The 57,671-nt window shown below is 46.1% G+C and carries 55 protein-coding genes and 1 riboswitch (2 of these 56 only partly in view); of the genes, 46 read left to right on the forward strand and 9 right to left on the reverse strand.

Features of this window, described 5'->3' with window-relative positions; all coding sequences use genetic code 11:
- The 13 genes from FS818_RS01515 to FS818_RS01575 form a co-directional block, all read left to right on the forward strand.
- Nucleotides 1-118, forward strand: the 3' portion of a protein-coding gene (locus FS818_RS01515; protein WP_145328963.1) for an Lrp/AsnC family transcriptional regulator. Its footprint begins 383 nt before the window's first position; the window shows 118 of its 501 coding nt (coding positions 384-501); its start codon lies off the left edge, out of view; its stop codon occupies nt 116-118.
- Between the two features lie 13 nt (nt 119-131).
- Nucleotides 132-1,340: an aminotransferase class I/II-fold pyridoxal phosphate-dependent enzyme gene (locus FS818_RS01520; protein ID WP_145328965.1), complete on the forward strand. Its 1,209-nt coding sequence runs from the start codon at nt 132-134 to the stop codon at nt 1,338-1,340.
- A gap of 220 nt (nt 1,341-1,560) precedes the next feature.
- Nucleotides 1,561-1,749 carry an aspartyl-phosphate phosphatase Spo0E family protein gene (locus FS818_RS01525; protein ID WP_308722269.1) on the forward strand — a complete coding sequence of 63 codons (189 nt, stop codon included), beginning with the start codon at nt 1,561-1,563 and terminating at the stop codon, nt 1,747-1,749.
- A gap of 185 nt (nt 1,750-1,934) precedes the next feature.
- The gene (locus FS818_RS01530; RefSeq protein WP_145328969.1) at nt 1,935-2,486 is read left to right on the forward strand and encodes a type 2 periplasmic-binding domain-containing protein; all 552 of its coding nucleotides are present in this window, start codon (nt 1,935-1,937) and stop codon (nt 2,484-2,486) included.
- Nucleotides 2,487-2,522: 36 nt separating this feature from the next.
- Nucleotides 2,523-3,059 carry a bifunctional adenosylcobinamide kinase/adenosylcobinamide-phosphate guanylyltransferase gene (locus FS818_RS01535; RefSeq protein WP_186331510.1) on the forward strand — a complete coding sequence of 179 codons (537 nt, stop codon included), beginning with the start codon at nt 2,523-2,525 and terminating at the stop codon, nt 3,057-3,059.
- A 78-nt stretch (nt 3,060-3,137) separates the two neighbouring features.
- Nucleotides 3,138-3,713, forward strand: a complete 576-nt coding sequence (locus FS818_RS01540; RefSeq protein WP_145328973.1) for a cob(I)yrinic acid a,c-diamide adenosyltransferase — start codon at nt 3,138-3,140, stop codon at nt 3,711-3,713.
- Nucleotides 3,710-4,696, forward strand: a complete 987-nt coding sequence (locus FS818_RS01545; RefSeq protein WP_145328975.1) for an RluA family pseudouridine synthase — start codon at nt 3,710-3,712, stop codon at nt 4,694-4,696. Before FS818_RS01540 ends, FS818_RS01545 begins: the two co-directional genes overlap by 4 nt.
- A gap of 518 nt (nt 4,697-5,214) precedes the next feature.
- A complete protein-coding gene (locus FS818_RS01550; protein ID WP_145328977.1) occupies nt 5,215-5,580 on the forward strand; it encodes an arsenate reductase family protein in 366 nt (121 codons plus the stop codon).
- 201 nt (nt 5,581-5,781) lie between these two features.
- Nucleotides 5,782-6,675, forward strand: a complete 894-nt coding sequence (locus FS818_RS01555) for a 5'-3' exonuclease (RefSeq protein WP_123065056.1) — start codon at nt 5,782-5,784, stop codon at nt 6,673-6,675.
- Nucleotides 6,676-6,680: 5 nt separating this feature from the next.
- Nucleotides 6,681-7,787 carry a phosphodiester glycosidase family protein gene (locus FS818_RS01560; RefSeq protein WP_313960471.1) on the forward strand — a complete coding sequence of 369 codons (1,107 nt, stop codon included), beginning with the start codon at nt 6,681-6,683 and terminating at the stop codon, nt 7,785-7,787.
- 27 nt (nt 7,788-7,814) lie between these two features.
- Complete coding sequence (locus tag FS818_RS01565) at nt 7,815-8,501, forward strand: MOSC domain-containing protein (RefSeq protein WP_145328981.1); 687 nt, start codon at nt 7,815-7,817, stop codon at nt 8,499-8,501.
- Nucleotides 8,502-8,578: 77 nt separating this feature from the next.
- Nucleotides 8,579-9,457, forward strand: a complete 879-nt coding sequence (locus tag FS818_RS01570) for an ROK family protein (protein ID WP_145328983.1) — start codon at nt 8,579-8,581, stop codon at nt 9,455-9,457.
- A 190-nt stretch (nt 9,458-9,647) separates the two neighbouring features.
- Nucleotides 9,648-10,649 carry an HRDC domain-containing protein gene (locus FS818_RS01575; protein WP_145328985.1) on the forward strand — a complete coding sequence of 334 codons (1,002 nt, stop codon included), beginning with the start codon at nt 9,648-9,650 and terminating at the stop codon, nt 10,647-10,649.
- Nucleotides 10,650-10,758: 109 nt separating this feature from the next.
- Here the strand turns inward: FS818_RS01575 and corA are convergent, their stop codons facing one another.
- Entirely contained in the window at nt 10,759-11,694 is a 936-nt protein-coding gene (gene corA, locus FS818_RS01580) for a magnesium/cobalt transporter CorA (protein ID WP_123065051.1), read from the reverse strand.
- Between the two features lie 458 nt (nt 11,695-12,152).
- Nucleotides 12,153-12,277, forward strand: a riboswitch (SAM riboswitch).
- A gap of 126 nt (nt 12,278-12,403) precedes the next feature.
- Between corA and metA the strand changes: the two genes are divergently transcribed.
- The 6 genes from metA (at nt 12,404) to FS818_RS01610 (ending at nt 19,381) form a co-directional block, all read left to right on the forward strand.
- Nucleotides 12,404-13,321 (forward strand): homoserine O-acetyltransferase MetA, encoded by a 918-nt coding sequence (gene metA, locus FS818_RS01585; RefSeq protein WP_145328987.1) that lies wholly within the window; start codon nt 12,404-12,406, stop codon nt 13,319-13,321.
- Nucleotides 13,322-13,345: 24 nt separating this feature from the next.
- Entirely contained in the window at nt 13,346-14,530 is a 1,185-nt protein-coding gene (locus FS818_RS01590) for an aminotransferase class I/II-fold pyridoxal phosphate-dependent enzyme (RefSeq protein WP_145328989.1), read from the forward strand.
- Nucleotides 14,527-15,708: a trans-sulfuration enzyme family protein gene (locus FS818_RS01595; RefSeq protein WP_145328991.1), complete on the forward strand. Its 1,182-nt coding sequence runs from the start codon at nt 14,527-14,529 to the stop codon at nt 15,706-15,708. Before FS818_RS01590 ends, FS818_RS01595 begins: the two co-directional genes overlap by 4 nt.
- A 244-nt stretch (nt 15,709-15,952) precedes the next feature.
- Nucleotides 15,953-17,089 carry a cyclic dehypoxanthinyl futalosine synthase gene (mqnC, locus tag FS818_RS01600; protein ID WP_145328993.1) on the forward strand — a complete coding sequence of 379 codons (1,137 nt, stop codon included), beginning with the start codon at nt 15,953-15,955 and terminating at the stop codon, nt 17,087-17,089.
- Between the two features lie 307 nt (nt 17,090-17,396).
- On the forward strand, nt 17,397-18,329 hold the full coding sequence (locus FS818_RS01605; RefSeq protein WP_145328995.1) for an aldo/keto reductase: 933 nt from the start codon (nt 17,397-17,399) through the stop codon (nt 18,327-18,329).
- Nucleotides 18,330-18,367: 38 nt separating this feature from the next.
- Nucleotides 18,368-19,381: a zinc-binding alcohol dehydrogenase family protein gene (locus tag FS818_RS01610; protein ID WP_145328997.1), complete on the forward strand. Its 1,014-nt coding sequence runs from the start codon at nt 18,368-18,370 to the stop codon at nt 19,379-19,381.
- Nucleotides 19,382-19,503: 122 nt separating this feature from the next.
- Here the strand turns inward: FS818_RS01610 and FS818_RS01615 are convergent, their stop codons facing one another.
- The 4 genes from FS818_RS01615 to FS818_RS01630 form a co-directional block, all read right to left on the reverse strand.
- Nucleotides 19,504-20,409, reverse strand: coding sequence for a YitT family protein (locus FS818_RS01615; protein WP_186331512.1), 906 nt, complete (start codon nt 20,407-20,409; stop codon nt 19,504-19,506).
- Between the two features lie 121 nt (nt 20,410-20,530).
- On the reverse strand, nt 20,531-21,769 hold the full coding sequence (locus tag FS818_RS01620) for a cation:proton antiporter (protein ID WP_145329001.1): 1,239 nt from the start codon (nt 21,767-21,769) through the stop codon (nt 20,531-20,533).
- 4 nt (nt 21,770-21,773) lie between these two features.
- On the reverse strand, nt 21,774-22,268 hold the full coding sequence (locus tag FS818_RS01625; protein WP_090919862.1) for a cation:proton antiporter regulatory subunit: 495 nt from the start codon (nt 22,266-22,268) through the stop codon (nt 21,774-21,776).
- Nucleotides 22,269-22,605: 337 nt separating this feature from the next.
- Nucleotides 22,606-23,007, reverse strand: a complete 402-nt coding sequence (locus tag FS818_RS01630) for a hypothetical protein (RefSeq protein ID WP_139168886.1) — start codon at nt 23,005-23,007, stop codon at nt 22,606-22,608.
- A 233-nt stretch (nt 23,008-23,240) separates the two neighbouring features.
- Between FS818_RS01630 and FS818_RS01635 the strand changes: the two genes are divergently transcribed.
- From FS818_RS01635 to FS818_RS01710, 16 genes are all read left to right on the forward strand, one after another.
- Nucleotides 23,241-24,185: a putative sporulation protein YtxC gene (locus tag FS818_RS01635; protein WP_145329003.1), complete on the forward strand. Its 945-nt coding sequence runs from the start codon at nt 23,241-23,243 to the stop codon at nt 24,183-24,185.
- Between the two features lie 409 nt (nt 24,186-24,594).
- A complete protein-coding gene (thrS, locus tag FS818_RS01640; RefSeq protein ID WP_145329005.1) occupies nt 24,595-26,532 on the forward strand; it encodes a threonine--tRNA ligase in 1,938 nt (645 codons plus the stop codon).
- A gap of 455 nt (nt 26,533-26,987) precedes the next feature.
- Nucleotides 26,988-27,500: a 3D domain-containing protein gene (locus tag FS818_RS29545; protein WP_397351756.1), complete on the forward strand. Its 513-nt coding sequence runs from the start codon at nt 26,988-26,990 to the stop codon at nt 27,498-27,500.
- A 112-nt stretch (nt 27,501-27,612) separates the two neighbouring features.
- The gene (locus tag FS818_RS01650; protein ID WP_145329007.1) at nt 27,613-27,822 is read left to right on the forward strand and encodes a hypothetical protein; all 210 of its coding nucleotides are present in this window, start codon (nt 27,613-27,615) and stop codon (nt 27,820-27,822) included.
- Nucleotides 27,823-28,080: 258 nt separating this feature from the next.
- Nucleotides 28,081-29,130, forward strand: coding sequence for a cell wall-active antibiotics response protein LiaF (liaF, locus tag FS818_RS01655; protein ID WP_145329009.1), 1,050 nt, complete (start codon nt 28,081-28,083; stop codon nt 29,128-29,130).
- Between the two features lie 3 nt (nt 29,131-29,133).
- Entirely contained in the window at nt 29,134-30,171 is a 1,038-nt protein-coding gene (locus FS818_RS01660) for a sensor histidine kinase (protein WP_145329012.1), read from the forward strand.
- The gene (locus FS818_RS01665; protein ID WP_145329014.1) at nt 30,168-30,830 is read left to right on the forward strand and encodes a response regulator; all 663 of its coding nucleotides are present in this window, start codon (nt 30,168-30,170) and stop codon (nt 30,828-30,830) included. The genes FS818_RS01660 and FS818_RS01665 overlap by 4 nt, the downstream gene beginning before the upstream one ends.
- 149 nt (nt 30,831-30,979) lie before the next feature.
- Entirely contained in the window at nt 30,980-32,626 is a 1,647-nt protein-coding gene (locus FS818_RS01670) for a S1C family serine protease (RefSeq protein WP_145329016.1), read from the forward strand.
- A gap of 181 nt (nt 32,627-32,807) precedes the next feature.
- Nucleotides 32,808-33,497: a response regulator transcription factor gene (locus FS818_RS01675; protein ID WP_090919888.1), complete on the forward strand. Its 690-nt coding sequence runs from the start codon at nt 32,808-32,810 to the stop codon at nt 33,495-33,497.
- A 1-nt stretch (nt 33,498) separates the two neighbouring features.
- Nucleotides 33,499-34,959: a sensor histidine kinase gene (locus FS818_RS01680; RefSeq protein ID WP_145329018.1), complete on the forward strand. Its 1,461-nt coding sequence runs from the start codon at nt 33,499-33,501 to the stop codon at nt 34,957-34,959.
- Between the two features lie 69 nt (nt 34,960-35,028).
- Complete coding sequence (locus FS818_RS01685; RefSeq protein WP_145332713.1) at nt 35,029-35,982, forward strand: 4-hydroxy-3-methylbut-2-enyl diphosphate reductase; 954 nt, start codon at nt 35,029-35,031, stop codon at nt 35,980-35,982.
- A 292-nt stretch (nt 35,983-36,274) separates the two neighbouring features.
- Nucleotides 36,275-37,339, forward strand: a complete 1,065-nt coding sequence (aroF, locus tag FS818_RS01690; RefSeq protein ID WP_090919894.1) for a 3-deoxy-7-phosphoheptulonate synthase — start codon at nt 36,275-36,277, stop codon at nt 37,337-37,339.
- A gap of 413 nt (nt 37,340-37,752) precedes the next feature.
- Nucleotides 37,753-39,177 (forward strand): type I glutamate--ammonia ligase, encoded by a 1,425-nt coding sequence (gene glnA / locus FS818_RS01695; RefSeq protein ID WP_145329020.1) that lies wholly within the window; start codon nt 37,753-37,755, stop codon nt 39,175-39,177.
- A 236-nt stretch (nt 39,178-39,413) separates the two neighbouring features.
- The gene (serC, locus tag FS818_RS01700) at nt 39,414-40,502 is read left to right on the forward strand and encodes a 3-phosphoserine/phosphohydroxythreonine transaminase (RefSeq protein ID WP_145329022.1); all 1,089 of its coding nucleotides are present in this window, start codon (nt 39,414-39,416) and stop codon (nt 40,500-40,502) included.
- 163 nt (nt 40,503-40,665) lie between these two features.
- On the forward strand, nt 40,666-41,130 hold the full coding sequence (trmL, locus tag FS818_RS01705) for a tRNA (uridine(34)/cytosine(34)/5-carboxymethylaminomethyluridine(34)-2'-O)-methyltransferase TrmL (RefSeq protein WP_090919901.1): 465 nt from the start codon (nt 40,666-40,668) through the stop codon (nt 41,128-41,130).
- Between the two features lie 169 nt (nt 41,131-41,299).
- On the forward strand, nt 41,300-41,545 hold the full coding sequence (locus FS818_RS01710) for an AbrB/MazE/SpoVT family DNA-binding domain-containing protein (RefSeq protein WP_090919903.1): 246 nt from the start codon (nt 41,300-41,302) through the stop codon (nt 41,543-41,545).
- A gap of 136 nt (nt 41,546-41,681) precedes the next feature.
- Here the strand turns inward: FS818_RS01710 and FS818_RS01715 are convergent, their stop codons facing one another.
- Entirely contained in the window at nt 41,682-42,602 is a 921-nt protein-coding gene (locus tag FS818_RS01715) for a serine hydrolase domain-containing protein (protein WP_145329024.1), read from the reverse strand.
- A gap of 473 nt (nt 42,603-43,075) precedes the next feature.
- On the opposite strand from FS818_RS01715, the gene FS818_RS01720 reads away from it, so the two are divergent.
- From FS818_RS01720 to FS818_RS01745, 7 genes are all read left to right on the forward strand, one after another.
- On the forward strand, nt 43,076-43,840 hold the full coding sequence (locus tag FS818_RS01720) for an alpha/beta hydrolase (RefSeq protein WP_145329026.1): 765 nt from the start codon (nt 43,076-43,078) through the stop codon (nt 43,838-43,840).
- An 11-nt stretch (nt 43,841-43,851) separates the two neighbouring features.
- A complete protein-coding gene (locus FS818_RS01725) occupies nt 43,852-44,811 on the forward strand; it encodes an ABC transporter permease (RefSeq protein ID WP_145329028.1) in 960 nt (319 codons plus the stop codon).
- An 18-nt stretch (nt 44,812-44,829) separates the two neighbouring features.
- The gene (locus tag FS818_RS01730; RefSeq protein ID WP_145329030.1) at nt 44,830-45,729 is read left to right on the forward strand and encodes a carbohydrate ABC transporter permease; all 900 of its coding nucleotides are present in this window, start codon (nt 44,830-44,832) and stop codon (nt 45,727-45,729) included.
- 57 nt (nt 45,730-45,786) lie between these two features.
- Nucleotides 45,787-47,391, forward strand: a complete 1,605-nt coding sequence (locus tag FS818_RS01735) for a type 2 periplasmic-binding domain-containing protein (protein ID WP_145329032.1) — start codon at nt 45,787-45,789, stop codon at nt 47,389-47,391.
- Nucleotides 47,392-47,401: 10 nt separating this feature from the next.
- Nucleotides 47,402-47,533: a hypothetical protein gene (locus tag FS818_RS29160; protein WP_260984475.1), complete on the forward strand. Its 132-nt coding sequence runs from the start codon at nt 47,402-47,404 to the stop codon at nt 47,531-47,533.
- 10 nt (nt 47,534-47,543) lie between these two features.
- Complete coding sequence (locus FS818_RS01740) at nt 47,544-49,691, forward strand: glycoside hydrolase family 3 N-terminal domain-containing protein (RefSeq protein ID WP_186331608.1); 2,148 nt, start codon at nt 47,544-47,546, stop codon at nt 49,689-49,691.
- Between the two features lie 96 nt (nt 49,692-49,787).
- Entirely contained in the window at nt 49,788-50,810 is a 1,023-nt protein-coding gene (locus FS818_RS01745) for a LacI family DNA-binding transcriptional regulator (protein ID WP_145329036.1), read from the forward strand.
- A 337-nt stretch (nt 50,811-51,147) separates the two neighbouring features.
- Here the strand turns inward: FS818_RS01745 and FS818_RS01750 are convergent, their stop codons facing one another.
- Nucleotides 51,148-52,212 (reverse strand): phosphodiester glycosidase family protein, encoded by a 1,065-nt coding sequence (locus tag FS818_RS01750; protein WP_145329038.1) that lies wholly within the window; start codon nt 52,210-52,212, stop codon nt 51,148-51,150.
- Nucleotides 52,209-52,619, reverse strand: a complete 411-nt coding sequence (locus FS818_RS01755) for a metallophosphoesterase family protein (RefSeq protein WP_145329040.1) — start codon at nt 52,617-52,619, stop codon at nt 52,209-52,211. The genes FS818_RS01750 and FS818_RS01755 overlap by 4 nt, the downstream gene beginning before the upstream one ends.
- A 431-nt stretch (nt 52,620-53,050) precedes the next feature.
- On the opposite strand from FS818_RS01755, the gene FS818_RS01760 reads away from it, so the two are divergent.
- The 3 genes from FS818_RS01760 to FS818_RS01770 all read left to right on the forward strand — a co-directional run bounded on the left by FS818_RS01760 (nt 53,051) and on the right by FS818_RS01770 (nt 55,926).
- Complete coding sequence (locus FS818_RS01760) at nt 53,051-53,707, forward strand: response regulator transcription factor (protein ID WP_145329042.1); 657 nt, start codon at nt 53,051-53,053, stop codon at nt 53,705-53,707.
- Between the two features lie 179 nt (nt 53,708-53,886).
- Nucleotides 53,887-55,110 carry an aminotransferase-like domain-containing protein gene (locus FS818_RS01765; protein WP_145329044.1) on the forward strand — a complete coding sequence of 408 codons (1,224 nt, stop codon included), beginning with the start codon at nt 53,887-53,889 and terminating at the stop codon, nt 55,108-55,110.
- A 123-nt stretch (nt 55,111-55,233) separates the two neighbouring features.
- Nucleotides 55,234-55,926: an FMN-dependent NADH-azoreductase gene (locus FS818_RS01770; RefSeq protein ID WP_397351705.1), complete on the forward strand. Its 693-nt coding sequence runs from the start codon at nt 55,234-55,236 to the stop codon at nt 55,924-55,926.
- An 85-nt stretch (nt 55,927-56,011) separates the two neighbouring features.
- On the opposite strand, the gene FS818_RS01775 is transcribed toward FS818_RS01770, so the two are convergent.
- Entirely contained in the window at nt 56,012-56,884 is an 873-nt protein-coding gene (locus FS818_RS01775; RefSeq protein ID WP_145329046.1) for a DUF2161 domain-containing phosphodiesterase, read from the reverse strand.
- Between the two features lie 361 nt (nt 56,885-57,245).
- On the opposite strand from FS818_RS01775, the gene FS818_RS01780 reads away from it, so the two are divergent.
- On the forward strand, nt 57,246-57,671 hold the 5' end (the start) of the coding sequence (locus FS818_RS01780; protein WP_145329048.1) for a PrkA family serine protein kinase. Its footprint extends 1,470 nt past the window's final position; 426 of the gene's 1,896 nt are visible here — the first part of the coding sequence; the start codon lies at nt 57,246-57,248; its stop codon lies beyond the right edge, outside the window.

Below are 57,671 nucleotides of genomic sequence, written 5' to 3' on the forward strand. Positions count from 1 at the left end.
GTCTCCGATTGATTCAGTACTGTCAACCAAGACGAATTTTATTCTTAAAAAATATAAGCAGGACGGGATTATTTTTGAAGACCATCAGGAAGACAACCGTCTCATGATCTCGCCGTAAAGGAAGATGTGTCATGATAGTGAATGAACAGACAACCGGAAATAACAAAACGATGTCCTCATATTTGGCTCCGCTCGTAAAACAGATCCCGCCATCCGGCATCCGCAAGTTTTTTGATCTGGTGGGCGATAACAAAGATATCATCACGCTTGGTGTAGGCGAGCCGGATTTCGTAACACCGTGGCACATGCGTGAAGCTTGCGTATACTCTCTCGAGAGAGGCATGACCAGTTATACCTCGAATGCAGGTATGCCGAAGTTGCGTGAAGCACTTAGCAATTATTTGGATACACAGTTTGATACCAGGTACGATCCAAAGGACGAGATAATAGTCACCGTAGGTGGAAGTGAAGCGATTGACCTTGCTTTGCGTGCATTGATCGTACCTGGAGATGAAATTCTTATTCCTGAGCCATCTTATGTCGCTTACTCCCCTATAGCTTCCATCGGTGGAGGTATCCCTGTCGGGGTAGAGACGTATGCAAAGGATCAGTTCAAGGTAACGGCTGAAGCGCTTGAAGCGAGCATTACACCGAAATCAAAGGTCGTGATATTATGTTATCCAAGCAATCCAACAGGGGCGATCATGACTTACGAAGACTGGCTACCGATCGCAGAAGTCGTCAAAAAACATGATCTGATCGTCATTGCTGACGAAATTTATGCTGAGTTGACGTATAATCAAAAACATGTCAGCTTCGCTTCGATTCCTGATATGAAGGATCGCACCATTTTGGTGAGCGGTTTCTCCAAGGCGTTTGCGATGACGGGATGGCGGATTGGATATATGTGTGGACATCCTGAACTCATTGCAGCGATGCTCAAAATTCACCAGTACACGGTGATGTGTGCACCAGCAATGGGGCAGGTGGCAGCTCTCGAAGCACTGACGAATGGACTGGGTGAGAAAGACCGAATGGTCGAATCCTATAACCAGCGCAGACGTTTGATTGTACAGGGGTTCCGTGATATCGGGCTGGATTGTCATGAGCCTCAGGGTGCGTTCTATGCTTTTCCGAGTATTCAAAAGACGGGACTGAGTTCTGACCTGTTTGCTGAACGATTACTGACGGAGAATAAGGTGGCTGCTGTGCCGGGTAACGTGTTTGGGCCGCAAGGAGAAGGGTTTTTACGTTGCTCTTATGCGACCTCCGTATCCCAGTTAAACGAAGCTTTGGAGCGTATCGGAAATTTTGTTTACAAAGTTCAAAAAGAGGGTTAATACAAAGAATAGATGCAGTATAAATAAGGCATTTAGTACTTTTCCAAAAAAATACTTTCTTTTACAAAATATTATGATATAATTTCAATTTGAAATAGGATTTCATATATTTGGAAAATTATTTTCTGAGGAGGGGTTAGCTTTGTTTTGTGTTGAATATGATTTACCGACAAATCGTGGACACGTTCTGGCAGAAAGCGATCATGGCAACCGATGGTCGGTGAACCCTGATGACGCATCTTTGCATAACATTTCCTTGGAAGATGAGATCCGTATGCTTCGAAGCAAGATGGAACAGATTTTCCTGGAAGAGAAATCATTTACATCCGATATTGTGATTGAGATCAGCAGTTTGCTGGACTTGAAAATTAACGAATACATGAAGGCTAATCCGGTCAAACCCAAGTAAGTATCGGGCCAATGGATATATGCCGGACACATGTAGAATGATATAATTTGTAACACGGTAGAGAAGGAGATCCGAAAGGGTCTCCTTTTTGCTGTGTAATTCAATAAATGTTGAATGGAGGGGTTATTTTTTTGCGTGGAACAATTGTGATATATTGGAGTTAGGAGACTAAAGGGGGAGCTGGAATGAAAAGATTTTGGGGACTTACCGCAATAATTTCATTAATCTTTATATTAGCCGGGTGTGGCGGTAAAGATGGTTTTACGGTGTTTATTATTGATAACCAAGGTAATCCATCAGGTATTTCGGAGCAATTGCAAACAAAGTTGCAACAAAAGCTTGGTGAAGAACCAAAAGTAGAAATCATTACAAGTGCAATGTACGATGTTCAAAAAATATTGGTTGAGTATGCCGCTGGTAGCCATGATATCTTTATTTTGCCTGAAAATGATATGAAACAGTACGGTCAGAATGGCTCGAATGTCCCGCTAGACGATACATTTGATCCCAAGAAATATGAACGCGGTGTATTTGAGGGATCTGTATTGGTTGAAAAAGGGAAGGGCGACGACGGATCTGATATGAAAAAGGAAACCCATCTGTACGGTATTCCGCTGGAGAATATGCAGATGTTCAAGGATGTAAACTACGCCCCGAGCAATTTGTTCGCTACCATTCCACTGTCAGCGGCTAACATTGAAGAATCGAAAAAAGTGCTCAAAGCGCTGACAGAATAACATCTATTTAGAACAGGTATGGGAGGAGGGAACGGATTGCTGATTACGGTCACAGGCGGTATGGGCAGCGGAAAAACGCGCTTTGCGCTGAAATATGCGGCTCAAATGAGCCGGGAAGGTGTATATTTGTCCACTGGTGATCATGATTCCGTAATTCCCGAATTGCCATCCGCTCATTATCGTGCCATTCAGGCGGGGAACGGCCCGAAGCTTGCTGAAGTGGTGAACCAGATTAATCGGGAATCCAATCTTTTTCTGGCGGATCAACGCATGTTGATTGTGGACAGCCTGACGTCCTGGATGGTAGCGAGTTTCAGGGAAGCAACTGATCTGGATCAGCAACGTGTGGAAACACAACGGTTACTAGATGCACTGCTATCCTATCAGGGGAAAATACTTATCATTACAAATGAGATGCATGGAAGCTTACATCCGTCAGAAGAGGAACGTATTTTTGCAGCGAGAATGGCTTCGGTGAACCGGATTTTGCAGTCTAATGCAAAACAGATGTTTATGCTGGTGTCTGGTCTTGCGATTGATCTGAAAGCTCTGCATTGGCATTATGAAGATTAAGAATAGACGAGCTTTGGATCATCGGGTAAGATATTTCAGCGTTTGATAAATGATTAATGCACAATTGGAGGGAATATGATGGGGATATATACACGAACCGGTGATGAAGGCCAGACTTCAGTCATTGGAGGCCGAGTTATCAAGGATGATGACCGGGTAGAGGCGTATGGCACAATTGATGAATTAAATTGCTTTGTAGGTCAAGCAATCAGCCTTATTGAGTCTGCTAATGGAGAATTTGAGGATCTGCGCGAGCACCTGCTGGAAGTGCAACAGGAACTCTTTGACTGCGGATCAGATTTGGCTTTTGTGCGAATAAGTGAGACAAAGTACAAAGTAAGGGATGAGATGGTCACACGTCTGGAACAGTGGATCGATCAATATGATGCTGAAAATCCTAAAGTGGAACGTTTTATTATCCCTGGTGGAAGTCAGCTCTCATCTGCTTTGCATGTATGCCGGACAGTATGCCGCCGGGCAGAGCGACGTACCGTTACGCTGGGACAGCATACGGATATTAATCCGTCGGTGCGCCGGTATCTGAATCGTCTATCGGATTATTTCTTTGTTGTTGCACGGACAGCCAATGCAAGACAACAAGTTGCGGATATTGAATATGTGCGGAGCAAAAAAGTATTCCGCCGCAAAGAATGAGCCAATATTATGCGCCGATTGCTTACACGGTGACCGAAGCAGAGGACGGCTGGCTGCTAAAAACCGTGCTTCAAAAACGGCTTCAGGTTTCGCGTAAGCTTTTATCCAAAATCAAACTCACCGAGCAAGGTGTTATGTTGAATGGTGAACGGGTATACATCAGTGTCAAAGTGAGTGCAGGTGATCTGGTGGAGGTTCGGATGGAACAGGAGGAATCCGATGATATTCTGCCAGAGGATATTCCATTCAACGTGTTGTATGAAGACGAACATCTGCTGATCGTGAATAAAGATGCCGGAATTATCGTGCATCCAACCCATGGGCACTACACAGGTACTTTGGCTAATGGTGTGGTGCATTATTGGCAACAAAAAGGCGAGAAATTCCGCTTCCGTCCGATCCACCGATTAGATCAGGAAACATCCGGCGTGCTGGCGATTGCCAAAAACCCGTATGTGCACCAGCATGTATCAGAGCAGATGATAGCCGGTACTGTGGATAAAAAATATATCGCACTGGTGCATGGTAGCCCTGTTCCCGAACATGGAGCCGTGGACGGCCCAATTGACCGTGATCCCGAGGAGCCGCATCGCCGTATCGTTACACCAGATGGATATGCAGCCAGAACGCTCTACACAACGTTGTCACGCTGGGATGATGGAAGTGCCAGTGCTGTAAGTTTGAAGCTGGAAAGTGGACGAACCCATCAGATCCGGGTACATATGACGTCTATCGGTTGCCCGTTGATCGGTGACCAGATGTATAAGACGTTGCCAGTGCATAACGTGGATGAGCAGAGAATGGCTGTTCGTGATGAACGGGATACGTGGATTGAACGCCAAGCACTGCATGCGTGTGAGCTGACATTTGAACATCCGATCCTCCGGGAACGTATGATGTTTCAGGCACCTTTGCCGCCAGATATGGCCGCATTGGAGAAACGTTTGGATACCGAGGCGGCCCCAAGAGAAACGGTGCAATAAGCCAAGCTACACACCCAAGTGCATGAGTAATCATTGATCAAGGCGACAGTTGAGTGTTCGCAAGCAAAAATGCCCCACGGTTTGGCGGCAAAGTAGCCAAACCACACGCCGAAGGCTAAAGAGGTTTTGGAGCTTAAGATTTGAAGCTTTAAAGTTTGGTGAGCGAAGCGCCAAACCACACGCCGAAGGCTAAAAGGGTTTTAAAGCTTTAAAGTTTTGAAGCCATAGAGTTTGGTAAGCAAAGCAGCCAAACATTACGCCGAAGGCTAGAGAGGTTTTAGAGGTTTTAGAGCTTTTAAGATTCTTCATGCTTTAAGGTAGTTAAGCTTGAGTTCGTAAAATCTATAGCTCTAGAAATGTTGGAACAAATGTTGAAAAATCACGTCGTAATGAGGGGCGATAAGCCCGCATTCGACTAAAAAAATTGCTGAGCGAGGGTATTGGGATGGAGCGACTTTTGGATTTGCGGAGCAAACCAAGGGAAGCGATAGACCAAAACCCGAGTGGGAGGAACATCCATGACAAAACTAAAAGTATATCAATATGCGAAATGCGGTACGTGCCGTAAGGCTGTGAAATGGCTGGAAGCGAAAGGGCATGAACTGGAGCTAATCCCTATTTTTGATACACCACCATCGAAAGACGAATTGACAGAGCTTGTTCACAAAAGCGGACTTGAAGTGAAAAAGTTTTTCAACACCAGTGGAGAAGTCTATAAAGAGCAAAAGCTCAAAGACAAACTGCCAGGGATGTCCGAGGAAGAGCAGATTGCGTTACTGGCTTCCAATGGTCGTCTGATCAAACGTCCGATCGTAACCGATGGAGAAAAAGTCACCGTGGGTTTCAAGGAAGATACGTATGAGCAGGAATGGAACAACGCCTAAGACATTCACCGGAGCTAAGCCTTGAATTGTTCGCAATTCAGGGCTTTTTTTGGTTCAAAGAGGTAGTGGGATAATTATGCTCCATGAGGGTTGGCGTAACTATGGTATAATGATAGAATGAGTTTCGATATTTAATATGCTATCGAGGTTGGAATCGATTGTTGTTCCAGCTTTCATAGATCAAGGAGAGAACAAAATCAAGTGAATCAACGTAATGAACCTACTTTGTTACTGGTAGACGGTATGGCAGTGTTGTTCCGGGCATTCTACGCAACATCTGCAAGCGGATATATCAGACGTACAAAGGCAGGGCTTCCGACCAATGCAGTCTATGGGTTTATCCGTTATTTTTGGGATGCGGTTCAGACGTTTGGACCAAGCCACGTCATCTGCTGTTGGGATATGGGAGGCAAGACGTTTCGCGGTCAGGAGTACGCAGCGTACAAAGGTAATCGTGCTGAAGCACCAGACGACCTTATTCCCCAGTTTGCTCTGATTCGTGAAGTGATGGATAGTCTAAATATTCCGAATATTGGTGCAGAAGGGTATGAGGCTGACGATTGTATCGGAACACTTGCCAAGTATTACACCGAAGAAACCGATATGAATGTGATGGTACTGACGGGAGACCATGATATGTTACAGCTGATTAATGATCGTACAAGTATCATTATTATGAAAAAAGGTCACGGCAACTACATGGTATACAATCCCGAAACGTTGATGGCTGAGAAACAATTGACACCACGTCAGGTTATCGACATGAAGGGTTTGATGGGAGATGCCAGCGACAATTATCCCGGGGTACGTGGAATTGGCGAGAAAACGGCTTTGAAGCTTGTGCAAGAGTATGGATCGATTGAAGGGATTTTAAGCAATCTGGATCAACTGACCCCTTCGGTACGTAAAAAAATTGAGAGTGATCTCGATATGTTGCATCTGTCTCGCAGGCTGGCAGAGATTCACTGTGCAGTTCCGGTGGCTTGTACGCTGGAAGGCTGTGAATTGCGTCTGGACCCGGATACGGTGATGGACAAGTTTGAACAACTTGAGATGAAGAGCCTGGGCTCTTGGATGGGAGTGGCGATAGGGTGAGCAACATGATGATGAATAAAACGAGTAGAAAGTGGTGGACTGGGGCAATGGCCCTCGTCCTCGCACTTCCGGTACTGCTTTCAGGGGCGGTAAGTGCACCGCAGAGAGCGGAAGCCAAAGCAGCGATTAGCACGAAAGTACAGAAAGTGAAAGCAGCAGGACGTAGTTTTAGCGTACAGACCGTTTCCATTCCAAAAGGGACACCAGTAACCGTAGGACTTGCGAAGAAACAGGTTGGTCAAACCGCAACTCTACCATCTATAGTAAAAGCGTATGGCGCACAAGCAGCAATTAACGGAGCTTTTTTTGAAGCATATCACGGAGCACCAGATCCTTACGGGATGTTAATAGCAAATGGGAAAGTGATACATATAGGAAGATATGGAACATCCATTGGTTTTAAGGCAGATGGGTCAGCGATAATGGATTCACTTCAAGTGAGCTTAACGGGCACAGTCACAGATACGAAAGGCAAATCAAGCGGATGGTATGCAACATTTGTTAACCGGACACCTTCAGCGGATGCAAGCATCTCGATGCTCTACACCCCAGAACGTGGGGCCAATGTTGGTTTCAAGGGCGGGACGGCAGTGATTATGGAAAAGGGTGTCGTGACCAAAAAAGTACCGAATACAAACGTAGCGATTCCCAAAAACGGTTCTGTTCTTGTCTTCACAGGTCGAGAGAAGTCCACAGCTGACCGGTTTACGGTAGGCTCCACCGTAGAGATGAATTACAGATATACGAACGCATCCGGTCAGGAAATTCCGTGGCAGGATGTGGTCACAGCTGTGGGGGCTGGCCCGCGTCTGGTGAAGGACGGCAAGATATCGGTCAATCCAGCGGGTGAGGGGTTCAAAGATCCGAAGATTTTGAATGCGTCTGGAGCGAGAAGCGGAATTGCCATCATGCCCGACGGTTCAGTGATGCTTGCTACCGTTTCTGGTGCTACAATAAAAGAATGGGCAGCTGTGATGCAAAAGCTGGGAGCCAAACAGGCGATGAACCTGGATGGCGGTGCATCCTCCGGGATGTATGCAGGTGGCAAGATGCTGACTTCTCCAGGACGGCTGTTAAGTAATACATTAGTGTTTGGTGGTTCTGTTCGATAAAAAGTAATCATGGAGGCATGATGTGGCATGACACCTATACCCGATTCGATTACAGAAGAGGAAAGCACAAAAGTTCTGGCGATTAATATAGGGCAGCCTAAGCCATTGCCTGGGCAGAAAAATGAAGTGTTGAGCGGCATTGTAAAACATCCTGTCTCCGCCCCGGTGTTCCTGTCATTCACTGGAATGACAGGGGATGCCCAAGCGGATCTGGTGCACCACGGTGGTCCGGATAAGGCTGTTTGTGTATACGATCATAGTCGCTATGCGGCGATTGAGCACCTGATGGATCGTACGCTGGAGTGGGGGGCATTTGGAGAGAACCTGACTGTTACAGGTTGCACAGAAGAAGAGGTTCGCATTGGTGATGTATTTGAATTCGGTAATGCGCAGGTTCAAGTCAGTCAGCCGAGACAACCATGCTTCAAGCTGGGGATAAGATATGATTACAAACAGTTGCCTGTATACTTTCAGGAAAGCGGGCATACCGGTTTTTATTTTCGAGTGTTGCAAGAGGGAGAGGTTGGCCCTGCATCACGTTTTAGAAGAGTTCGCACAGATACTTCATACATGACGATTCTTGAAGCTAACCGGATCATGCATCAGGGGAAACAGGACGTGGAGGGTATGCAGGCTTTACTCTCTATTCCTATGCTCTCAGATAGCTGGAAACAGACATTGCTTAAACGGTTGAACAAGCTTGAGCGCAACTGAGCCCTGCTGAATAGTCCGAACCGCTATATGGATACGGCAGTGTTCCTATTACAAACCAACGTAGGAGTGAGATCAACATGACAGTTTTAGGTGCGATTGAAGCAGGCGGAACCAAATTTGTATGTGGCCTTGGGACAGAACGTGGAGAGGTTCTGGAACGAGTCAGCTTCCCTACAACGACGCCGGAAGAAACGATGGCTCAGGTTATCTCTTTTTTTGAGGGCAAAGGTATCGAAGCAATGGGGGTAGGTTCTTTCGGTCCAATTGATCCCATTGAAGGTAGTCCGACTTATGGTTACATCACGACAACACCGAAGCCACATTGGGGACAGTACAACATGATTGGCAAGCTCAAAGAACACTTTGAAGTGCCTATGACGTTTGACACCGATGTGAACGGAGCTGCTTTGGGTGAAGCCACTTGGGGAGCTGCGCGGGGGCTGGATAGCTGTCTGTATATTACGGTAGGTACAGGTATCGGTGCAGGAGCTGTCGTTGGCGGAAAAATGGTACACGGACTGTCTCATCCCGAGATGGGCCATATTATCGTGCGGAGACATCCAGAAGATTCGTATGCAGGCTTTTGCCCATATCATGGAGACTGTCTGGAAGGGCTTGCGGCGGGGCCGGCCCTGAACAAGCGCTGGGAACAACCTGCTTATGACTTGCCGGCAGATCACAAAGCCTGGGAGATTGAAGCGCATTATCTTGCACATGCTCTGATGAATTATGTGCTGATTCTTTCGCCTCAGAAAATAGTGATGGGCGGAGGCGTAATGAAACAGGAGCACCTATTTCCGATGGTTCGTAGCAAACTGCAGGAATTGCTGGCAGGCTATGTGCAGCATCCGTCACTTCATGCTGGAATCGATGCATATGTTGTTCCACCAGGTTTGGGAGATAACGCTGGCTTGTGTGGTTCACTGGCACTGGCGAAATTAGCTTTGTCAAAATAAACGCATTTAGGGATTGACGAAATTTACCAATGTGGTATGATGTGAGCAACAGTATAGTACGGTTAATGAGGAAGCACCTCTCTTGCAACGATTTTGCAGAGAGGTGCTTTTTTTGTGCTGTCTGTATAGAGAGACAGAGAGCGCCTTCGTTAATCGAACAGGCTGTATCGTTCAAAGGAGGGAACAAGCAATGGAAGTCATTTTCATGAACAAATTATCCAGAGTGTCTGAGCAGCATGAGGAGATTGCCCAGTTATGGATTGGAGAGGAGGAGAATACCTGGCACTTGGGATGGAGTCGTTACGAAGCAGGGGATCGGGAAGATACGATCTGGTATGAAGGCCATTCGTGGGAAGAGCTGATGCACATTTATCGTCATCAACTTGCCATGCAGATGAGCGAGGGGTATCGTCCATTGATGCATGGGTTATACAACGAAAATGAGGATCTGAAGCTACGCAGTTATGCAGGCCAGCGTCTGCATTGTTTTAGTGAATTATACGGAAATGAGCAATTGTATGAGGATTTATGCACATGGCGCAGGCAAAAAGCGGCTTCGGATCGGAAGGCACCTTATTTTGTAGCAACGAATCGTTTGTTGCGGCTGATCAGTGCTTTTGTTCCACATACGATGGATGAGCTAATGCAACTGCCGGGTGTTGGTGAGAGCAAAGCGGCAGAATACGGGATGGAATGGCTTGACATGATGAGTGGGATCGAGCAATCGAGACCTTTCCCGTTAGACTGGGTATATGTCGTATTGCAGGAAGAAGAGTACGAAAGCTGGTTATATAAGCAGAAAGAGCAGAAGTACAAGCAGGAACTGGATAAATTCATTACGCGCAAGCACGTGCTGGAAGGCATGAAAGAAGGTCAAACCTTAGAAGCGATCGTGAATCGATCTGGATTATCCCGGCGGGAATTAATCGAACTGCTGGAAACACTGGATCTGGAAGGCTATGACACGGACTCTTTGCTGGATGTAGAACTGGCTGTTATGCCTGAGACTGAACAAGAGGCGGTATGGAATGCATATGAGGAGTTAGGAGATACATTTCTGAAGCCTGTGTTACATAAAGTTTACGGAGGAGAGCGCCCTGAAGGAGGGAGTCTGGAGCAGGTGTATGAACGGTTACGGATGATTCGCATCCGTTTTCGGAGACATACTGAAACCGAGCGTAATGTTGGTTAACTGAGATACGCCGAGAAGCAGTGATATTAAAAAAGACGAAGTCGTCCCTGTGAAGGAGCGCTTCGTCTTATTCTTTGGATGTTATGAAATAGCGGGTACTATGGCCGTTTCAGATCCAGTCTTTTTTACGGAAAATAAAGAACATCGTCAGGCCGAGTGTAATCATCAGGCCGATAACGGCATAATACCCGTATTTCCAGTGTAATTCAGGCATGTTATCAAAGTTCATTCCATAAATTCCGGTGATAACGGTCAAAGGCATGAACACTGTGGTGATCGCGGTAAACACACGCATGATCTCATTCGCGCGGTTAGCGATACTGGACTGGTAGGCTTCTCGCAAGTTGCCCATCAGATCGCGGTATGTTTCAAAGGTTTCCGATATTTTTACGGCGTTCTCGTAAATGTCGCTGAAGTATTTTTGCAGCTGATCATCAATGAGACGCAGATCTTTTTTGTTAAGTGTGTTGATGACCTCTTTTTGAGGTCCCAGTACTTTCTTCAGCCACAGAATTTCGCTTCGCAGACCGATAATCTCATTCAGATGTGACTTTTTGGTATGCATCAGAATATCTTCCTCAAGTTTCTCGATCCGCGCTTCAATTCGATCACCAACGGTGAAGTAATTGTCTACGATCAAGTCAACGAGCAGGTAGAGAAGACGATCGGGGCTGCTGATTTCCTGTTCCCAGAGGATCGGCTTCAAGGTGCGCAATTCGCTGACCTTCTGTTTCGTTACACTGATGATAAAGTGTCTACCGAGAAAAAGGTTGACTGCACGCAGGAAAATCTCTTCATCATCAAAACGAATACTGTTGATCACGATAAAATAATGGTTCTCATAAATTTCAATCTTCGGACGCTGTTCTTCATCACTCAAGCAATCCTCAACAGCCAGATCATGCATGGAGAACAGCGGCTGAAGTACAGCCAAATCGTCCACGTCCGCATCAATCCAGTAGAATCCTTCTGCTGGTGGAGTCAGCGCTTGCTGAATATCATCCACCGGGATAAATACTCCGTTGTTAACCAACCGGATTTTCATATCATCTACTCCTTCTGCACCCGCCGTCTTGGCGGATTTCATCATTAATATGGGCGCAAAAGAACAGATCAGCCGGTCGGCAGCGGAGCCTGTTATCAGGACTGTACTGCGTCATCAATCTATAATCAAACGGAAGAAACGTCCCGCTGCCGACATGCTGATGTCAATTCTCTATGCAGTTGTTCGGAATTCGACTGCCAGTTGGGCCTCGGGTCGCCATCCATTTAATATGTCACCTCTCACATAAGGGCTTATAAACACTTGTCTAGTATACCGCTGGTCTAGGGTGCTTTCAAGCGCAAAAATGTGTCTATTTCACGCTCTGAGGCAGTGTATGACAACGGATGATGAACGGTTCCGAATTTAGGTTCGAAACCAATCAACTGGTTCTTGACGTGAGGGCGGTAATGTTTTAAAGTAAAAGTTAATATATCTGAATTAAAATTGAATACAGCGAAATCTTATCAAGAGTAGGTGGAGGGACCAGCCCGATGAAACCCGGCAACCGGCGATATAACGCACGGTGCTAATTCTTGCAGCGACCAAGCATCCCTGTGATGCTGTTGTAACTGAGAGATGAGAGAGGCGCATATCTGTTTACATATGACCTTTCTCGGAATCCGAGAAAGGTCTTTGTCATATGCAAAGCTTCTCAGAGCGTGATTTTCGCACCAGATGCGACCCATGAAAAAGGAGGAGTCAACTTACTATGCCAATTAAAATTCCCGACACATTACCAGCCAAAGAAGTGCTTGAGAGCGAGAATATTTTCGTCATGGATGAATCGTCCGCGTACAAGCAGGATATTCGTCCGCTCCGTATCGCCATACTGAATCTGATGCCTACGAAGGAAACGACGGAAACGCAATTGCTTCGTCTGGTAGGTAACACACCGATTCAAGTGGATGTTGTGCTGGTACACCCCAAATCCCACACTTCGAAGAACACATCTCAAGAATACCTGGATCTGTTTTATAAAACATTTGATGAGATCCAGCATCGCCGTTTTGACGGGATGATCATTACCGGTGCACCGGTAGAGCAAATGGATTTTGAGGACGTGAACTATTGGGAAGAGATTCAGGAAATCTTTGAATGGACCAAAACGAATGTAACTTCGACGATGCACATATGTTGGGCTTCTCAGGCAGGTCTATACCACCATTTTGATGTACCCAAAGTTCCGCTGGATGAAAAGTGTTTTGGCGTATTCCCGCATACGATCAACAAACCTCATGTTCCGCTGCTCCGTGGATTTGATGAAGTTTTCAACGTTCCACACTCCCGTCACACCGAGGTAAGACGTGAGGATATTGAGAAAAACGATAAACTCGAAATTTTGGCTGAGTCCGAAGAAGCAGGAGTATTCCTGGTTGCCACCAAGGACGGGAAGCAAATTTTCGCCACGGGACATGCCGAGTATGATCCGTTCTCATTGAAATGGGAATATGACCGTGATGTTGCCAAGGGATTGGATATCGCGCTGCCGAAGTATTACTATCCAAAGGATGATCCTTCTCGGATACCTCCGGCTACATGGCGTGCACACGCTAACTTATTATTCTCTAACTGGCTCAATTACTATGTGTATCAGGAAACGCCTTACGATATTGGCCCACAAATCTAATCAAGATTACAGGAGGATGCAGTAATGGAAGATAACAAGTTGAAAATTGAAAGCCGTTTAGCTCAAATTGGGTCCATCAATGAACCCGTAACAGGTGCTGTTAACTTTCCGATCTATCAATCCACTGCGTTTCGTCACCCGAAGCTGGGGCAAAGCACGGGGTTTGATTACATCCGTACAACAAACCCAACGCGCAAAGTGTTAGAGGAAGCAGCAGCGGCTCTGGAGTCCGGTGATGCGGGTTTTGCCTGTAGCTCGGGTATGGCAGCACTGCAAACGATTTTTGCAATGTTTAGCCAAGGCGATCACCTGATTGTTTCTCTTGACCTGTATGGCGGTACATATCGCCTGTTGGAACGGATTTTGTCACGGTTTGGTGTAACTGCAAGTTATGTAGACACGAACGATCTGGAAGCATTGGAGGAGATCCGTCAGCCGAATACGAAGGCTGTATTCATCGAGACACCAACTAACCCGCTCATGATGATTACGGACATTCAAGCGGTTGCTTCCTGGGCGAAAAAACATAACCTGTTGACCATTGTAGATAATACGCTACTGACTCCATTCTTCCAGCGCCCGATTGAACTTGGCGCCGATATTATTATTCATAGTGCGACTAAATATCTGGGTGGACATAATGATGTGCTCGCTGGATTGATCATCACCAAAGGTGAGGCCTTGTCTGCCGAGATGGCGTTCCTTCATAATTCCATTGGAGCTGTGTTATCACCGAGTGATTCATATCAATTGATGAAAGGCATGAAAACGCTGGCTCTTCGCATGGAACGTCATGAATATAACGCCCTAACGATTGCGAAGTTCCTTTTGGAACATCCGGCTGTAGCTGAAGTGTTCCACCCTGGTTTGTCCGATCACCCTGGATATGAAGTTCAGCGGAAGCAGTCTTCCGGCAATACAGGCATTTTCTCGTTTAAAGTGAAGGATGCACGCTATGTTGAGCCATTGTTGCGTCATATCCAATTAATTGCATTTGCAGAAAGTCTCGGTGGTGTAGAATCACTCATGACGTATCCTGCGGTGCAAACCCATGCGGATATTCCGCTCGAAATTCGTGACGCCGTAGGTGTGGATGATCGTCTGCTTCGGTTCTCGGTAGGCATCGAACATGCAGAAGATTTGATCGCCGATCTGAATGATGCATTGCTGGCAGCACAGCAGGAAGTTGAAGGAGGCGTAACCTCATGAGTGAATCGAGCAACCATAAGCCCAGTAAGTCTGATCTGAAGTTTGATACCAAGCTGCTTCACTTTGGAGATGAAATTGATAAAACAACAGGTGCCTCCAGTGTACCGATTTATCAAGCTTCGACGTTCCATCACTTTGATATCTTTAATCCGCCGCAACATGATTATAGCCGTTCAGGTAATCCGACTCGCCAGGCTCTGGAAGATTACATCGCGTTGCTTGAGGGTGGGGTACGCGGATTTGCATACTCTTCAGGGATGTCTGCAATCTCCAGTGTGTTCATGATGTTCTCCGCAGGGGATCATATGATTGTAACGGAGGATGTTTACGGGGGAACATATCGTCTGTTAACGACTATACTTAGCCGGATGCAGATTGAGACTACTTTTGTTGACATGACCGACATTGAACAAGTCAGAGCAGCAATCAAGCCTAACACGAAGGCCGTATACATGGAGACACCTTCCAATCCGACCTTGAAAATTACGGATATTGCCGCAGTGACGTCCTGGTCCAAGGAGCATGATCTGATTACCATTCTGGATAATACGTTTATGACACCGTACTATCAGCGTCCCATTGAGCTTGGCGTAGATATCGTTGTACATAGTGCTACGAAATTTCTTGGGGGTCACAGTGATGTGCTCGCCGGTCTGGCTGTTGCGCGTACAGACGAGCTGGGCAGACAACTGAAGCAGCTGCAAAATGGCCTCGGTACCGTTCTGGGAGCTCAGGAATCCTGGCTTCTGATGCGCGGTATGAAGACCCTGGGTGCGCGGATGGCTCACAGTGAACAGAGTACTGCCAAACTGGCCTCATGGCTCAAAGGTCGTCAAGATATCACAGCTGTGTACTACCCAGGACTTGAGGATCATCCGGGCCGTGAAGCGCATGAGCGTCAGTCGACAGGTTACGGAGCCGTAGTATCGTTTGACGTAGGTTCAGGCGATCGTGCAAAAGCTGTCCTGAATCAGGTGAAACTACCTATTGTCGCTGTAAGTCTGGGAGCAGTGGAGAGCATTCTTTCATACCCAACGATGATGTCTCATGCGGCTATGCCAGCAGAGGTACGGCATGAGCGCGGGATAACGGATGGACTACTCCGCTTCTCCGTAGGGCTTGAGGATATTGATGATCTGATTGCTGATCTTGAGCAGGCGCTGCAGGCCACGCTATAAGTTTGAACTATTAGATAGGTGCAGGGTAAAATCGGATGCAGCTACCATTCAAACGGTTTTCATATGTCAAAATTTTAACTTATTTTATAAGCACCTTTTCATAAGGTGCTTTTTTTCACATGTAACCTGTGTTACGATATGAGGAGTACCAGAAATGCGATGTTACAGCCACGACTTGCTTTTTGCCAACAAGCCGGGAGGGATCGTCGTATTATTTTCTCTTTACGAGGGAGGCTTTTTTACGATGAGTACGGTAGACCGTATCTTAGATAAAGCCCTTCGGGGCGAACGTTTAGACTTGGAAGACACGATTCAGTTATTTGAGTCTGACGAAGTGGACAAAATCGGGGCAGCTGCCAATGTAATCATGAAACGTATGCACCCTGAACCATACAGAACATTTGTCATTGGGCGTAACGTCAATTACACGAATGTGTGCGACGTATACTGCCGTTTTTGTGCTTTTTACCGCAGACCTGGCTCAGAAGAAGGTTATGTGCTGCCAGATGAAGTGATTTTCCAGAAAATCAAGGAAACCGAAGATGTCGACGGAACCGAGATTCTGATGCAAGGTGGAACGAATCCAAATCTGCCTTTCAGCTATTATACGGACTTGTTGAAAGCGATCAAGGAACGTTTCCCGAATATTACGATGCACTCCTTCTCACCAGCCGAGATTATGAAAATGGTTGAAGTATCCGATGGTCTTACGCTCGAAGAGGTGGTACGTGCCATTCACGAGGCTGGTCTGGACTCCTTGCCAGGAGGCGGAGCCGAGATTCTTGATGACCGTACACGCCGTAAAATCAGCCGTCTGAAAGGTTCATGGCGCGACTGGATGGATGTGATGCAGACTGCTCACCGAATCGGTATGAATACTACAGCTACAATGGTTATTGGTCTGGGTGAATCCATGGAAGAGCGTGCGCTTCATCTGATGCGTGTACGTGAAGCGCAGGATGAGTGCATTGCGAATAAGTATGATTCTGAAGGCTTCCTCGCTTTTATTCCGTGGACATTCCAGCCGGACAATACGAACCTTAAGCTGGAGCGTCAAACTCCACAGGAGTACCTGAAAACAGTAGCGATTAGCCGTCTGGTGTTGGATAATATTAAAAACATCCAATCTTCTTGGGTCACAATGGGACCTGAAATCGGTAAGAAATCGCTCGAATTCGGCTGTAATGACTTCGGTAGCACGATGATAGAAGAGAATGTTGTATCCTCTGCCGGCGCGACCTACAAAGTGAACATTGAATCCATTCTTCGTTTGATTCGGGAGTCTGGTTATATTCCGGCACAGCGCAACACCCGTTATGAAATTCTGCGTATGTTTGATGAAGAAAGCATTGTGCCTAAAGATTTCGTAATGCAGAACTAATATCTACATTTGTAGCACTATAGTTTTTAATTTGTGACACATCATGTGAAGTAAATATGAACCCGTTCCGTGTCATGGTGCCAAAGCAGTTAAACTTGCTTTGGCACTTTTCGTTATGCGCACCTGATTCGGATGCAGTTCTCCTTCTTCGATGTCTACCGTAGTTCAGGCATCTGGTAACCTTTTACAAGGAATCGAGATCATTAAACAGTACATATTACGCATTTGACGATATGTTATATAGATTTTTAACTGTTACAATGGAGGGACAGTTGTGTAGTCCAAACCTGCTGGGAGGAACGAATCGATGAAAACAAGAAAATTGGGAAAGACAGCAATAGACGTACCTATTCTGAGCTTTGGCGCATCATCACTGGGCTCTGTATTTCGTGATATTGACCGGGACGAAGGTATTCGCACCGTTCATGCAGCGGTGGATGCAGGCATGAATTATATAGACGTGTCGCCGTACTACGGTTTAACCAAGGCGGAGACGGTACTCGGTGAAGCAATCCGCAGTTTGCCGCGTAACTCTTATACGTTGTCGACCAAAGCTGGACGTTATGGTGAGAACGAGTTTGATTTTTCTCGTAAGCGTATTCTGGATAGTGTACAAGAAAGTCTGGCAAGGCTGCATACGGACTATCTTGATATTTTATTTTTGCATGATATCGAGTTTGTGGCTCCCGAGATTATCATAGAAGAAGCTTTTCCAACATTGTTAAATCTGAAAGAGCAGGGCGTGATTCGTAACGCCGGAATCTGTGGTTTGCCGTTGCCTTTATTCGAAAAAATGTTGCCGCAACTTGATGCGGACGCCATTATCTCCTATTGTCATTATGCTCTGAATGATACGTCATTGTTATCACTACTGCCGTTACTCGAGGAAAAAGGGGTTGGACTTGTAAACGCTTCCCCGCTTTCGATGGGATTGCTTAGCACACGCGGAACACCGGCTTGGCATCCAGCGGGTGAACGGGTAAAAGAGCTTTGTTTGAAAGCAGCCCGGTTCTGCGAGGAACAAGGCAGTAATATCGCCAAGTTGGCGGTACAATTTTCTACAGCAAATGAACAGATCCCAACAACTCTCGTAAGTAGTGCAAGCCAGCAAAACATTGTCAACAATGCGGCCTGGGTTGAAGAGCCTATGGATAAGCAGCTACTGGAAGAGGTATTACGTATTCTGGCTCCATTAAACAATGAAACTTGGCACAGTGGTCGTGCTGAATATAACGGGTAGTTAAAAATATCGTCGAATGGATCTGAGGGGGAACAGTGATGAGAGCTATCGTATGTGAAGAAATTGATCGTTTGGTGCTGAAGGAATTGCCTCAGCCCGAAAGAGGTGAGGGAGAAGCACTGGTGGCTATTCAGCGAATTGGTATCTGTGGTACAGATTTGCATGCGTATAAAGGTAACCAGCCTTTTTTTACGTATCCTCGTATACTTGGTCATGAACTTGCAGGCATCATTGAAGAGATTGGCCCGAATGAGGCTGGTTTGCAGCCAGGGGACCAGGTAAGCATTATTCCTTATCTGCATTGTGGACATTGCATTGCTTGCCGCTCAGGCAAAACAAACTGTTGTGCATCGATGCAAGTGATGGGCGTACATGTGGACGGTGGCATGAGAGAACGGATTACAGTGCCTGTCTCCCATCTGCTTAGAGCAGAGGGGTTGACATTAGATGAGACAGCTATGGTTGAACCGCTTAGCATTGGGGCTCATGCTGTGCGCAGAGCTGCACTTCAACCAGGAGAGCGTGTCGTTGTTATTGGAGCCGGACCTATCGGGCTGGGAGTCATGGCCTTTGCCAAACAAGCAGGTGCATATGTCATTGCGGTGGATCGTAATCTGGACAGGCTGGAATTGAGCCGAACCTGGGCCGGGGTGGATGAGATCGTGCAGGCGGATGAACAGGCTCTGCAGCGAGTATCCGAGATTACTGGCGGTGATTATGCCACTGCTGTATTTGATGCGACAGGTAACGTACATTCCATGAATGGGGCGCTACCTTATGTGGCTCACGGTGGACAGTTGATTTTTGTTGGACTGGTGAAAGCCGATATTACGTTCCATGACCCGGAATTTCATAAGCGTGAGATGAGTATGCTGGGTAGCCGGAATGCAACACGCGAGGATTTTGAGCAGGTGTTATCGACGTTGCGTGACAAAAAATTAACGATGGATGGTTATATCACACATCGAGCGCCTTTTGATGAGTTGCCAACCGCAATGGATACTTGGCTGTTACCCGAATCACAAGTGGTAAAAGCAATCGTAGAATTATAATTTTCACAATTAAAAGGTTTGTACGAAGAAACGCTCTCTTCCCGGTAAATGAGCAATGGGGAACGATCCATTGGTTCATGGGAAGAGAGCGTTTTGTTATATCGTTATTTTCGCTAGCTATTTCATTTTTCTGGATTCGAGATAATACCTGCATGAGGGTCAATGTGCCGAACAATGGATTTTAACCAGATCATCTCCAGGAAATGGACTTCGTAATAAAGTGTTCCTGGAATCTGTTTGATCCAGACCTCCGCGCCAGCGATCGGGGAAGACTCCAGTGTTGCATCCAGCTTGCCAGGTTCCCTGCGCAGGCGGTTTCGTACAGCTTTTTCAACTTGAGCACGTTGCGTGGTCAGAATGCATATTTTGCGTTTGGGGGAGAATCCCCGGAATGCAAGGTACACCATTTCATAGGCAATCAGATAAGCAATGATAGAATACATGGCCTGATCCCAGCCAAAAACAACACCAGCAGCTGTCAATATGATCAAGTTAAGCAGCATGATTATTTTTTCGATAAGCATCCGTTTCCCGCTAAACACACGTTCAGGTGGCCTAGAAGACGGATCACCGATTTCCAGCGTATCCAGTGTCCCACCATACCGAACAACAAGCCCGATTCCGAGCCCCAGGCATAACCCGCCAAACATGGCAGCAGCCAAGGGATGCTCGACGAGCGGAGGCATGGGATGTAGTACAATGGCACCGATCGAAAAGACAACCAAACCCAGAACGGTTACAAGTACAAACTTTTTCTTCACGATCCTGTAGGATAGAAATATAAACGGAACATTGAATAAAAACAGGAACAAGCCGATTCGTAGCTCCGTCCAGTGTGCGAACAGAGAAGAGATCCCTGTTATGCCACCAATAATAATTTTATTGGGGTGCAGAAACAACTCAAGTCCCACGGAGGCCAGTATTCCGCCAATGATGACCAGAAACAGATTCAGCCAGCGGCGGGATGGCGATATGCTACTCTTCGTAGTACGTGGCACCGGATTAGCCGATATCAGAGGTGTTTTCACATGTCCATCCTCCTTCAGTGCGGCTTCGAGCCATTCTCCCTGGGTTCTTCACAGAAAGGTCAGCATGTAGCCGCTCAGTTGCTTAATACAAACCTAGGTCTGCTCTGCACAGACATGTTACTTAGCCTTCTTTCTGCAGAACTTTAGGCTCCTCTTTTTTCTTGCGAGGATCTTTGAACTTGAATATTTTATCCAAAATACGGAATACGTGTTTGGACTCTTTGGTTAACAGTGGCCCCAGAATAGCTAGGATTAATACATACAGCGCTGCAAATGGTTGAAGCAATGGTAATAATCCGCCGGCTTTACCCATATTGGCCATAATAATGGAGAACTCACCACGAGATACAATGGTTAATCCGATATTAGCAGATGCTTTTGGTGAAAGCCCTGCACTTCGTCCAGCCAGCATACCTGCGAGGAAGTTACCAAACAGTGTAATCACTACAGCAATCAAAGCGAGCCAAACGGCTTCACCGCCAAGGGACAATGGATCAATAGATAGTCCGAAGCTGAAGAAAAAGATAGCTCCAAAGAAATCTCGGAACGGCAGAATCAGATGTTCGATACGTTTAGCATGCTCCGTTTCCGCAAGCACAAGACCAACGAGCAACGCACCGATGGCTTCAGCAACATGGATCGTTTCCGAGAAACCAGCGACAAGGAACAATGCCCCGAAAACAACAAGTGAGAATAATTCGTTGGAACGAATTTTCAGCAATTTATTCAGTAGCGGTGTAGCTTTGCGTCCGATGATGATAACGATCAGCATGAAGCCCAGAGCAATCAGAGCGGACATGATTACGCCTCCGATGGAGGATGAATCACTGAGCACAAGTCCGGACAGGATGGAAATATAAACGGCGAGGAATACGTCCTCAAACATAATGATACCCAGAATCATCTCGGTCTCCGGATTGGCTGTTCGTTTCAGATCAACGAGCACCTTGGCTACAATGGCACTAGACGAGATCGTTGTTATACCTGCAATGATGAGTGCCTCAGCTGCCGGGAAACCGGAGGCAAAACCGAATACTAATCCGAGTGTGAAGTTAATCCCGATATAGATCGAGCCCCCCACAACGATAGAGCGACCCGATTTGACTAAACGACCTACAGAAAACTCCAGTCCCAGATAGAACAACAGGAACAAAATACCGATCCGACCCATAAAGTCGATGAAAGGCTGACTTTCAATAAATCGGAAGTCCAAATGCCAGATTTGCATGGCATGTGGCCCCACAGCCATTCCGATCAAAATGTAGAACGGAACAACCGAAAATCTCAGTTTTGCGGATAAAAGGCCGGCTGCTGCAATGAGCACCAGCGCCAGACCTACTTCAAAAATCAAATGATCCATCGAGTTACCCCCTTCCCGTCAGGAGGAGGGACTTGAAAAGCTTCTGCTGGTTGCGTTCGCCAACGGCGACTACCGTAGATTCTGCGCTAATCACAACCTCCGGACCTGGGCTGATGTGTTTTTTATGATTTTTCTCCACAACGGCAATGACCGTTGCGCCAGAGTTTTGACGTACATTCAGTTCACCAATGGATTTGCCAATGCATCCGAATGAAGCTTCGATTTTGTACCATTCGATAATCAGATCGTCAAAGGTGACTTCAATATTTTCAAGTTGCTTCGGTTTGTACGTTAATCCGCCAACGATGGCAGCAATCTGTCTTGCCTCATTGTCGTCAAGGGTGATCATAGAGATGCTTTGATCCGGGTCATCATATTCAAAATGATACATTTCACGGCGTCCATCATCGTGAATAATAATGACGATTTTATCACCGCTGCTCGTTTCGATTTGAAATTTTTTGCCGATTCCCGGCAAGTCTGTTTCGCGTACATCCATGGATAGTATGCCTCCTTAGTAATTGAGGCTGGCCATAGAAGGAAGGCTTTTTCTTCCCGTAATCAGTTCGTCTGCTGCTCAGGCGGAACATCAAATGGTGCGGGGAAACAGAGCCAGTAATTCCTGACACAGCCGAATATATGATGTGTAATCAAGATCAGTTTTGTGAAATAAAGTTCAACAAATAAACGATCACAAATAAAGTTCAAACCAGATGTTTCAAAAGTAACGTTTACATAATGGGTTATAAGTTATGCATGAGAACACCGTCTATAGCGAAGAGGTGACTCCATGCTCTGGCAACCTGACGAATACGGCAAACAGGCTCTTTACGAGCTCAGGCGTATCTCGGTGCCATTGGGGAGAGGGATAAATACATACTGGTGTATTTAATTGGCAACAGAAATAATCTGCGCTTGAACAGACAATACCACGGTTTAAAAGACAGACCTGCTGTAGGAATTCGCAGCACGATTAATAATGCGAGGACAAGAAATACAGGCTTGGTTTGCTTAACTGCAGCCAGCTTAGACATCACTTGCGGATTTTTGCGAATGACAGGTTTCTGCTGAGACTCGGGTATTTGAGAGAGTACTTCAAGCCCTTCTTTATTCGAAGTGGCATCGACGGATACACCAACGGCAGACTCTGTCTGCATTGGAATCGGGAAGCACAGCGCCTGAAAGACGCATAAAATGATGATAATCATGTGATGGAGCAGTCTAGGATGTTGTCTCATTTTCGGCTTCCCCCCTTCCGTGAAGATACTGTTATAAAAATAATAACACATTTTTGCGTGATCTCCAAACCATTCATTCATAGTTCACGAAACCTTCTATTATTCTTCTTTGCCAAAAAACGTTTGCTCGCGTTTTATGCTGAGAAATCATGACACCCTTTCCATCAAACCGCTTCGTATATCCCTTTGGGCCTTGCCATATACTTTGAAGAGAAAGGAAAGGAGTGATTCTTATGGAACTGTTTACAGTATGGACCGATGTGTCGGGGCAAGAGGAGGCAGCCCTTTTTCAACAATGCATTAAGGAAAAAATCAAAGGTTTACATATAAGTAAAAGAGGCTTCCGGCTCACCTTCAAACATAAGGATGGCAGAGCAGTTTGGACGTGCAGAGGCAATGAGAATCACGAAGATTTCCAGCAGTGGTTGCCACGAATCAGTGATTTGCTTTCCCTTGGTATTGCGGATTATATAATGGAAACCCAGGAACGAAGCATGGTAGAGAATATTATTGCCAAATCATGCTCGGTCATGGATGAACACGAAGTTGAGAAGGTTCACCGCATCTGCATGCCGCTGCTCGTGAATAGTGACTTGCATCAACCGGGTCTGCGGGAGCGCCGGCGCTCAACATTAGCGAGAGGTTTAAGGCAAGATTTGGAGGACATCCATTTTTTCCATCTCGAAGGCATCCTGAATTTCCGTATACGTGCCTACAAGCAGGAATTGCAGGAGCTTGTGGAATATGCACTCGATGAGTTCTGGATGGATCGTCAATATGAAGAGTTCATGGGACTGTTGAAGTATTTTGTATTTTTTCAGGAGGCTAAAGTTCCTTTAATCCATCTGATCCACAAGGGCAAACATGAATTTCAGGTGCTTGATGCGGGACTGAATCTGTTGCCTGTGCAAAAAGATGAACAAGTGGTTGTGGAGATGCCGGGGCTGGAACTGGAGATGGATATCGAGGATATGATCGTGAGTACGCTTATTTCCATATCGCCCGAAAAAGTCATGCTACACACCAGCACTCCCGATTTGCCCATCATCTCGACGATATGCCAGATCTTCGAAGATAAGGTGCAGATATGCCATCAATGTCCCGAATGCGAAGTGCTCCGTTCAGGATTGCTGACAAGTCTTGACGCAGGCGATCTGGGCAATTATAATAACTGTTGATACAAAAGCGTTGACAAAGACATGAATCACACGTTTGATCGGTGCAGAGAGAGGAACCTGGGCTGAAATTTCCTCCGGATATCGCGTATGGTTTACCCCTTTGGAGCTGCAATTTTGAAAATAAAACCGGTTAACCAATCCTTGTTAAGGATGGCGGTTTTGTGAGTAAGGATTTGCCGGGTCATGCCCGTTACCGACATGCCAATGAGGGCTGTTTTCCTGTATCAGGAACAATCAGCTGAATTAGGGTGGAACCACGAGACATAACACTCGTCCCTTGACCGGGACGGGTGTTTTTTGCGTTTTTTTTCGCTGATCCGAAAGCGAACTGGAAATACGCAATAGATGATCAGTCCATTGCAGGACAATGAAAATGGATGATGTTTATTTTACAGGAGGAATGAGACAAATGGCAGTAAACATTAAATTACCGGACGGTTCCATACGTGAGTACGCAGATGGGAGCAGTATTGAAGATGTAGCCGCTTCGATTAGCAGTGGACTTCGCAAAAATGCCGCAGCAGGTAAACTGGATGGCATCGTGGTGGATCTATCCACTCCAATTCATGAAGGGGCTCTGGTCGAGATCGTAACACTGGATTCACCGGAAGGTCTTGAAGTGATGCGTCACAGTACAGCTCACTTGCTTGCTCAGGCGGTAAAACGTCTGTACGGTAACAAAGAAGTTCATCTGGGCGTAGGGCCAGTCATTGAGGACGGATTCTACTATGACATGGATTTGGAACATCCGCTCAACCCGGAAGATTTACAGAAGATCGAGAAAGAAATGGAACGCATCGTCAATGAAAATCTGCCTATCGTGCGCAAAGAAGTTAGCCGTGCGGAAGCCATCAGCATTTTCAATGAAGTCGGCGACCCATACAAACTTGAATTAATCAATGCTTTACCGGAGGACAGTGTAATCACGATCTACGAGCAAGGCGAATTTTTCGACTTGTGCCGTGGACCACACGTGCCATCTACAAGCAAAATTAAAGTGTTCAAACTGATGAACGTAGCGGGTGCATACTGGCGCGGGGACAGCAAAAACAAAATGTTGCAACGGGTATACGGTACTGCTTTTGTGAAAAAAGCACAGCTGGACGAGCACTTGCACTTCCTGGAGGAAGCGCGCAAGCGTGACCATCGTAAACTCGGTAAGGAGCTGGAAATGTTCACGTTCTCGCAACTGGTGGGTCAAGGTCTGCCAATCTGGTTGCCTAACGGTGCCAAATTGCGTCGTACACTGGAACGTTACATCGTTGATCTGGAAGAAAGCCTAGGCTACCAGCACGTTTACACTCCTGTATTGGGGAACGTAGAGCTGTACAAAACATCCGGTCACTGGGAGCACTACCAGGAAGACATGTTCCCGAAAATGATCATGGACAATGAAGAATTGGTTCTTCGTCCGATGAACTGTCCTCACCACATGATGGTGTACAAATCCAATATGCACAGCTACCGCGATCTTCCGATCCGTATTGCCGAACTGGGCATGATGCATCGCTATGAAATGTCAGGCGCGTTGACAGGTCTGCACCGTGTACGTGCGATGACGCTGAATGATTCTCACATCTTTGCACGTCCGGATCAGATCAAAGAAGAGTTTGCCCGTGTTATCGAATTGATCCAAACGGTATATAAAGACTTTGGCATTCACGAATATCGTTTCCGTCTGTCTTACCGTGATCCGCAAGACACCGAGAAATACTTCCAGAACGATGAGATGTGGGAAATGTCTCAACGCATGCTGCGTGAAGTTGTGGAAGAACTTGATCTTCCGTTCTATGAAGCTGAAGGCGAAGCGGCGTTCTACGGTCCGAAGCTGGATGTACAGATCAAGACTGCGCTGGGCAAAGAAGAAACACTTTCTACCGTTCAACTGGACTTCTTGCTCCCTGAACGTTTTGAGCTTGAATACGTTGGTGATGACGGACAGAAGCATCGTCCGGTCGTTATCCACCGGGGCGTAATCAGTACAATGGAGCGTTTCACTGCATTTTTGCTGGAGAACTTTGCAGGTGCATTCCCGCTTTGGTTGTCTCCAGTACAAGCCAAAGTCATTCCGGTATCAGGAAATTACGACGAGTATGCGCGTGAAGTAGAAGCGAAGCTGAAACGTGCAGGAATCGCGGCAGAAGCAGATCTTCGTAATGAGAAGCTGGGGTACAAAATCCGTGAAGCACAGCTGGAAAAAATGCCTTACATGTTCGTTGTGGGCGAGAATGAGAAAAATGCTGCATCGGTATCCGTACGTAAACGCGGAGAGGGCGATCTGGGCATGAAGCTGGTGGATGAGATTGTTGCTCAGTTGAAAGAAGAAATTGCATCAAGACAAGTCTAGTTCAGCATCCTGTGTTGTAAAATAAATCTAACGAAACCGTCTGAGAACATGGCTGAATCCATCGTTCTCAGACGGTTTTTGTGTTTCTTTTTGTACTTATAGTCTGACAAAAGGTATAGGATGGATGCTTTTTGGTAACCCTTTGCAAGTGAGGGGGAGGTTATACCATGAAAAAGCATATTTTAAAATTCAATGAAAACCACAAGTTCATCATCATGTGCTGCTTCATATTTGCCGGGATTTTGATGAGTTTCAATGAGGCCAAGGCCTATATATTTGAAGAGGAAAGCACGGCAATACATGTCAAGCAATTAAATAACAATGACGAGCACGGTATGGTTCGTGATTTAAAATCCGGGCAGACGGGCGAGCAAAACCAACTCGAATCCGTATACACGGACAAGGCTCAATTGACTACACTCGTGTATATGGCTTTCATGTGGTCTCCACAGCCAATGGTGTTGCCAAAACCTGAATTACCAGCCAAACGAGTGGTTGAGCCTGCGGATCGTGCTATGCCAGTGCTTGCTCCGCGTTTAGAACAAATTTTGGAAACCCAAAAGGTGACGGCAACAGGATATACAGCAGGAGTCGAATCCACAGGTAAAACGCCAAAACATCCGCAATACGGTATTACGTATTCAGGCGTAAAAGTTCGTCGGGACAAGGAAACCGTATCTACCATTGCAGCCGATCCGAAGTTATTTCCGATGGGTTCCATATTGTATATACCCGGTTATGGTTACGGTATCGTTGCCGATACGGGTTCAGCCATTAAAGGCAACAAGATCGATCTGTATTTTCCGACGACCAAGCAGGTGTACAAAGAATGGGGCAAAAAGGATGTTGAAGTGCAAGTAATCAAGCAGGGTGCAGGGAAATGTACGGAGCAGATGCTGGCGGAGTTGTCCAAAGCGATTGATGTCTACAAAACTGTACCGGATTCCTGGCTGGACAAAGCCATCTGAGGATGGAATGTTATGCCTGAATAACAAAAAGGCTCTCTTCACATAATATTGACTGGGGACGAACCCCGCACTGCCACAAGCAGTGTAAATATGAAGAGAGAGGTGATTCGTTGTGGCAAAGAAATCCCAAGGTTACCAAACGCCAAACGAGAAGTACGATGCTGAATTTGGACAGGAGAATGGAAGCGCAGCTTCTAAAGTGAAGCAAGCCGCTCAAAACAAAGTACAAGACAATTTCCAAACACCTGATGAAAAATATAATGCCGAGTTTGGTGTAGAAAACACAGGTCAAACCGGCCGTGCAGGAAAAATGAAAAAGTAAGTTGCCATGGTCCGAGCATTAAGCTATGCAAGATGAATAAAAAATCGATGATGATCCGTACACCCTGGAGCGATTGCTCCGGGGTGTTTTCATTTCATGTTCCCGATTTCATGTTCCTTTTCGAAAATGATGAGAATTTACATAATTCTCCTCAGGCCTCAGTCTCAAGACCGAGACAATTTCCACCTGTCGGCGCTGTTAACCTTAGCATGTCTAAGGTACACTGGATATAGAATAAAGACAAAGGAGACATGAGTGATGAAACGATCTACGCTAGACCGTTGGTGGGTTGGTATACCTCTTATCGCTATAGGTGCACTGATCTTGCTCAGACAACTGGGATATGACATTGATATAGGATATATATTTAGAACATACTGGCCGGTGTTTTTGATCTGGTGGGGAGTGAAAGGCTTGACGGAAATTCGCCGTAATGGGGGATATGCTGCGATTGGGCCCGTTGTTGTGCTTTCCATTGGTGGATTCTTCCTTGCGCGTAACTTGGGCGTGATTGGTTATTCCCTGGGAGAATTCATTCGTTATCTAGTTCCAATTTTGCTGATCGGCGGCGGGTTATATGTATTAATTGGACCCGGTCATAGGGATCGGAAACCTCACGGAAATGGAAGCAAAACACCGCCTCCGCCGCCTGAGCAGCCATATAAGCCGTTGTCCCCTCAAGATTTGGAGATGCCCTCTTCGTTTGATGAAGAGTTCGAGAAGACATTTGGCAAACCCAAGCAAGAGCAACCCTCGAGTAAGCATCAATCCTTCCATTCCGAAGAGGGACCGAATCTGAAAAAAGACAGTGGGAAGTTCGGACAGTCTCATCAGAGTTACCATTCACATTCGGATGATCAGAAATTTGGAGGCTTTGGCCACGCTAATTCCCATAACTATAAGTATGGATATGAAGAAGGTTACGGCAAGACATTTAATAAATCCACTTTCATCGGTGACTTTCATATGGGCAAAGAAGTGTTTACGCTGAAACCGATGAACATCTCTTCATTTATTGGCGACACCGTTATTGATTTGACCAAGGCCCAGATTTCATATGGAGAAACTAAGATTGTCATTTCGCATTTTATTGGCGATGTTAAGATCTTTGTTCCGGAAGACATGGATCTGGGCATTTCACTGACCAGCAGCTCTTTTCTGGGAGACATGAAGCTTCTGGGTACAAAACGTGGAGGTTTTTTGGGAAATGCGCAGGAGGAAACTCCGCACTACCATGAAGCCGGTAAGAAGCTCCGCATTATTGTCAGTGTTTTTATTGGCGATGTCAAAGTAAACAAGGTGGATTAACCTATGATTCGAACGATTCTTAAGGCAAACAAGTGGGAACTGATGACGTATTTTGTGTTAACAGGATTGATTACAATCGGTGGATTCTACCTGTTATATGGGGATGTGCTTACAGGGGATAATCGCAACCGGGCATGGGCGTACATCGGAGTTGTCGTTGTAGGAACTGTGGTCACCGGATATATCGCCGCATTGCGGCTTCAGCGCAAAATTGATTTGCTCGATCTCAATATGTTGAAAGTATCTAAAGGAAATCTTGCCGTTCGCATGCCTGAAGCGGAAGATGCTTCCTTTGGACGGGTCTATCAGGAATTTAATGTGATGATGGAGTCCATTGAAAAGAAAATGAGGTTACTCCAGCGGCTTGGTGAGCAAGAGGTTATTGAAAAGGAACAGGCCTCTGAGCTTGCCGTTATCGAAGAACGTAAACGTATGGCAAGGGATCTGCATGACACGGTGAGTCAGCAACTATTCGCCATGCACATGTCTGCTTCATCCCTTCCACGTCTGCTTGAGATCAACCCGGAGCATGGTCGGAATGTACTCGACCAGTTAATTCAAATGTCCCATATTGCACAGCGCCAGATGCGTGGATTGATCGCGCAACTCAGGCCGATTGAATTGGAGGGGCGGGACCTAGCAGCAGCACTCGACAGCTGGTTCCCTGATTATTGTCGGCAAAATGGTTTAAAAGGCGTGAAAGAGCTGGAGTTGGATGGCGGAGTCTCGGATGCCATTGAGCACCAGCTGTTTCTCATTATTCAGGAGGCCGTAGCCAATGTTGTTAAACATGCTGAAGCGGGGCTCGTTAGTCTGGCTATCCGAGAATCGGAGCATCAGATTAGCATGAGCATCAGTGATGACGGGCAAGGTTTCCTGCAACAGACGGAGCGACCGGGCTCATATGGGTTGTCCACGATGCGAGAACGCGCGGAGAAGCTGGGCGGTCAAGTCCAGATTATATCCAAGCCTGGGGCGGGTACGACGGTACGAGTACTCATTCCGAAATTTGATAACGTGTCTGAGGAGGAAACAGAATGAATGGCAAAGTAAACGTAATGATTGTGGATGACCACGATATGGTACGAATGGGCTTGAAGACTTACCTCATGCTGGAGCCTACGTTCCATGTGATGGCGGAAGCAGGTAACGGGCAGCATGCACTCGATCAGCTGCGCCAGATGAAGGATTCGGAAATGCCGGACCTGATTCTTATGGATCTGATGATGCCGGTGATGAACGGAGCTGAGGCTACGCAAGCCATCATGTCTGAATTTCCGAATATGAAGATCGTCATGCTGACCAGTTTTCTGGAAGATGATCTCGTTGTTCAAGCGATTGAGGCAGGCGCAGTAAGTTATGTGCTCAAAACGGTATCTGCCGAAGAACTGATCTATGCTCTTCAAGGCGCTAACCGAGGGATGCCTGTGATGACAGGAGATGTGTCACAGGCGCTGACGCGAGGAATCCGGCAGCGGACGGCGAGGGAAAGTGAGTCCGGCCTTACGGATCGGGAGAAGGAAGTACTTTTACTTATTGCTGAAGGGAAAACCAACAAAGATATCGGAGAAGAATTACATATCAGTATTAAAACTGTTAAAACACATGTAAGTAACTTGCTGATGAAATGTGAAATGGATGATCGGACGCAACTGGCGATATACGCACATCGGCAAGGATGGGTGAAGAAACAAGGCTGAAAATGTTGCTATGACGGGAAAAAACAGCAAATGTTGCATGCTTTTATCTCCTTTTTAATTGTTTTTAAGGTACGATTAAGGTTCAAAGTACAAAATAAGGACAGTTAAAGAATATCTCTTGCAAATAAGAGATTGGGAGGTAGAGAGGCATGGACGAACGTAATTATAGATCAAATCGACAAGATGAGGAAAAAGAAACGAATCAAACTGAAAATCGCAATCCTGCCGGGAATGATGACTCCTCATATTATTATTCTTACGGACCTTTCCAGTCCGTGAGTCAGGAAGATACAGCTAGTGGCAACGGGCCAAGGCAAGAAGGAAACGTGGAGATCACAAGACCAGATCCAATAAAACCTGTGCCTTCTTACCATAGTAATGACGCCTCCGGTCAAACGGGTAGGATCTCTGGTGGTGGCGGTTCAGGTCACGGCGGAGGCCAAGGGAATGGAAATAACAACAATGGTAACTGGAACTATAACAGTCGCAGACCTCGTTCTTCTGTAAGATCACTTCTGTTCTCCTTTATCGCCGGCATGCTAGTCATTACTGTGCTGATGTATACAGCGGATAGAACGAACATGTTTACACCACAAGCCGCGCTTACGAATAATGGAACCGAATCTGCTCAGGAAACACCGAGTAACACAGGTGGAGGCAACAATGTGACGGCGTCCTTGTTGCCAACAGGGAAAGAGGATGTATCCTCTGTGGTGAAACAGGCGAGCCCGGCTGTCGTGAAAATTGAAACGCTGGCGAAACAGTCCACACGTGGTTCCGGACAAGGTGGAGCGAATACAAACGATCCGTTGTATCAATATTTCTTTGGTGGCGGACTTGGTGGACCTAGCGGAAATCAACAACAAGAACAAGGTCAACAACAGCCTCAAGCTAACAATCAACTCGTACCTATGGGGATTGGTTCCGGATTTATTTTTGATAAAGAAGGTTATATTTTGACGAACCAGCACGTTGTTCAAGGTGCAGATGTCATTCAGGTAACACTTGAGAACAATAGCAAGCCATATGAAGCTAAATTGCTTGGAAGCAGCTTTGATCTTGACCTTGCCGTGTTGAAAATTGAGAAAAATAGCGGAGATAAAGATTTTCCTGTAGCACCGCTCGGTAACTCAAATAGCACACAAGTTGGTGAATGGCTTGTAGCCATCGGTAACCCGGAAGGTTTTGAACATACCGTAACTGCCGGTGTTCTTAGCGCCAAAGAACGTACGATCAGCATTCCGGATCAAGAAACAGGTAAAACACGTGAATACAGCCACTTGTTGCAAACAGATGCTTCGATTAACCCGGGTAACTCGGGTGGTCCGTTGCTGAATCTGAATGGAGAAGTTATCGGTATGAACGTGGCCGTGAGTGCGGATGCTCAGGGTATCGGTTTTGCAATCCCGTCCAGTGTAATCTCTGAAGCGGTGAAGTATTTGAAAGAGAACAAAGATGTTCCGAAAGAACCAGTGCCGTTTATCGGTGCTTCTCTGATGAATCTCACCCCGGAAGTGGCTAAACAAATGGGAACAAATATTACGGAAGGCTCTGTTGTTGCAAGCACGGTGTACCAGTCGCCAGCTTATCAGTCTGATCTGAGACCGTATGATATCATTACCGGCGTAAATGGTACTCCAAAAGCAACAAGCCAGGATCTGATCGACTTTATCAAGACTCAGAAAGTCGGCGGAGAGATTACGTTGAATGTTGTACGTGACGGCAAGAAGATGGATGTGAAAGTGAAAATTGGAAACAAGTATGATTACGATACAACACAAACACAGCAACAATAATTGCAGCCATGATGAAGTAGATGAAGGTAAGAACGGAAGGGTTTGACGCCCTTCCGTTTTTTTGCACGATGTTTCTGTTCTGTTTTTGCATAGTTTCTCTATTATGGATTATGGAGAAGATGCGAATCGGGCTTTGGCCTGTTACAATGGGGATACAACGATAGGGTAAAGGAGAAAGACCATGCGATCAACGATTTTAATTGTAGATGACGACGAGAAAATTGTGTCTATGCTGCGCCGAGGCCTGGCATTTGAAGGATATGAGGTACAGACAGCTTCTAACGGAGCAGAAGGCCTAAGCAAGCTGATGGATAAGGAACCGGATATCGTAGTGCTCGATGTGATGATGCCGCAGATTGATGGCTTTGAGGTATGCCGCAGACTGAGAGAAGCAGGTAGTAAGGTCCCTGTACTGATGCTTACTGCCAAGGATGAGGTTCAGAGCAGGGTGACTGGACTGGATACCGGTGCTGATGATTATTTGGTGAAGCCGTTTGCACTGGAAGAATTGCTCGCACGTGTCCGTGCTTTGCTGCGTCGCAAAGCAGATATATCTAACGTTGTAGACAATCGCCTGGTATATGAAGATATTATTCTGGATAACGATTCACGCGAAGTGCTTCGGGATGGCAAACGTCTCGAACTGACAGCAAAAGAGTTTGAATTACTTAATCTGTTTATGCAAAATCCGAGACGGGTACTGTCTCGTGACCTTATTATGGATAAAATATGGGGATACGACTATAGCGGCGAGTCCAATGTGCTAGAGGTCTATATCGCGATGCTTAGACAGAAAACAGAAGAGCATGGTGGCAAACGTCTCATTCAGACGATCCGGGGAGCCGGCTATATTTTGAGAGGTGACTCGTAGCATGTCCATTCGGTTAAGACTAACCGCATGGTATTCGGGAATTCTGGCAGCCGTGCTGATCTTTTGGGGTGTGGTCATTTATGCTTTTGTGTATTTTAATACCTACAACGAAGTAGAACAGCAGTTAAGGGAAAAGAGTTTGAAGATTACCCAGCAGATCGGAGTTAATCCGTTATCACAGACGCTTGACCTGGAGCTTTTTGCAGAGAGTCAGCTTCAAGAAGCTCAAATCTATATTCAGTTGGTCGATTATCAGAGTGGATCGTATATGCGCTCGGACAATTTAGTTAAATCCAGAATTTCGTTTCCGATTGCTAAGATTCACAATATACGTGAGGAAATAGGGATTACTAAAATGGTCGTGGAGGGCATTCCTTTTCTCGTTAATCAGCAAGCGTTATCTCTCCAGGGAACGAACGAGATCAGAGGACTGTTACAAGTAGGGGCTAATGTCAGTTCACAGGAGCGTTTGCTCGAGGCATTGCGTAATATCCTGGTGTTTGGATGGCTTGTAGCTATGGCGCTTGCGATTACATCGGGTTTGATTCTTGCCCGCAAGTCTATGCGGCCGCTGGTTAATGTGATTGATGCGGCTAATCAGATTCAGTCTGGAGACGATCTTAGTGTACGTATTCAGTATTCGGGGCCGAAGGATGAGATTGGCCGTCTGATTGAAACGGTGAATAACATGCTGGAGCGTACCGAGTTGTCCTTCCGCGGCCTAGAGGAGACCAACGCGGCACAGCGGCGTTTCGTATCCGATGCTTCCCATGAGTTGCGGACACCGCTGACTACGATTCGGGGGAATGTCGATTTCCTGAAGAAGCTGTGGAATCAAGAAGGGAATGAGCGTCCGAATCTGGATGAAGAAACGATCAAGCAGATGTCTCTCGAAGCGATTGAGGATATGGCTGATGAAGGCAAACGTATGAGCCGTCTGATCAGCGACATGTTATCGCTTGCCAGAGCGGATACAGGTCAGAAAATTGAGCTTAATCCCATTCCGCTGCAGATTCTGGTGCAGGAAGTGGCACGCCGGGCCCAATTCCTGGACCGACAGGCTGACTGGATTCCAGGGGATCTGTCGATTCTGAACGGCATCTACGTGAATGGAAGCAAAGATTATCTGCAACAAGTCTTGTTTATTTTTATCGAAAATGCCTTTAAATACACCCCGGAGGGCTCGGTTACGCTGGATGCTCTGTTATACAAAGGACAGGTCGGATTACGGATCAGCGATACAGGGATCGGTATGGAACGGGATCAGGTGCCGTTTATTTTTGACCGTTTCTACCGTGCGGACGAATCCCGCGGAGCGACGCCGGGCATCGGACTTGGATTATCCATTGCCAAATGGATCATTGAGGAACATAACGGGTCGGTTGAAGTGGTAACGAGACGAGGAGAAGGAACCACTTTTATCATCTGGTTGCCTGTAGTCTTTGCCCCGCCTATCGAATAAAGGTATAATAGGATGAAGACTGCAATTACATCGGCCCATACAGCCGAAAAGAAAGCGGGTGGCAACCAAGTGGAAGTACTGCGAATTTCGCCGCGGGGATATTGTTACGGAGTTGTAGATGCCATGGTGCTTGCACGTCAGGCGGCACGCAACCTGGATTTACCACGGCCTATTTATATATTAGGTATGATTGTGCATAACAAACATGTGACAGATTCTTTTGAAGATGAGGGCATTATTACACTGGACGGTCCTAATCGGATGGAGATTTTGAATCAGGTGGAGAGTGGCACGATCATTTTTACGGCTCACGGTGTCTCGCCGGAGGTACGTAAGCTGGCTCGGGAGAAAGGTCTGACTACGGTGGATGCAACATGTCCAGATGTGACGAAGACTCATGATCTGATTCGGGAGAAGACGGCTGAAGGTTATGATATTATTTACATCGGTAAGAAAAATCACCCGGAACCGGAAGGTGCGATTGGTGTTGCCCCAGACCGTGTTCATCTGATTGAGAAAGAAGAAGAGATTGAAGGCTTGCGTGTGCCTGCGGGGAAAATTTTGATTACCAATCAGACGACAATGAGTCAATGGGACATCAAACACATCATGAGCCGGTTGCTGGAGAAATTCCCGGGTGCTGAAATTCATAACGAAATATGTCTCGCTACACAAGTACGTCAAGAAGCGGTAGCAGAGCAAGCCGGGCAGGCCGATCTTGTTATTGTTGTAGGCGATCCACGCAGCAATAACTCCAATCGTTTGGCACAAGTGTCCGAGGAGATTGCGGGCGTGACGGCATATCGTGTATCAGACGTATCTGAAATTCAACAAGATTGGTTGAAAGGTGTGCAGAAAGTGGCTGTGACGTCAGGCGCCTCAACACCAACACCAATTACCAAGGAAGTTATTCAATATCTGGAGCAGTACGAGCATGATCAGCCGGAAACGTGGGAAATCAAACGTACCGTTAATATGAGCAAGCTATTGCCTCCGGTTCGGGAGAAGACACGTACCACATAGTTACAAAAGTGAATAAGAAACATCCTGCTGTGCAGATCCTCGTTTCATTTGGATGTGATATAGCAGGATGTTTTTTTGTCCATACATTTTATATTTTATTTGTAGATAGTACCGGATATAGTGATCACTTCTTGACGATAGGAAGAAACTGTGTTATATTTGCTTTAGTGATTAAAAGCTTAAAAGCGAACAAGCGTTTAAGCGTGACAGAATTTTTTTGATACGGACTACAAGAAAATCAGACGCACGATATAATCGAGTGCTCTTATACAAGGAAGGATGGGACAATTTTATGATCGTAATCGCAGGCAAAGCTACCTCGGAGGACCAAATTCAAGATATCGTTAGTGTGATTGAAAAGGAAGGGCTGCAAGCACATGTATCCCGTGGAGAGGATCGCACCATCATTGGATTAATTGGTAAAGTTGAACCTAAAATGCAAGAACACTTGCGCCAAATGAAGGGCGTCGAGAACGTGGTGAAGATTTCGAAATCTTATAAATTAGCAAGTCGTGACTTCCATCCAGAAGATACCGTAATTTCGATCAAAGGTGTAGATATCGGCGGGAAAGAGCTTGTCGTTATGGGCGGACCTTGTGCGGTTGAATCTGCAGCACAGATTGATGAAATTGCCGGACTTGTGAAAGCTGCGGGTGGTCAAGTTCTTCGTGGTGGTGCCTTTAAACCACGTACAGGACCGTATAGCTTCCAGGGAACAGGTGTAGAAGGTCTGATCATGATGGCGGAAGCGGGCCAGAAGCATAATCTATTGACGATTACCGAAGTCATGACGCCTGAATACGTAGATATTTGTGCAGAGTATGCGGATATTCTGCAGGTGGGTACACGTAACATGCAGAACTTCGACTTGTTGCGCAAGTTAGGTGAGTGCGGCAAACCGGTATTGTTGAAGCGCGGATTCAGTGCGACATACGATGAATTGCTTAATGCGGCGGAGTACATCCTCGCTGGTGGCAATCCGAATGTGATGTTATGTGAACGTGGTATCCGTACGTTTGAACAATACACTCGTAATACACTGGATCTTTCAGCAATCCCTGTCTTGCAGTCTCTGAGCCATCTGCCAGTTATCTCTGACCCAAGCCATGGCACAGGACGCCGTGAACTGGTGGAACCAATGACCAAAGCCTCGGTAGCCGCAGGAGCTAACGGCTTGATCATTGAGATGCACACAGATCCTGATAACTCTATGACTGGAGATGGAGTGCAGTCTCTGTTCCCTGACCAGTTTGCAAACTTGTTACAAGATCTGGAGAAACTAGCTCCGATTGTGGGAAAAACATTTAACACAGCTAAACAGCCTGCTGCATTTTTCCCGGCACGTGTAGGCGTATAATTAACACGGTTATAGAGATTTGAAGAGTCAAAACCGGACTTCTGTTCAGATTTGTTCCTTGTGAACAATTTGGGTAGATGTCCGGTTTTTCGTCTATTTTGCGTAGATGAACATATTTATTAATCAAAGGTGATAAGAAACATTTATGATGTCATGTTTTTCCATGATTTAGGGTATTTTCAGGGTTGCTTTACCGCATTAAATCGTTCAAATGCAAATGATTTACGTTGTTATATGCATTTTTTAATATTATAAAGTGTAAGTATACCTGACATGCTCGCAAAAAATACCTTACATAAGTATTGACGATGTTATGTTTCAGAATTTATAATGACGACAGAAAAAAATTCGAATATATAGACATTTTCTTCGTGGGGTTGTTTAATGTTCGGAATATTTGGGAGGACGAATACATGTCGGTTGAAAACGTATTGAAATCAATTCAAGAGAACAACATCGAGTGGGTAGATTTTCGTTTTGTAGATTTGGCTGGTCGTGCGCATCATATCTCTTTGCCAGCTTCGGCTGTTGATGCAGACACGTTCGTAAATGGAGTAGCGTTTGATGGTTCTTCTATCCAAGGTTTCCGCGGTATTGAAGAGTCCGATATGGTTATGATGCCTGACCCTGAAGCGACTTATGTCGATCCGTTCACTGCACACCCTACATTGAATGTTATGTGTGACATTTTCACGCCGGATGGCGAGCGTTATGAGCGTGACCCACGCAGTATCGCGGTTAAAGCTGAAGCTTTCCTGAAAGAAAGCGGCGTAGGTACTGCAGCGTTCTTCGCACCAGAGTCCGAGTTCTTCATCTTTGACGATGTTCGTTATGAGAGCGGCACGAACAGCTCTTCTTACTTCGTTGATTCCGAAGAAGCAGCATGGAACACAAACCGCAAAGAAGAAGGCGGCAACCTGGGCTTTAAAGTTCGCACTAAAGGTGGATATGTTCCAGTAGCTCCAGTGGATACGCAACAAGATATCCGCAGCGAAATGTGTCGTTTGTTGGAAGAAGCGGGTTTGTCCATCGAGCGTCATCACCATGAAGTAGCGACTGCGGGTCAAGCTGAGATCAACTTCCGTTTTGATACGTTGAAGAAAACAGCAGATAACCTGCTTGTATACAAATACATCGTGCACAATACGGCACGTCAATATGGCAAAGTAGCAACATTCATGCCAAAACCATTGTTTGGTGATAACGGAAGCGGAATGCACGTTCACCAATCGATCTTCGACGGAGATTCCCCATTGTTCTATGACAAAGGCGGTTATGCTAACCTGAGCGAAATGGCTCTGCACTACATCGGAGGTATCCTGTACCACGCTCCAGCACTGATTGCTTTGACGAACCCGAGCACGAACTCGTTCAAACGTCTGGTTCCTGGTTATGAAGCACCGGTTAACTTGGTATACTCCAAAGGTAACCGTTCCGCAGCTGTACGTATCCCGGTAGCGGCTGTAACGCCTAAAGGCTGTCGTATCGAATTCCGTACACCGGACTCCACAGCTAACCCATACTTGGCATTCTCTGCAATGTTGATGGCTGGTCTGGACGGAATCAAACGCAAAATCAACCCAACTGAGCTTGGATATGGTCCTCTGGATAAAAACATCTATGACCTGTCTGATGCAGACAAAGAAAACATCCGCAGTGTGCCGGCTTCCCTCGAAGAAGCACTTGATGCACTTGCAGCTGACAATGAGTTCTTGACTGAAGGCGGCGTGTTCACTAAAGAATTCATCGATAACTACATCAACCTCAAACGCGATGAAGCTAAAGCTGTTGCGATCCGCATTCATCCGCATGAGTACAGCCTCTACTTCGACTGCTAATCAGTTGGAGTCAGAACGAAATTGTTCCAATTCAAAGCCTCCGGGATGCGCTCTCGGAGGCTTTTCCTTGAAACAAACAGTGCAACGCTTTAACTTTTTAGGGTGATAAAGGAATTTGATTGCTTAGAATGTAGTTTTCAGTGCATATTCCCCTTGAAGCAGTCAGGGAATACTGATATCATAGCGATAATATTTACTTCATATGTCAGTTAAGGATGGAAAGGGCGGGGGATTTTTTGACAAAGAGAGCGTATAACTTTAATGCAGGACCAGCGGCGCTGCCACTAGAAGTATTGGAGCGTGCTCAGGCGGAATTTGTAGATTTTCGTAATACAGGCATGTCGATTATGGAGATGTCTCACCGTGGGGCCGTGTACGAGTCCGTACATAATGAAGCTCAGGAGCGCTTATTGTCATTGCTGGGCAATCCAAAAGGCTATAAAGTCCTTTTCCTGCAAGGCGGTGCAAGCACACAGTTTGCAATGCTGCCGATGAATTTGCTTGGGGCGGGTCAAACTGCTGGTTACATTATGACAGGCAGCTGGGCCAAAAAGGCTCTGTCTGAAGCGAAGCTGATTGGAGAGACACAAATTGTAGCTTCTTCAGAATCCGATAAATTCATGAAATTACCGGATGTTTCGAATCTGAGTTTGCCTGAACGTACGGCTTATGTGCATATCACCTCAAACGAAACGATTGAAGGTACACAATTCAAAGCTTTCCCTGATACCGGTTCGGTACCACTCATTGCAGATATGTCCAGTGATATTTTCTGTAAACCGTTTGATCTGAATCAGTTTGGCATGATCTATGCAGGTGCACAGAAAAACCTCGGACCTTCCGGAATTACAGTTGTCATCGCGCGAGAGGAACTGGTGAGTGAATCACCGAAGACAATTCCGACGATGTTCCGTTACAGCACTCATGTAGATAACAATTCCCTGTACAATACACCGCCATCCTTCTCGGTATATATGGTGAACGAAGTGTTGAAATGGATTGAGGAACAAGGCGGTCTGGCTGGTGTGGAACAAAAAAATATCAAAAAAGCGGAGCTGCTTTACAACACGATTGATTCCTCGAATGATTTCTATCGTGGTTGCGTTGCATCAGAAGACCGCTCGTTGATGAATGTGACGTTCAGACTCGCTTCTGAGGAACTGGAGAAGAAATTCATTAAAGCTTCCGAGCAGGAAGGTTTTGTAGGTCTGAAGGGACATCGTAGCGTAGGGGGACTTCGTGCCTCCATCTACAATGCTGCACCATATGAGAGTGTTAAGGCACTTACCGACTTTATGAACCACTTCCAACAGGCAAACGGATAATCCTAAGAAAAGAACGCATGACCAAATATGGCAGAAGTGAAGCTTCGATAAGCTGTCCTACTGTTGTGGCAAAGCCTTCCGCATTGACGTGTGGAGGGCTTTTCTTTAAAATTAGAGGATTGTTGTATACATGAACATGAAATAAAAAGGAGATCAAACACATATGGCTTTACACATCGTCCTGGTTGAACCAGAGATTCCGGCTAATACGGGCAATATATCGCGGACTTGTGCGGCGACCGGTACCCATTTACATCTCGTGCGTCCTTTAGGATTTCGGACAGATGATGCAACCTTAAAACGTGCTGGGTTGGACTACTGGCATGCCGTTCATATTGAATATCATGATTCTTTTGACGAGGTTCAGCAGAAGTATCCGAACGGACGTTTTTTCTACGCAACAACGAAAGCGAAAAACCGATATTCCGATTTCGAATTTCAGGATGGAGATTTTCTTGTATTCGGTAAAGAAACGAAAGGACTCCCGCCTGAATTAATTGCTGCTAATCCAGAAACATGTATGAAGATGCCGATGAGCGGTGATGTCCGTTCATTAAACCTTTCCAATTCTGCAGCAATTATTGTATATGAAGCACTGCGTCAGCTAAATTTTCCAGGGCTGGATTAGTGAAATGCGTCTGAAAAGGCGGTTAGAATTCGCTAAAAAAACATTTTTCAAAAAAAAGGACAAAAAATGTTTATTTCCAGCAGGATTCGACAAAATTTTGGCGAATCTTTAGATATAGTACTAATGTACCTAGAAATTCAGAGTAAGATAGGAGAGGTGTGCCGTAGCTATGAAGCCAGCTGGAGTAGTTCGCAAAGTTGACCAATTGGGTAGGATCGTATTGCCTAAATCTTTGCGCAAAAGGTATCAAATGAATGAAGGAGATCCTGTAGAAATTTTAGTTCAAGGGGATCACATTATCTTGGAAAGATACCGTCCGAAATGTATTTTCTGCGGATCAATGGAAGATGTCAATGACTTTAAAGAGCGTTACATATGCGCACAATGCTTAGAAGAAATGACTCAGCTTTCATAAAAACAAGCAAAAAACACTATGGAGCATATAAACTCCATGGTGTTTTTGTTTTTTTATGGTTAACGTTGATAAGATGACACAGTGACTTGGAAGCTCGTTCTTCCACCCAGTGTCTATGTAAGCTAACAAATCATCCTTAGTTCACCTGATGTAGCACTGGCAAAATCTGATCCCATACAGCGTTCAGGATGCCTTGCATATTCTCCTCTTCACTGTTGATACTGATGACAGCCTCTTGGGAAGGCAAGATAATGCAAAATTGACCATAAGCTCCATCTGCTCGGTAAGCATCATGCGAACACATCCAGAACTGATAACCATAGCCTTTTCCCCAATCTCCATCGCCATTCGTTTCGATCTGCTTACGCGTAACGACTCTGATCCAATCTGCTGGAACGAGCTGTTTACCGTTCCAGCGACCTTCCTGAAGTAGAAACTGTCCAAAGCGGCATAGTTCTTCATTACTCAGCCAGAGACCCGCACATCCGAGGGTAATTCCGAGTGGAGAAGTCTCCCATTGGATGTCAACCATGCCTAGTGGTTCAAAGAGACGTGGAATGAGGTAATCTTTTACTGTTAGACCAACAGCCTCTTGCAACATGGCCGAAATCATAAATGTATCGCCGCTACTGTAAGTGAAATGTTCTCCTGGCAATCGATCCAATGATAAAGACATATAGTGTTTGGCCCAGTCCTTTTCCTCTAAAGAAGCGCGTTCGTCAGCCCAGAGAGGCGGGGAATCGTGGCCTGATGACATGCGAAGCAGATCCCTCAATGTGAGCTCTCGTGGAGAGGGCAGTTGTGATGGATTTTGCTGTGTTTGGTCATAAGGGAAGTAATCGCCCAATGTATTATCTAACTGAATAAGTCCTTCTTCAACGGCAAGTCCAACCGCCATACAGGTAAAGGATTTACTTATAGAATGTTGCACGCGCCTGCGATCTCCGTCCGAATGCCATTCATCCAGAAGTCGCCCGTTTTGTAGTACACGTACCGAGTGAACAAGAAGCTTCTCTTCTGTGATTGTGTCAATAAATCCTTTAAGTTGTTCGGCCATGATAACCCTCCAGTTTCAAGCGTTTACCTGAATAAATTCAGTCTGGTGAAACGTTTCCGTAATCTGATTGCAAAAGTAGAACTCATGTTAGTATATTCTTGGTTTGATGTCAATTCTGGTGTGATGATGATTGATTAAATCTGAAAATACTCGATATAAAAGTGCCTTTTGGATCAAAATTGGAACAATCAGGTCACTTTTTTGATAAAAAAACGCGAAAATTGTAAAAAGGTTATTGACAGGGTTTAGTCAACGGGATTATGATTTATTCGAAACGATTCGAAGAAATCGCTTCCAAGTAAAATGTTGATATTTAAACTCCAAGTAAATCAGTATTGATTGTTTTTGAAACGATTCGAGAGAATCGTTTCGATAACCAAAGGGTGAGTATGTAGGGGGAAGTAGCAGCACGCAAAGAAAGAGAAAAAGCAAACCGCAGTTAAAAGCAACAAAGATGAGAGGGGTTACGATCAATGGCGCATATTACGATCGAAACCGGATCGCCCACATTATGCATGAATACAAGCATACACGTGGTATCCAGTGACTCCGGAGAGACTTCAGGCGGTACACTATATCTGCTTCACGGGGCAGGAGACAACGCGAGTACCTGGCAACGTCTGACCACCATTGAGATGTATGCAGCCCAGTATGGTTGCACCGTCATCATGCCTGAAGCGAATCGCAGTTACTACACGGATATGGAATACGGCCTGAATTACTTCCACTACATCACGAAGGAACTGCCTGAACTATGTGAAAGGCTACTGAAGCTGAATTCTGACCCAGCCAAAACATATGTTGCCGGTTTGTCCATGGGCGGATATGGAGCGTTGAAATGCGGTCTGACCTATCCTGAGCAGTACAGCAAAGTGGCGTCTTTATCCGGTGTAACGAATATTCAGGCGCGGCTTCGTGATCCTCATATGCCGGAAGGCATGATCAAGGAAATGAAAGCGGTTTTTGGGGAACGGTTACAGGTAAAGGCTGATCAGGATATTTACGCATTGTCAGCCAGACTGCTGGAGCAGGGGGGAGCCATGCCGAAGATATTGAGTTGTTGCGGGGACCGTGATCCTTTCGTGGACATGAATCGGGACTACGCCGAGTATATGCAGGGAACTGCATTTGATTTTCGGTATGTAGAAACACCTGGCACGCATGAATGGCGATTTTGGGAACAGCATCTGAAAACGATGTTTGATTTTCTTTACAACGACAACACCATAGTAGAGTGAGGAGATGCAAATTGAAACCTGCAGCCGAAGGACCTAACAAAAAGCTGAAGGCAAACATGAGAGGCAAGTCGCTTTGGACTGAAATCTGGAAACACCGAATGACGTACACCCTGCTTATTCCGGGGATGGTCTGGTTGATCCTGTTTGCCTATATGCCGATGGGCGGCCTGTCACTGGCGTTCAAAGACTACAAGGCTAACCTTGGAATCTGGGGAAGTCCGTGGAGCGGATTTGAAAACTTCAAATACGTCTTCCGTGATCCGACCTTTATTGATGCCGTATGGCGGACGCTTTACATTAATATTTTGAAGCTGATTATTCAGTTCCCGTTCCCGATCATTCTCGCACTGCTGTTGAATGAGTTGCGGATGCGCAGAGGGAAGAAGTGGTTCCAGACCGTCCTGACATTCCCGCACTTCCTATCCTGGATCATCGTATCCGGCGTAGTCATCAACGTGCTTGCCTATGACGGACTAGTGAACAGTGCACTTGGATTACTTGGTTTGCCGACGATTAATTTCTTGGGTTCGGAATCCAACTTTGTTCCGATGTTACTGCTGACTGACATCTGGAAATCGAGCGGCTGGGGCGCAATTATCTTCCTGGCAGCAATCTCCGGTATCGATCAGGATCAATATGAATCTGCCCAGATCGATGGGGCATCCCGGCTGCAACAGATGTTTCGCATTACGTTGCCAAACATCATGCCAACGATTACGGTTATGTTTATTTTGTCGGTGGGCGGATTGATGTCCTCCGGTTTCGACCAGATTTTCAACTTGGCGAACGCCGCGACGAAAAATGTATCTGAAGTACTCGATGTATATATCTATCGGATTACGTTCCAGTCATCAACCGACTTTTCATTCTCGACAGCGGTCAGCTTGTTCCGTTCCCTGGTGAATATGGTGCTGCTGCTTCTGGCCGACAGATTTGCCAAGTGGCTTGGCGGAGACGGTTTGTTCCGATAAGAGAGGAGGAGAAGTGAGATGAGTAAAGCTGGAAGAAAGCCTAAGATTGGCACTGAACGAATGACCTTTCTGGATTACATGATATTTGCCGTTTTACTGGTGCTTGCGTTGATGATTCTGATTCCGTTCTGGAATGTCATTATGATCTCGTTTGCAACCCAAAAAGAGTATGCTGAAAATCCGTTCCTGATGTTCCCGAAAGAGTTCACGCTGGATTCATATAAAGCGCTGTTCGCTGATGGAAGCATCCTGTCGGGTTACAAAAATACATTGATCTTGCTGGTTATTGGTCTACCGCTCAGCTTGTTCCTGACAACAAGCATGGCTTACGGCCTGAGCCGCGGCAATTTCCCATTTAAAAAGTTTCTCTTTTTCCTGGTACTGTTCACCATGATCTTTAACGGAGGTATCGTTCCTCTGTATCTGATTATGAAATCACTGCATCTGACAGGCACGTTATGGTCCGTCATTCTGGCAGGAAGTTTCAGTGCCTTTAACATGATTCTGATGATGAACTACTTCTATACCTTGCCTGAATCGCTGATGGAATCCGCGAGACTTGATGGTGCAGGGGAGTGGAGGATTTTATTCTCCGTCGTTCTTCCGCTGGCAACGCCGATTATGGCAACCATTACACTCTTCTACGGGGTAGCCTACTGGAACAGCTGGTATGATGCGATGATCTTCCTGCGAAAAGCAGATCAGTTACCACTGCAAAACGTGCTAAGGAACATCATTGTAACGTCCACAACGAATGCATCCAATGCATCCAGTGTGGATGCGGTAAAACTGAGCAGCTTCTCTATGGGTATGAAAATGGCCGCAGTATTTGTAACTATGGTACCGATTATGTGTTTCTTCCCAATGCTGCAAAAGCACTTTGCCAAAGGGGTATTAACAGGGGCTATCAAGACCTGATATACACATAGGATTTCAATGCACAAGAAATTCGACTAAAAACATGGGGGTAAAAGCATGAAAACGGGCAAAAAGTTGTCAGTCAAATCGTTATTTGCGATCACACTCTGTCTCTTGATGTTGGTAGTATCCGCTTGTTCCAACAGCAGCAAAGGCTCAGATGGTGGGAACGAAAAGGATGCGGAAGGAAATTACAAAGATAACCTGACCATTTCCGTAGCGAATCTGACCGAAGTGAAAAACGGAAACATGGACAATGAGTTCCACAAATTCTGGGAAGACAAGTTTAACATCAAATGGGATTACAACTACATCGACTGGGATTCATGGGGTGAGAAGCTGCGCCTGTGGATTAACTCTGGTGACCTGCCGGATGTAGCCGTATGGAACTATGTACACGGCGATGCCATCAACAACATTGATCAAGGCTTGTTCTACAAGTTCCCGGATGATTGGAAAGAAAGATGGCCTAACGTTGCTGCGGCTTACAAGCTGACAGGTCTTGGCGACAAGCTAGAAGAATTGACAGGCGGTACGTATGTGCTTCCTAGACCTATTTATTTCGAAAACAAACCAGCTGATCCGCTGACCAACCAAATCGGTGTTATCGCTCTTCGTAAAGACTGGGCAAAAGCGGTTGGGTTTGAACTGAAAGATGCATACACAACTTCCGAATTGAATCAGTTTGCTGAACTGGTAAAAGAAAAAGACCCGGGTAAGGTGGGTAATAAACTGGTGCCATTGTCTTACAATGCTGCCGATGCAATGACAAACATGATCATGCCGAACAGTGTGCATGCGATGACAGACGTTCCTTTCTACAAAGGTGAAGATGGTAAGTTCCATTGGGGCCCGGCAGAACAGGAAACACTGACAGGTTTGAAATTGATGCAAAAAGCGTACAAGGATGGGTTGCTCAACCCAGAGTTCTACACTTGGAAAAACAATGAAGGACAAAACAACTTCAAAGTAACAGGTACTGCGGCTGTAACCAGTCTTGGTGGACTGGCTTCTTACAGACAAGGCCTGGATTCTGATATGAGAAAGAACCTTGGCGTTAACAGTGATGATCTTGTTCATACAGCGATCGTTCTTGGCGATGACGGTAAATACCGCAATATGGAGCAAGCGAACTTCTGGTCTGCTCTGATCTTCAACCCGAACATTAGTGATGAGAAATTCGAACGTATCATGGACTTGATCGATTACTCCGCAACCAAAGAAGGACAATTGCTGATCAACATGGGCTTCGAAGGCAAGGACTGGAAATACGATGACAACAAAGAGTTGGTAAACTTGTTGCCTGAAGGAACAACGCTGGAAGATAAGTATCCTGCGCGTTTCGAAGGACTGTACCTTCTGGGAGATGACTTCAGTGTCGTAAACCCTGCAATCAAAAAAGATTATCGTGACAGAGCAGTGGAACTGTTCCAAGAAAAAGCAAAACTAGGCACTGAAAGTAAATCACTGGCACCATACGACTGGGATGTTAACCTGTATGATTCCAAAGCGAAGAGTCAAGCATCTTTTGATTATCAAAACGAATATGCCAACTTGATCCTCAAAGGCGGAGACTTGGAAGCGAACTGGAAAGAGTGGGTTAACAGCAAAATGTCTCTGGTTCAGCCTTATCTGGACGAATTGAACGAAAAGTTCAAGTAAATGTAATGAAATGAAGAACAACATGGGGATGGCAGGAGCGTTCTGTCTCTCCGTGCGATTGAACCCGGTGCGCGGTCTCTCCCCGAACGCAGCCGGGTTCTTTCTTCAATTAAAAGGTAGTGGAGGATGGTTACGTGAATAATCAGCAGTTGATGGATTTAGTGAATCAGATGACGCTGGAGGAGAAAGTGGCACAGCTGTTACAGCTGACAGCCAACTTCTATGAAGGAACAGATACGCAGGGTCAGATTACAGGACCGATGGAAGAAATGGGCATTACAGAGCAATCCGTGAGAGCGAGCGGCTCCATTCTTGGCTTATCCGGTGCCCAAGCGATTATGGATGTGCAGCAGGCTTATTTGAAAAAAAGCCGTCTCGGCATCCCGCTATTATTTATGGCAGACGTGGTGCATGGTTTTAAAACGATCTTCCCGATCCCGCTGGCCATTGGCTGTTCATGGGATCTGGAACTCGCGGAGAAAAGTGCCGAGATTGCAGCGCGTGAATCCGCAGTATCCGGTTTACATGTCACTTTTGCACCGATGGTCGATCTGGTTCGTGATCCGCGCTGGGGGCGTGTGATGGAAACAACGGGTGAAGACCCGTATCTAAACAGTTTATTTGCTGCCGCTTTTGTGCGTGGTTACCAGGGAGACAGCCTGACGGATGAGCTGGATCGTCTTGCAGCCTGTGTAAAACACTTTGCCGCGTATGGTGCAGCGGAGGGTGGGCGTGATTACAATACGGTAGATATGTCAGAGCGTCAGCTCCGTGAATATTATCTGCCGGCATATAAGGCGGCACTGGATGCTGGTGTGGAGATGGTAATGACCTCATTCAATACCGTTGATGGTATTCCAGCCAGCGGGAATGAGAAGTTAATGCGTAATATTTTGCGTGACGAATGGGGCTTTGATGGCGTGCTGATCTCGGACTGGGCTTCCATTCGTGAGATGATTGCCCATGGTGCGGCCGAGGATGACCGGGAGGCGGCATATCGTGCGATTCGTGCGGGTGTAGATATGGAGATGATGACGCCATGTTACGTCAACCATTTGCCTGAACTGGTTCAAAAGGGTGAAGTGCAAGAGCACCTTGTGGATGAAGCGGTTTTGCGCATTTTGCAGCTCAAAGACAAGCTGGGTCTGTTCGATAACCCGTTCCGAGCTGCTGATCCGGAGCGTGAGCGCGAGATTGTTTTCTCCAAGGAACATCGCGAGGTATCACGAGAACTTGCTGCAAAGTCTGCGGTGCTGCTCAAAAATGACGGACAAGTCCTTCCGCTACAACCTGATGCTAGAGTTGCATTGATTGGACCTTTCGCTCAAAGCGAAGACATCCTCGGCTGGTGGTCTTGTGAAGGTGTCAAATCGGATGCGGTGAAGCTGGGAACAGCGTTGCAGGAGCGTCTACCGCAGGGTCAGGTTCTCTTGGCTCAGGGCTGTGATGTGCATACCATCACGGATGAGCAGATTGCCGCAGCGCTGGAAGCAGCAAGCCAGTCTGATATCATCGTGCTTGCACTGGGCGAAGCTTCCGAGATGAGTGGAGAAGGCGGCTCGCGGACAGATATTCGTTTGCCGGAAGCGCAATTACAGTTGGTAAAGGCGCTCAAGGCGGCAGGCAAACCGATCGCCAGTGTTATTTTCAATGGACGTCCACTTGATCTGAATGGGGTTATTGGCGAATCAGATGCTGTACTTGAAGCCTGGTTCCCCGGAAGCGAAGGGGGAGCAGCGATTGCGGATATTCTCACAGGAGCAGTGAATCCGTCCGCTCGACTTACCATGTCCTTCCCGCAATCGGTTGGCCAAGTTCCGGTATATTACAACCATTTCAATACAGGTCGCCCAATCAACCCGGAGAATACCGAGAATCGTTATGTTTCCCAATATATTGACAGTCCGAATGAACCGCTGTTCCCGTTTGGATACGGTCTTTCCTATACGTCATTTGCTTATGGAGAGGTTGAAGTGTCGGGACAGGAGATGACAGCAAACGATTCTCTGACGGTTCAGGTGAGTGTAACCAATACAGGGGATCGTGCTGGTGTAGAGACTGTGCAACTATACGTTCGGGATGTAAGCGGCGAAGTGGTTCGTCCGATGCGTGAGTTGAAAGATTATGTGAAACTATCCCTTGCACCGGGGGAAACGGGTACGGCTACATTTACATTAAATGAAGAACAATTGCGTTATCATCATGCTGATCTCAGCTATCGCAGTGATCGTGGAGAGTTTCGTGTGATGGTTGGACCAAACAGCAGAGATACTCAGAGCCAAACATTCAGACTTGTCTGAATCGTTTTATGCTGTAACGAATTTCCATACTTCTTATTTTTAGTTCAGGCCTTTCATTAGGAAAGGCCTGATCAACATAACAGAGGGGCGAAGAATATGGTCAGTATCAAGGATATCGCCAAAAAGGCGGGAGTTTCCATCTCGACCGTATCGTACGCGCTGAATGGAAGCAATAAAGTGACCGATGAGACCCGTTCTAAAATTTTGGTCATCGCCAAAGAGCTGAACTATGTTCCCAACGCGGCAGCCAGAACATTGAAAAAGAGAGAGTCACGAATTCTGGGTGTATTTCTCGCGGACTTCAGCGGTGATGTATACGGAGATTTGTTAACGGGTATGAAAGCAATATGTAATGCCCAAGGATATGATCTTATTGTCTGCAGCGGTAAACAGTCTCATCGGATGTTGCCGGAGCGAATGATTGACGGGGCGATTATTCTCGATCATACGTTTTCAAGTGAGGAACTTATGCAGTACGCTGATCGAGGACATAAAATTGTAGTGCTTGACCGTGAGTTGGAACATCGTAATATAAATCAGGTACTGCTTGATAACAAGGCTGGGGCCACACTGGCGATGGAATATTTGATTGAACACGGGCACAAAAAGATCTACGTGGTTACAGGTCCAGAAGGTTCGTTTGACTCTGTACAAAGGTTGAAGGCTGTAAGACAGGTTGCGGAGCGTCAGGCGGATGTGGAATGGATTGAAATCGTGGGAGATTTCGAGAAAAGCGGTGGGGAACGAGCTGCAGATCACATTATTCAGACGTATGCCGGACCGGCAGCTGTGTTTTGTCTTAATGATGAGATGGCTATCGGCTTATGTGATCGTCTTGCAGATAGTGAACTCGAGATTGGCAAACAGATTGATGTCATTGGCTTCGATCATATTGAACTTACCAACTACGTGCAACCCAAACTGGCAAGTATCGATTATTCGAAACGAAAGTGGGGGGCGCTTGCAGCTGAACAGTTAATTAAAATTATAGCTGGAGAACCTGTTGATCACGAGCGTATATATGTCACGTTGGTGGAAGGGGAGTCCGTAACCGGACCTAATTCGGCCCAAGTCAGGTTGCCCATCCCAAATGCTAACGAACGTGCAGTCAGCTATTAAGCAAGCTTTTCGTGTCTCCGCGGAGAGTTGTCAGGGAAAATCAATTGTTATAGCAAAAGACAAGCTTTGGAGGGAGAGAACGTCCTTTTAAAACTTGTCTTTTGCTGTATACAGAAATATGAAAAAAGCCTCTCCGAAGAGAGGCTTGCCTTACAATTACAGGCCTTTTGTTTTGTCTTGGTTGTAGGATGAAGTGAGGATGCCTGTGATGAATAGCGTTAATACAACTGCAATAATCCAGAATGTCAGTGAAAACGACATACACTTCGCACCTCCTGCACAAGCTCATTTACTTCTATTATAACCATATTCGTTAGAAAAGGAATGCCCTGTCCCATCATTTGTAAAATAAAAAGTGGGTAGGCACAGGTCTCAGATTGCCATCCGAAGGGTTATTGATAACCCGGTTATTCAGAATTAGCGATGAGGAACCACCGCCGTCGAGATTATAAGCGTCTACTACGCCAAGCTTAAGCAATCGGCCTTGCATCTCTTCGAGGGTGGCACCTGAGCTCCCGCTCTCGTTATAACCATCGACAACCATAATCAGTAATTGATCATCTTTGTAGTTACCAATGACGGTTCGTGGAGCACGCTTCGGCGACACCTTCCATTTGTCTGGAATAATCGTTTTCTGTCCATTTTTCATAAGGATGGGTACAAATGTCGCTCCAAATTGCGGGTGTAGGCGATCCAGGGAGCTTTTATCGAAAAACTTCCCTCCCACCAGTTTACCAGCATCGTTTAGCCCGACAAAGAACAGGTCTTTGAAGCTAGCCTGAAAACCGTTGATATACTTCCCATCCATGACGGTAGTGCTGAGGGGGTAGCGCTTGCCGCCGCTATCAGCAAATCCGCCAGCATTAATCCCGGCAATCGCTCCGCTCCGTTTCACGGCCTGCATTGTCGTTTCTGATCGCCCTAACTCACTATTTAAGGCCATCTTCATCGCGTTCGGATCTTTCAGCTTGATCTTCATGGCATATCCCTTGTATGTGCCTGGATTTACCCGATACAGTTCAATGGTGATCCGATCACTGTCTACACGATCGAAAGGAACGCCAAGTTTGGACGTAATACGCTTATTGTAGATGGTTTCCGGACGGGCGGCTTGAACTTTAGCCTTTTGTACAATGGTAGACATCGTACTGGTCGTTTTATTGTAAAGCAGGGTCGTTCTTTTAATAGAAGAAGAAGTTTGCACAGCAGCCTCTTTTGCTCCCGCAAGTTCCTTTCTGATTGTTTGGGTCTGAGAGGTTACCTGATCTTCTGGCAAGCTTGTAGGAATGATAGATCCTACTTCTAATTCAGGACGAAATAGCAACAAACATATGATCAATCCTATAAAAGGAGCGAGTGCAAGCATAAAAAAACGATTAACCTGTTTCGCGGGTGTAATCATTTGAGCAAGTCCATCTTTTTCTGGAGAGCTTCCAGTTGTTTCTTCACTTCGCTCAATTGCGTATACAATTTGTTGCTGTTGTCTGTTTTGTTGCTTGCATTGTCCTTGGTGAACGTCAGCAGTTCATTGAAGGACTGAACCTGTCCTTGCAATGCTGCAACTTCTGAAGAGATCGTTGTTAGTTGCTTTTCATAATCGTTTTTCAAAGCGTCAATCTGATGCTCGGTATGGACCTGAAGCTGGTTGATCATCTGTTGCTGGAGGTGGTTACTATAATAGTAGGTTCCAGTGACTCCTACTGCAATGAGAACAATCCACATGACCAGAAACCATTTAACGGATGATCTGATCTTGCCTTTGGCGCTCCGGGTGTGATGGATGTCAGAAGACGGGTCGGATAGTTTCATAACATCACTCCTGGTTCGATATATTAGATTAAAAAATTCCAATCCTCATTCTACCATGCTGCTATTGATTACGCAAAAATGAAATTCTTTAAATAATAGATCAAAAAGAGATTGCATCGGAAGGAAGTCCTAGGATACAATTTCTTATAGATGCAATAAGTAGGAACTTTGGGCAGGTTTTTCGACTTTTTTAGATAGAAATGCAGGAATTTTATACTAGGTTTTGATCATTTCATGTATGGAATGGGGCCCATCTTGCCTTTTCTACAGTAGAATACAGTCAGAAAACAGAGTTTTTGAGCGCTGAATCCTGTATTTTCCTTTTATTCGACATAATCCGACTTTAGCTTCATCTATACTCGGACTGTCGCATAAAGGATTTAGATGGAAAACAGAAGTCAATTGCCCAATACATAACAGGGGGAACCACAATGAAAAAAGTATGGCAGGTGGTCATCATAGATATCCACCCCACCAGCATGCTGGGAACAAAGTTAATCTTGGAAGAGCAGCAGGATCTGACGGTACGTGGTATGACTTCGACCGGAACGGAGGGTCTTGAACTGGTGAGCATGCACAAGCCTGATTTGATTCTCATGGATTATCGTCTGCCAGAAGGGCAGGCGGATCAGTACATCGCTCAAATCAAAGGGCTATCGAATGAGACACATATTATTATTCTGACAGATGAAGATAACGTAAAGTTGTTTCGTTACCTGATGAGCCTTGGTGCAAGCGGCATGTTATCCAAACAGGCTTCGCCAAGCCAATTGATTCATCTGATCTCCGGACTAAGGGAAGGCTACGTTTCAATACCAATGTCTTGGTTAAACAGTGAGGATTGGGGCCAACCCGCCGATTCACAGTCTGAAGAAGGTATAATTGAACTAACCGAGACAGAAACTTTTATTATGGAAAGAATTGTTCAAGGGGTAACCTATGATAAAATAGCGAGTGAGATCAATGTGAGTAGGCGCTCGATAGACAATTACTTGCGTAAAATCTATGTGAAGCTGGAAGTGAGCAGCAGAGCACAGGCCATCGAACGTTATGCCTTGTATGCAAGGCAATCCAAGACAGTGTCTTAAATATTGTCTCCGCTGGTCCTAATAGGTCAAAATAAAATTGGTCCTAGAGGTCAAAGTCAGAATGCCTCACTTCATTCGATAATTCAGGTATTCGTTCAGTTATATTTGGTACCCAGTCGGAATAGGTTGTAGGGCGGCTGCGAGAACAGTTTCGGATTAGGGATGAAGGGGGATCTATCATGAAATATTTCTTTGCTTCCCGTACCAACAGGCTTTTGTCTTCACCACTGAGGGATATACGTGAGATGTCTGGCAAGGAGTATTTCATTTCTCTCGCTGAAGAATTGCCCGCGGAGGAACTGTTTCCTTTTAAACTTTTGGAGGAAGCGGCGTTGTCCGTATTTAGTTCAGGACCTTCTGCATTGCAGTATGGTGAGCCAGGTGGTTATGCTCCATTAAGAGAATGGTTGAATAATGATTGGAATAAGCGCAAGGGTATCCGGACGGTCTCCAGTCAGATTTTGCTGACTACAGGCACCCAACAGGCAATCGATCTCGTGATGCGTCTGTTACTGGAGCCGGGAGACTCCGTACTTGTTGAACATCCGACTTCTCCTGGTTGTCTTGAAGTACTCGAAATGCAAGGAGCCACAATTGTACCTGTTATGGGAGATCAGGATGGCATTTTACCAGATTTATTGGAACAGCACATGCAGCAGGTGAGGCCGAAGCTGCTTTTTGCTGCACCCAGCTTTTCCAATCCCACGGGAATCTTGTGGAGCTTGGAACGACGAGAAGCTGTTCTTGATCTGTGCGCGCGTTACGGCGTGTTGCTTGTTGAGGATGATTCCTATGGTGAGTTGCATTTTGACGGTTTGGAGCCGGCTACCTTCTATCGCAGATATCCTTCACTCTTCGCATTGGACACTGCAGATCAAGGTGGACATGTCCTCTACATCGGGTCCTTCAGCAAAACAGTTGCACCTGCACTCCGCACAGGGTGGGCTGCGGGACATCCATCACTGATTCAGGCCATGGCCTCCGTCAAACGAATAGCGGATGGACAATCCAGTCCAATGAATCAGCGGCTACTGTACCAGTTGCTGGCTCAGTCGCCTTTTCGATGGAGCGATCACCTATCCATGCTGAACAGGGAATATAAAACAAGACTTAAATTGATGCTTGAGTTGTTGAAGAGACCTGGCTGGAAAGGATGTAGCTATAATATTCCTCAGGGTGGAATGTATTTATGGGTACAGTTGCCGGAAGGACTGAACAGCGAGGCGCTGCTTAAGGCAGCTTTATCAAAGGGCGTATCTTTTCTGCCCGGAACGTTATGCTCCACAGGAACACTTGATCAACAATATATTCGGTTAAACTTCAGCCGTCCCGGCCGGGATGAATTGTTGCTTGGCATGAATTTAATTAACGAAGCCATCTCAGAATTTACCGCCCGTAGCTAAAGGTAGAGCGATTTCATCCAGAGAATTTCAGATTAGTTTACAAATCATCTAGATTACCTTATTGCATCCACTAACATTTTTATATATAATATGAATTAATGAGTGGTCGACTTCTTAATTACGATGCAACAACGGTTGCGAGTCCGGGGTACACACTCATACATTTTAATCATTGGGGGAAATTTTAACATGTCTAACGTTCTTTTTATTAAAGCTAATGACCGCCCTGCGGATCAAGCAGTTAGTGTTCAATTGTACGATGCATTCCTGAGCGCATACAAAGAGTCCCACCCAGGTGATACCATCACTGAGCTGGACCTCTACAATACAGATCTTCCTTACTACGGCAACACTGTAATCACTGGTGGTTACAAAGCAGCTAACGGTATCGAAGCAACTCCAGAAGAGCAAAAAGCAGCAACACTGGCTGCACAATTGCAAGATCAATTCCTGGCAGCTGATAAAGTGGTATTTGCATTCCCACTGTGGAACTTCACTGTTCCAGCACCGTTGGTTAACTACATCTCTTACCTGAGCCAAGCAGGCAAAATGTTTAAATACACTGCTGAAGGCCCAGTAGGTCTTGTAGGCGACAAAAAAGTAGCATTGCTTAACGCACGTGGTAGCGTATATTCCGTAGAGCCTATGGCATCTGCTGAAATGTCCGTTCGTTATGTAACGAACGTACTTGGCTTCTGGGGCATCCAAAACCCTGAGGTTGTCGTTGTAGAAGGTCACAATGCTTCTCCTGATCGTTCCCAAGAGATCGTGGAAGCTGGCTTGAAATTGGCTAAAGAAGTTGCAGCAAGCTTCTAATCCGTTTCAATATGGAAAACGCCCGTCTCTCCGGAAGGAGATAACGGGCGTTTTTTTATGTTTTTGGCGAGCGAGAGCTTCCTGGCTATTTGGCTGGATCAAGGAGATAACGTTCAGCGACTTCGGCAACCTGGACAAGATCTTCCTGCGCCACATCCTTGGATTCAGTGGAGTTCACATGGATTGTCTTGATTAGATCATAATCAGTCCATGTGTCTGCCTCCCCGGCCGTCAGTTCCTGATCTTGCATCATAAGTGCATGTTCGGTTAATGCCTCCATCCCCTTGATGGTGAGCATATATTTTCCGCGGGACACACGTTCAAACCAGCCGTAATAGTTTTTCTGTAGGATGGCTGATGCTGTGCCTACACCTGTCTGACGGGCAAGTACCGCAGGAGAAGATTCACCACTGGACCTCAGCGCAGCGGCGACACGGATGGCCTTTTCCCGATAAGCCGTCATGAGCTTTCGGCCTGTACTCCCCCCGGTATTATAGTCTCCGCTTCGTTCATCAAATTCCTTCAACAGACGCTGGCGCCGTATCCCGGTCTTACGGGCTACCGGGATTGATCTACCAGCACCGGATATGACAGAGGGTTCGCATAATACGTCAATCAGAGGCGCTTTGGTTTTGTAAAAGGTGACCGTCAATAGCCCCAGACCGAGCTGACTGCACAGTGCTGATAGCTCGCTCCAGCGCTGATTCACCGCTCCGCGTTTACTTCGGTTTCGCTCCACAGCCAGATATACGAGCGGGCTGAGTTTTAGGCGTTGCATGCCTTGCAGTAGCAAAGACAGGTTAAACGTTTTTTTCATCTCCACAATAAGGGGATCCGTCTCATTAGCCTTGATGCCGACGAGGTCGCAGTGCTTAACCTCTGCCTTGATATTGAAGCCGCGCTGTTCAAAAAAAGTTTTGACAGGGGAATACAGCTCTGTTTCATATTGTACAGCCATGCTCTCCGCTCCTCTCCCGAAGTTCTTTGCCTGCCTTCGCTTGCGTTGTCCGGTTTCCTTCATTAGAACCTTCATTATAGCATATTCATGCTTTTTTTTCTGAGGCCACAAGATGTCTGATAGAACAGCATATGCGTAAAATTCAGGGTCAAGGTTTGAAAAAAAGAGGTCAACTTATCCAAGTTGCCGCATAGGTATGTAATACACTTTTCACATCCATACAAGACCATTGTAACAAGGGTAGCGGGACTAAGCCGGACCGCAGAAGGGTATTCAAGCAGGAGCTGCAACTCTATTGATTTCTTCATACCATTCGGAATGGTTGACAATCACACTAAAGGAGCCATGGGAGGTACCAAGCATGAATATTTTTGAACGCGTTGCGGAATATCGGGCAGAGAGTGACCGTTTGTCATGGAACGGAACATTTGAAGATTATATTGCGCTGCTGAGAGAGGACCCGACTCCGGCAATGACGGCTCACGCACGAGTGTATCAGATGATTGAATCGTTTGGGGTAGAAGAGGTGGGGGGACACAAACGGTACAAATTTTTCGAGCAGGAGATTTTCGGACTGGATCGTTCCATTGAAAAACTGGTGGAGGAGTATTTCCATTCGGCAGCACGTCGTTTGGATGTACGCAAACGGATCTTGCTTCTAATGGGACCGGTCAGCGGAGGTAAATCTACCCTGGTGACACTTCTGAAACGGGGATTGGAGCAATTTTCGCGTACAGAAAAAGGGGCAGTGTATGCGATTGAGGGATGCCCGATGCATGAGGAGCCG

This window comes from Paenibacillus xylanexedens, assembly GCF_007680605.1.
GTDB lineage: Bacteria > Bacillota > Bacilli > Paenibacillales > Paenibacillaceae > Paenibacillus > Paenibacillus xylanexedens_B.

What these genes read in the sequence shown, in the direction of transcription:
- FS818_RS01520 (WP_145328965.1), top strand. Translation starts at nt 132, where the DNA reads ATGATAGTGAATGAACAGACAACCGGAAATAACAAAACGATGTCCTCA.
- FS818_RS01530 (WP_145328969.1), top strand. Translation starts at nt 1,935, where the DNA reads ATGAAAAGATTTTGGGGACTTACCGCAATAATTTCATTAATCTTTATA.
- FS818_RS01540 (WP_145328973.1), top strand. Translation starts at nt 3,138, where the DNA reads ATGGGGATATATACACGAACCGGTGATGAAGGCCAGACTTCAGTCATT.
- FS818_RS01545 (WP_145328975.1), top strand. Translation starts at nt 3,710, where the DNA reads ATGAGCCAATATTATGCGCCGATTGCTTACACGGTGACCGAAGCAGAG.
- FS818_RS01550 (WP_145328977.1), top strand. Translation starts at nt 5,215, where the DNA reads ATGACAAAACTAAAAGTATATCAATATGCGAAATGCGGTACGTGCCGT.
- FS818_RS01560 (WP_313960471.1), top strand. Translation starts at nt 6,681, where the DNA reads ATGATGATGAATAAAACGAGTAGAAAGTGGTGGACTGGGGCAATGGCC.
- FS818_RS01565 (WP_145328981.1), top strand. Translation starts at nt 7,815, where the DNA reads ATGACACCTATACCCGATTCGATTACAGAAGAGGAAAGCACAAAAGTT.
- FS818_RS01570 (WP_145328983.1), top strand. Translation starts at nt 8,579, where the DNA reads ATGACAGTTTTAGGTGCGATTGAAGCAGGCGGAACCAAATTTGTATGT.
- FS818_RS01575 (WP_145328985.1), top strand. Translation starts at nt 9,648, where the DNA reads ATGGAAGTCATTTTCATGAACAAATTATCCAGAGTGTCTGAGCAGCAT.
- corA (WP_123065051.1), bottom strand. Translation starts at nt 11,694, where the DNA reads ATGAAAATCCGGTTGGTTAACAACGGAGTATTTATCCCGGTGGATGAT.
- metA (WP_145328987.1), top strand. Translation starts at nt 12,404, where the DNA reads ATGCCAATTAAAATTCCCGACACATTACCAGCCAAAGAAGTGCTTGAG.
- FS818_RS01590 (WP_145328989.1), top strand. Translation starts at nt 13,346, where the DNA reads ATGGAAGATAACAAGTTGAAAATTGAAAGCCGTTTAGCTCAAATTGGG.
- FS818_RS01595 (WP_145328991.1), top strand. Translation starts at nt 14,527, where the DNA reads ATGAGTGAATCGAGCAACCATAAGCCCAGTAAGTCTGATCTGAAGTTT.
- mqnC (WP_145328993.1), top strand. Translation starts at nt 15,953, where the DNA reads ATGAGTACGGTAGACCGTATCTTAGATAAAGCCCTTCGGGGCGAACGT.
- FS818_RS01605 (WP_145328995.1), top strand. Translation starts at nt 17,397, where the DNA reads ATGAAAACAAGAAAATTGGGAAAGACAGCAATAGACGTACCTATTCTG.
- FS818_RS01610 (WP_145328997.1), top strand. Translation starts at nt 18,368, where the DNA reads ATGAGAGCTATCGTATGTGAAGAAATTGATCGTTTGGTGCTGAAGGAA.
- FS818_RS01620 (WP_145329001.1), bottom strand. Translation starts at nt 21,769, where the DNA reads ATGGATCATTTGATTTTTGAAGTAGGTCTGGCGCTGGTGCTCATTGCA.
- FS818_RS01625 (WP_090919862.1), bottom strand. Translation starts at nt 22,268, where the DNA reads ATGGATGTACGCGAAACAGACTTGCCGGGAATCGGCAAAAAATTTCAA.
- FS818_RS01630 (WP_139168886.1), bottom strand. Translation starts at nt 23,007, where the DNA reads ATGAGACAACATCCTAGACTGCTCCATCACATGATTATCATCATTTTA.
- FS818_RS01635 (WP_145329003.1), top strand. Translation starts at nt 23,241, where the DNA reads ATGGAACTGTTTACAGTATGGACCGATGTGTCGGGGCAAGAGGAGGCA.
- thrS (WP_145329005.1), top strand. Translation starts at nt 24,595, where the DNA reads ATGGCAGTAAACATTAAATTACCGGACGGTTCCATACGTGAGTACGCA.
- FS818_RS29545 (WP_397351756.1), top strand. Translation starts at nt 26,988, where the DNA reads ATGGTGTTGCCAAAACCTGAATTACCAGCCAAACGAGTGGTTGAGCCT.
- liaF (WP_145329009.1), top strand. Translation starts at nt 28,081, where the DNA reads ATGAAACGATCTACGCTAGACCGTTGGTGGGTTGGTATACCTCTTATC.
- FS818_RS01660 (WP_145329012.1), top strand. Translation starts at nt 29,134, where the DNA reads ATGATTCGAACGATTCTTAAGGCAAACAAGTGGGAACTGATGACGTAT.
- FS818_RS01665 (WP_145329014.1), top strand. Translation starts at nt 30,168, where the DNA reads ATGAATGGCAAAGTAAACGTAATGATTGTGGATGACCACGATATGGTA.
- FS818_RS01670 (WP_145329016.1), top strand. Translation starts at nt 30,980, where the DNA reads ATGGACGAACGTAATTATAGATCAAATCGACAAGATGAGGAAAAAGAA.
- FS818_RS01675 (WP_090919888.1), top strand. Translation starts at nt 32,808, where the DNA reads ATGCGATCAACGATTTTAATTGTAGATGACGACGAGAAAATTGTGTCT.
- FS818_RS01680 (WP_145329018.1), top strand. Translation starts at nt 33,499, where the DNA reads ATGTCCATTCGGTTAAGACTAACCGCATGGTATTCGGGAATTCTGGCA.
- aroF (WP_090919894.1), top strand. Translation starts at nt 36,275, where the DNA reads ATGATCGTAATCGCAGGCAAAGCTACCTCGGAGGACCAAATTCAAGAT.
- glnA (WP_145329020.1), top strand. Translation starts at nt 37,753, where the DNA reads ATGTCGGTTGAAAACGTATTGAAATCAATTCAAGAGAACAACATCGAG.
- trmL (WP_090919901.1), top strand. Translation starts at nt 40,666, where the DNA reads ATGGCTTTACACATCGTCCTGGTTGAACCAGAGATTCCGGCTAATACG.
- FS818_RS01710 (WP_090919903.1), top strand. Translation starts at nt 41,300, where the DNA reads ATGAAGCCAGCTGGAGTAGTTCGCAAAGTTGACCAATTGGGTAGGATC.
- FS818_RS01715 (WP_145329024.1), bottom strand. Translation starts at nt 42,602, where the DNA reads ATGGCCGAACAACTTAAAGGATTTATTGACACAATCACAGAAGAGAAG.
- FS818_RS01720 (WP_145329026.1), top strand. Translation starts at nt 43,076, where the DNA reads ATGGCGCATATTACGATCGAAACCGGATCGCCCACATTATGCATGAAT.
- FS818_RS01730 (WP_145329030.1), top strand. Translation starts at nt 44,830, where the DNA reads ATGAGTAAAGCTGGAAGAAAGCCTAAGATTGGCACTGAACGAATGACC.
- FS818_RS01735 (WP_145329032.1), top strand. Translation starts at nt 45,787, where the DNA reads ATGAAAACGGGCAAAAAGTTGTCAGTCAAATCGTTATTTGCGATCACA.
- FS818_RS29160 (WP_260984475.1), top strand. Translation starts at nt 47,402, where the DNA reads ATGAAGAACAACATGGGGATGGCAGGAGCGTTCTGTCTCTCCGTGCGA.
- FS818_RS01740 (WP_186331608.1), top strand. Translation starts at nt 47,544, where the DNA reads ATGGATTTAGTGAATCAGATGACGCTGGAGGAGAAAGTGGCACAGCTG.
- FS818_RS01745 (WP_145329036.1), top strand. Translation starts at nt 49,788, where the DNA reads ATGGTCAGTATCAAGGATATCGCCAAAAAGGCGGGAGTTTCCATCTCG.
- FS818_RS01750 (WP_145329038.1), bottom strand. Translation starts at nt 52,212, where the DNA reads ATGATTACACCCGCGAAACAGGTTAATCGTTTTTTTATGCTTGCACTC.
- FS818_RS01755 (WP_145329040.1), bottom strand. Translation starts at nt 52,619, where the DNA reads ATGAAACTATCCGACCCGTCTTCTGACATCCATCACACCCGGAGCGCC.
- FS818_RS01760 (WP_145329042.1), top strand. Translation starts at nt 53,051, where the DNA reads ATGAAAAAAGTATGGCAGGTGGTCATCATAGATATCCACCCCACCAGC.
- FS818_RS01765 (WP_145329044.1), top strand. Translation starts at nt 53,887, where the DNA reads ATGAAATATTTCTTTGCTTCCCGTACCAACAGGCTTTTGTCTTCACCA.
- FS818_RS01770 (WP_397351705.1), top strand. Translation starts at nt 55,234, where the DNA reads ATGCAACAACGGTTGCGAGTCCGGGGTACACACTCATACATTTTAATC.
- FS818_RS01775 (WP_145329046.1), bottom strand. Translation starts at nt 56,884, where the DNA reads ATGGCTGTACAATATGAAACAGAGCTGTATTCCCCTGTCAAAACTTTT.